Annotated in this window: 49 protein-coding genes (1 of these 49 running past the window's edge); 24 read left to right on the forward strand and 25 right to left on the reverse strand. The window is 60.8% G+C overall.

From position 1 onward, the window contains the following. The 15 genes from cysD to CK498_RS23680 form a co-directional block, all read right to left on the reverse strand. Positions 1-816 (reverse strand): sulfate adenylyltransferase subunit CysD (gene cysD, locus CK498_RS23620; protein ID WP_095623306.1); only part of this gene is annotated, 816 nt, incomplete at its 3' end. A 147-nt stretch (positions 817-963) separates the two neighbouring features. After that, complete coding sequence (locus CK498_RS23625; RefSeq protein WP_217987848.1) at positions 964-1,974, reverse strand: glycosyltransferase; 1,011 nt, start codon at positions 1,972-1,974, stop codon at positions 964-966. 50 nt (positions 1,975-2,024) lie between these two features. Next, positions 2,025-3,494 (reverse strand): lipopolysaccharide biosynthesis protein, encoded by a 1,470-nt coding sequence (locus CK498_RS23630; RefSeq protein WP_176475890.1) that lies wholly within the window; start codon positions 3,492-3,494, stop codon positions 2,025-2,027. Between the two features lie 48 nt (positions 3,495-3,542). Beyond that, complete coding sequence (locus tag CK498_RS25955; protein ID WP_141246998.1) at positions 3,543-4,202, reverse strand: PglD-related sugar-binding protein; 660 nt, start codon at positions 4,200-4,202, stop codon at positions 3,543-3,545. Continuing rightward, on the reverse strand, positions 4,192-5,508 hold the full coding sequence (locus CK498_RS23635; protein WP_141246999.1) for a phenylacetate--CoA ligase family protein: 1,317 nt from the start codon (positions 5,506-5,508) through the stop codon (positions 4,192-4,194). The genes CK498_RS25955 and CK498_RS23635 overlap by 11 nt, the downstream gene beginning before the upstream one ends. Further along, the gene (locus CK498_RS23640; protein WP_095623310.1) at positions 5,505-6,614 is read right to left on the reverse strand and encodes a DegT/DnrJ/EryC1/StrS family aminotransferase; all 1,110 of its coding nucleotides are present in this window, start codon (positions 6,612-6,614) and stop codon (positions 5,505-5,507) included. The genes CK498_RS23635 and CK498_RS23640 overlap by 4 nt, the downstream gene beginning before the upstream one ends. Before the next feature lie 39 nt (positions 6,615-6,653). Further along, positions 6,654-7,523: a glucose-1-phosphate thymidylyltransferase RfbA gene (gene rfbA / locus CK498_RS23645; protein ID WP_095623311.1), complete on the reverse strand. Its 870-nt coding sequence runs from the start codon at positions 7,521-7,523 to the stop codon at positions 6,654-6,656. A gap of 8 nt (positions 7,524-7,531) precedes the next feature. Then, positions 7,532-8,350: a hypothetical protein gene (locus CK498_RS25960; protein WP_141247000.1), complete on the reverse strand. Its 819-nt coding sequence runs from the start codon at positions 8,348-8,350 to the stop codon at positions 7,532-7,534. A 15-nt stretch (positions 8,351-8,365) separates the two neighbouring features. Continuing rightward, positions 8,366-9,439 carry a dTDP-glucose 4,6-dehydratase gene (gene rfbB / locus CK498_RS23650; RefSeq protein ID WP_095623312.1) on the reverse strand — a complete coding sequence of 358 codons (1,074 nt, stop codon included), beginning with the start codon at positions 9,437-9,439 and terminating at the stop codon, positions 8,366-8,368. A gap of 40 nt (positions 9,440-9,479) precedes the next feature. Next, positions 9,480-10,817: a UDP-glucose dehydrogenase family protein gene (locus tag CK498_RS23655; protein WP_095623313.1), complete on the reverse strand. Its 1,338-nt coding sequence runs from the start codon at positions 10,815-10,817 to the stop codon at positions 9,480-9,482. A 71-nt stretch (positions 10,818-10,888) separates the two neighbouring features. Then, positions 10,889-11,911, reverse strand: a complete 1,023-nt coding sequence (locus CK498_RS23660) for an NAD-dependent epimerase (RefSeq protein ID WP_095623314.1) — start codon at positions 11,909-11,911, stop codon at positions 10,889-10,891. Positions 11,912-11,934: 23 nt separating this feature from the next. Next, entirely contained in the window at positions 11,935-14,133 is a 2,199-nt protein-coding gene (locus CK498_RS23665; protein WP_095623315.1) for a polysaccharide biosynthesis tyrosine autokinase, read from the reverse strand. 46 nt (positions 14,134-14,179) lie between these two features. Next, positions 14,180-14,617 carry a low molecular weight protein-tyrosine-phosphatase gene (locus CK498_RS23670; RefSeq protein WP_095623316.1) on the reverse strand — a complete coding sequence of 146 codons (438 nt, stop codon included), beginning with the start codon at positions 14,615-14,617 and terminating at the stop codon, positions 14,180-14,182. 2 nt (positions 14,618-14,619) lie between these two features. Further along, the gene (locus CK498_RS23675; protein ID WP_095623317.1) at positions 14,620-15,738 is read right to left on the reverse strand and encodes a polysaccharide export protein; all 1,119 of its coding nucleotides are present in this window, start codon (positions 15,736-15,738) and stop codon (positions 14,620-14,622) included. 340 nt (positions 15,739-16,078) lie between these two features. Continuing rightward, positions 16,079-18,220 (reverse strand): polysaccharide biosynthesis protein, encoded by a 2,142-nt coding sequence (locus CK498_RS23680; protein ID WP_095623318.1) that lies wholly within the window; start codon positions 18,218-18,220, stop codon positions 16,079-16,081. A 368-nt stretch (positions 18,221-18,588) separates the two neighbouring features. On the opposite strand from CK498_RS23680, the gene leuS reads away from it, so the two are divergent. The 6 genes from leuS (at position 18,589) to CK498_RS23710 (ending at position 25,657) form a co-directional block, all read left to right on the forward strand. Continuing rightward, positions 18,589-21,183, forward strand: a complete 2,595-nt coding sequence (gene leuS / locus CK498_RS23685) for a leucine--tRNA ligase (protein ID WP_095623319.1) — start codon at positions 18,589-18,591, stop codon at positions 21,181-21,183. Positions 21,184-21,217: 34 nt separating this feature from the next. Next, a complete protein-coding gene (locus CK498_RS23690; protein WP_095623320.1) occupies positions 21,218-21,718 on the forward strand; it encodes an LPS-assembly lipoprotein LptE in 501 nt (166 codons plus the stop codon). A gap of 25 nt (positions 21,719-21,743) precedes the next feature. After that, positions 21,744-22,802 (forward strand): DNA polymerase III subunit delta, encoded by a 1,059-nt coding sequence (holA, locus tag CK498_RS23695; RefSeq protein WP_095623321.1) that lies wholly within the window; start codon positions 21,744-21,746, stop codon positions 22,800-22,802. 63 nt (positions 22,803-22,865) lie between these two features. Beyond that, positions 22,866-23,861 (forward strand): TRAP transporter substrate-binding protein, encoded by a 996-nt coding sequence (locus tag CK498_RS23700; protein WP_095623322.1) that lies wholly within the window; start codon positions 22,866-22,868, stop codon positions 23,859-23,861. Next, the gene (locus tag CK498_RS23705) at positions 23,862-24,401 is read left to right on the forward strand and encodes a TRAP transporter small permease (protein WP_407645900.1); all 540 of its coding nucleotides are present in this window, start codon (positions 23,862-23,864) and stop codon (positions 24,399-24,401) included. Further along, positions 24,398-25,657 (forward strand): TRAP transporter large permease, encoded by a 1,260-nt coding sequence (locus tag CK498_RS23710; protein WP_095623323.1) that lies wholly within the window; start codon positions 24,398-24,400, stop codon positions 25,655-25,657. The genes CK498_RS23705 and CK498_RS23710 overlap by 4 nt, the downstream gene beginning before the upstream one ends. A 17-nt stretch (positions 25,658-25,674) precedes the next feature. On the opposite strand, the gene CK498_RS23715 is transcribed toward CK498_RS23710, so the two are convergent. The 7 genes from CK498_RS23715 to CK498_RS23745 all read right to left on the reverse strand — a co-directional run bounded on the left by CK498_RS23715 (position 25,675) and on the right by CK498_RS23745 (position 31,840). Next, a complete protein-coding gene (locus CK498_RS23715) occupies positions 25,675-26,274 on the reverse strand; it encodes a pyridoxamine 5'-phosphate oxidase family protein (RefSeq protein WP_095623324.1) in 600 nt (199 codons plus the stop codon). Between the two features lie 67 nt (positions 26,275-26,341). Beyond that, positions 26,342-26,662 (reverse strand): cytochrome C oxidase subunit IV family protein, encoded by a 321-nt coding sequence (locus CK498_RS23720; RefSeq protein WP_095623325.1) that lies wholly within the window; start codon positions 26,660-26,662, stop codon positions 26,342-26,344. Between the two features lie 9 nt (positions 26,663-26,671). Beyond that, positions 26,672-27,376 (reverse strand): cytochrome c oxidase subunit 3, encoded by a 705-nt coding sequence (locus tag CK498_RS23725; protein WP_217987850.1) that lies wholly within the window; start codon positions 27,374-27,376, stop codon positions 26,672-26,674. A gap of 2 nt (positions 27,377-27,378) precedes the next feature. Beyond that, on the reverse strand, positions 27,379-28,050 hold the full coding sequence (locus CK498_RS23730; RefSeq protein WP_229359201.1) for a cytochrome c oxidase subunit 3: 672 nt from the start codon (positions 28,048-28,050) through the stop codon (positions 27,379-27,381). Continuing rightward, positions 28,047-29,834, reverse strand: coding sequence for a cytochrome c oxidase subunit I (locus CK498_RS23735; protein ID WP_095623327.1), 1,788 nt, complete (start codon positions 29,832-29,834; stop codon positions 28,047-28,049). Before CK498_RS23735 ends, CK498_RS23730 begins: the two co-directional genes overlap by 4 nt. Positions 29,835-29,837: 3 nt before the next feature. Beyond that, positions 29,838-31,241 (reverse strand): c-type cytochrome, encoded by a 1,404-nt coding sequence (locus CK498_RS23740; RefSeq protein ID WP_095623328.1) that lies wholly within the window; start codon positions 31,239-31,241, stop codon positions 29,838-29,840. A 62-nt stretch (positions 31,242-31,303) separates the two neighbouring features. Next, positions 31,304-31,840 (reverse strand): cytidylyltransferase family protein, encoded by a 537-nt coding sequence (locus CK498_RS23745; protein WP_095623329.1) that lies wholly within the window; start codon positions 31,838-31,840, stop codon positions 31,304-31,306. Between the two features lie 304 nt (positions 31,841-32,144). Here CK498_RS23745 and hutC point away from each other — a divergent pair, with 304 nt between their 5' ends. Beyond that, positions 32,145-32,861, forward strand: a complete 717-nt coding sequence (gene hutC, locus CK498_RS23750) for a histidine utilization repressor (protein ID WP_095623330.1) — start codon at positions 32,145-32,147, stop codon at positions 32,859-32,861. Between the two features lie 51 nt (positions 32,862-32,912). Here hutC and CK498_RS23755 read toward each other — a convergent pair whose 3' ends face one another. Beyond that, on the reverse strand, positions 32,913-34,253 hold the full coding sequence (locus CK498_RS23755) for a YjiH family protein (RefSeq protein ID WP_095623331.1): 1,341 nt from the start codon (positions 34,251-34,253) through the stop codon (positions 32,913-32,915). 330 nt (positions 34,254-34,583) lie between these two features. On the opposite strand from CK498_RS23755, the gene hutI reads away from it, so the two are divergent. From hutI to CK498_RS23830, 13 genes are all read left to right on the forward strand, one after another. Beyond that, on the forward strand, positions 34,584-35,804 hold the full coding sequence (hutI, locus tag CK498_RS23760; RefSeq protein WP_095623332.1) for an imidazolonepropionase: 1,221 nt from the start codon (positions 34,584-34,586) through the stop codon (positions 35,802-35,804). After that, positions 35,797-36,741 (forward strand): formimidoylglutamase, encoded by a 945-nt coding sequence (hutG, locus tag CK498_RS23765; RefSeq protein ID WP_095623333.1) that lies wholly within the window; start codon positions 35,797-35,799, stop codon positions 36,739-36,741. The genes hutI and hutG overlap by 8 nt, the downstream gene beginning before the upstream one ends. Before the next feature lie 17 nt (positions 36,742-36,758). Then, on the forward strand, positions 36,759-38,444 hold the full coding sequence (hutU, locus tag CK498_RS23770; protein WP_095623334.1) for a urocanate hydratase: 1,686 nt from the start codon (positions 36,759-36,761) through the stop codon (positions 38,442-38,444). A 115-nt stretch (positions 38,445-38,559) separates the two neighbouring features. Beyond that, positions 38,560-40,149, forward strand: coding sequence for a BCCT family transporter (locus tag CK498_RS23775; RefSeq protein WP_095623335.1), 1,590 nt, complete (start codon positions 38,560-38,562; stop codon positions 40,147-40,149). Next, a complete protein-coding gene (locus tag CK498_RS23780; protein WP_095623336.1) occupies positions 40,142-41,689 on the forward strand; it encodes an HAL/PAL/TAL family ammonia-lyase in 1,548 nt (515 codons plus the stop codon). The genes CK498_RS23775 and CK498_RS23780 overlap by 8 nt, the downstream gene beginning before the upstream one ends. A gap of 2 nt (positions 41,690-41,691) precedes the next feature. Next, on the forward strand, positions 41,692-43,239 hold the full coding sequence (gene hutH, locus CK498_RS23785; RefSeq protein WP_095623337.1) for a histidine ammonia-lyase: 1,548 nt from the start codon (positions 41,692-41,694) through the stop codon (positions 43,237-43,239). Between the two features lie 76 nt (positions 43,240-43,315). Further along, a complete protein-coding gene (locus CK498_RS23790; protein ID WP_095623338.1) occupies positions 43,316-44,662 on the forward strand; it encodes a Na+/H+ antiporter family protein in 1,347 nt (448 codons plus the stop codon). 135 nt (positions 44,663-44,797) lie between these two features. Then, positions 44,798-47,551 carry a cation-translocating P-type ATPase gene (locus tag CK498_RS23795; RefSeq protein ID WP_095623339.1) on the forward strand — a complete coding sequence of 918 codons (2,754 nt, stop codon included), beginning with the start codon at positions 44,798-44,800 and terminating at the stop codon, positions 47,549-47,551. Positions 47,552-47,647: 96 nt separating this feature from the next. Continuing rightward, the gene (locus CK498_RS23800) at positions 47,648-49,534 is read left to right on the forward strand and encodes a putative bifunctional diguanylate cyclase/phosphodiesterase (RefSeq protein WP_095623340.1); all 1,887 of its coding nucleotides are present in this window, start codon (positions 47,648-47,650) and stop codon (positions 49,532-49,534) included. Between the two features lie 273 nt (positions 49,535-49,807). Then, positions 49,808-50,422: a glycine betaine ABC transporter substrate-binding protein gene (locus CK498_RS23810; protein WP_095623341.1), complete on the forward strand. Its 615-nt coding sequence runs from the start codon at positions 49,808-49,810 to the stop codon at positions 50,420-50,422. A gap of 379 nt (positions 50,423-50,801) precedes the next feature. Beyond that, a complete protein-coding gene (locus tag CK498_RS23820; protein ID WP_095623354.1) occupies positions 50,802-51,200 on the forward strand; it encodes a PA2779 family protein in 399 nt (132 codons plus the stop codon). A 96-nt stretch (positions 51,201-51,296) separates the two neighbouring features. Beyond that, positions 51,297-52,193 (forward strand): PA2778 family cysteine peptidase, encoded by an 897-nt coding sequence (locus tag CK498_RS23825; protein WP_229359202.1) that lies wholly within the window; start codon positions 51,297-51,299, stop codon positions 52,191-52,193. Positions 52,194-52,245: 52 nt separating this feature from the next. Beyond that, a complete protein-coding gene (locus CK498_RS23830) occupies positions 52,246-53,196 on the forward strand; it encodes a 2-dehydropantoate 2-reductase (protein ID WP_095623343.1) in 951 nt (316 codons plus the stop codon). A gap of 1 nt (position 53,197) precedes the next feature. Here CK498_RS23830 and CK498_RS23835 read toward each other — a convergent pair whose 3' ends face one another. Beyond that, positions 53,198-53,674, reverse strand: coding sequence for a YbhB/YbcL family Raf kinase inhibitor-like protein (locus CK498_RS23835; protein WP_095623344.1), 477 nt, complete (start codon positions 53,672-53,674; stop codon positions 53,198-53,200). A gap of 194 nt (positions 53,675-53,868) precedes the next feature. Between CK498_RS23835 and CK498_RS23840 the strand changes: the two genes are divergently transcribed. Continuing rightward, positions 53,869-54,852 carry a TAXI family TRAP transporter solute-binding subunit gene (locus CK498_RS23840; protein ID WP_095623345.1) on the forward strand — a complete coding sequence of 328 codons (984 nt, stop codon included), beginning with the start codon at positions 53,869-53,871 and terminating at the stop codon, positions 54,850-54,852. Here the strand turns inward: CK498_RS23840 and CK498_RS23845 are convergent. Then, positions 54,849-55,460, reverse strand: a complete 612-nt coding sequence (locus CK498_RS23845) for a hypothetical protein (RefSeq protein ID WP_095623346.1) — start codon at positions 55,458-55,460, stop codon at positions 54,849-54,851. The genes CK498_RS23840 and CK498_RS23845 overlap by 4 nt on opposite strands. A 70-nt stretch (positions 55,461-55,530) precedes the next feature. Here CK498_RS23845 and CK498_RS23850 point away from each other — a divergent pair, with 70 nt between their 5' ends. From CK498_RS23850 to CK498_RS25965, 3 genes are all read left to right on the forward strand, one after another. Next, the gene (locus CK498_RS23850; RefSeq protein WP_095623347.1) at positions 55,531-55,911 is read left to right on the forward strand and encodes a secondary thiamine-phosphate synthase enzyme YjbQ; all 381 of its coding nucleotides are present in this window, start codon (positions 55,531-55,533) and stop codon (positions 55,909-55,911) included. 128 nt (positions 55,912-56,039) lie between these two features. Continuing rightward, entirely contained in the window at positions 56,040-57,251 is a 1,212-nt protein-coding gene (locus CK498_RS23855) for a tyrosine-type recombinase/integrase (RefSeq protein ID WP_176475891.1), read from the forward strand. 181 nt (positions 57,252-57,432) lie between these two features. Continuing rightward, on the forward strand, positions 57,433-57,671 hold the start of the coding sequence (locus tag CK498_RS25965) for a site-specific integrase (protein ID WP_141247001.1). Its footprint extends 1,321 nt past the window's final position; 239 of the gene's 1,560 nt are visible here — the first part of the coding sequence; it begins with the start codon at positions 57,433-57,435; its stop codon lies beyond the right edge, outside the window.

The raw sequence follows: 57,671 nt of genomic DNA on the forward strand, positions 1-57,671 counted from the left end.
GGGCAGGGTCGCGGCATGCGACTCCACCGCGCCGGTGAGCGGGTAGCAGCCCAGGGTGCGGAAGCGCACCCACTTCTCCTCGGGGACTTCGCCTTCCTCCAGCGGCAGGCGCTCGTCGTCGACCATGACCTGCATGCCGTCGCGCTCGACGATCGGCCGCGGCGCGGCGTAGTAGAGCGGCACGATGGGGATCTGCTCGAGGTAGATGTACTGCCAGATGTCCAGCTCGGTCCAGTTGGAGAGCGGGAAGACGCGGATCGATTCGCCCTTGTTGACCTTGGCGTTGTAGATGCTCCACAGCTCGGGGCGCTGGTTCTTGGGGTCCCAGCGGTGGTACTTGTCGCGGAACGAGTAGACCCGCTCCTTGGCGCGGCTGGCCTCCTCGTCGCGGCGCGCGCCGCCGAAGGCGGCATCGAAGCCGTGCTCGGTGAGCGCCTGCTTGAGCGCCTGGGTCTTCATCACGTCGGTGTACTTGGCACTGCCGTGGTCGAAGGGGTTGATGTTGGCCGCGCGCCCCTCCTCGTTGGTATGCACGATCAGCTCCATGCCCGCCTCCGCCGCCATGCGGTTACGGAAGGCGATCATCTCCTTGAACTTCCAGGTGGTGTCGATATGCATCAAGGGAAACGGCGGCGTGCCCGGGTAGAAGGCCTTGCGCGCCAGGTGCAGCATCACCGAGGAGTCCTTGCCGATGGAGTACATCATCACCGGATTGCGGAACTCGGCGGCCACCTCGCGGATGATGTGGATCGACTCCGCTTCGAGCTGCTTGAGGTGGGTCTGGCGTTCGGGAGTAAGGCCGACTATATCGTTCATTACACTACCAAGTTGGTTAATAATACAGAAAAAATTTTAAGCAGGTCGCACTCTAATTTTGGTTGACCGTCTGAATGCGTATAATCATTCATACATCAGAGATAGTCTTGCAGGACTTTCAAATCATGAAAATATATTCTATATATCTTACTTTTTTAAACGCTTCTTAAAAAAAGAAAACTTCCTTATAAAGAACATTTTTAAGAGCTGTACAAACAAAAAAACAAGCTCGCGAAAGGAAAAAGAAGGCAAGCTAGAGAACAAGTTAGCGGCTGCCTTGCTTGCAAAATATGTCGCTAACCGACTATTTCCTTTCCTGGAGTAGTATTGCATTATCCAATATTGGGTGTTAATAGAGTGAGCTTTTCTCTTTCTATCATCTACTAATGACCAAACACCACCCTCATGACGACGATAGACTGCGGGGATGATTTCAGGAAGGTATTTTGACCCTCCAAATTCGCCGAGTCTGCTCAAGAAAAAGTCATCACCATTTACCACTTGCGAGTGCTCAGGAGGTGCTTCCCCTAACTTATTCACGAACATAGCTGAGAGTGTAAGAACGTAGACACCTCGTTGCAACTCCATTGCCGAAAAATCACGCTTTTGATTATCGCGCAATTTAGTCTCTCGAACAACGATACCATTTTCTATCACACAAGCGTCATGACCACATACAGCAAAACCCGGGTTGCTTTCTAGGAAGTCAGCCTGTATTTGTAGCTTATTTTCATCAAGCCAGTAATCATCCCCTTCGCATAAAGCGATGTATTTACCGCGAACCAAGTGTGCCGTGAAATTTCCTGGCCTTTTCCCTTGCGAGTATTGATTTTCTTTTTGCAACACCCCCCTTATAATAAAGGGATAGCGCTCCATATACTCAGATATTATCTTATCGGTTCCATCGGCCGATGCATCATCATGTATTATTACTTCAAAAGGAAAATTAGTACGCTGCATTAAAAAACTATTTATCGCATCCCGGATATAGCCAGCATGATTATAAGCATTACATTTAATTGACACTAATGGTGATGATAAATCGCCTTTCCAGTTTGATATTATCTGGTCCTGATCTTGAGGCTCAGGGGGCCTAGGAGCATGATCTCCAAGCTGTAAACCAGTGCGTGAAATACTTCCAGCTTCTTTTACGTTCATTATTCCACCACTAATATTTTTTAAAAAGATAAGAATATTTTTCCTCAACATCAAGCATGCTTGCTCTTTAACAGCATCTTACGAATAATGGGAAATCTCCCACCTGCCATTTCAAAAAACAAACTAAACCCAGGCACCCTAAAAACGGCGCAAAGCAAAATATAAGCCACACTTCCTAATACACCATATATCAAAACCTCAAGAGTGGACGAAAAATAAGATATACTGACAGCCCAATAAACAACTCCGCTTACAAATGAGGATATAATAAATGCAGGAAAGAAATCTTTGAATTGCTCAACGACAGAGTAACCAATTAACTTATCAGAGTAGTAGCTATTGGGTATGTAAGCCAAAACCCCAAGAAAAACCTGCCCTATCAATATTCCAATAACCCCGAATCTATAGCTGAAAAACAAAATTGAAAATGTCATCACTTTCTTGAGCACAGAGATCCCAAGATATAAATCCGACCTCCCTTTTACTTTAAGAATATTTAAATTAATTGCATGAAGTGGGTAGAGAAGGCTAGCAATACACATTATTTGCAGATATGGTATCGCAGGTTTCCAGCGATCAGGAAAAGCTATATCAAAAAGTGGAGATGCTAATGCTGCGAGCATAAATACGCACGGATATAAAATAAATGTCGTGACCTGTAGGACTTTTCTATACCCTTCTTTAAGTCTTACGCTTTCATCTTGAAGCTTAGAAAGGGCAGGGTAAGTGACTTTTTGTACTGCCCTGACAAGTTGATCTACTACAAGCTCTTTAATTCGATGTGAAAAATAATATAACCCAGCGACTGCGGCCCCAAAAAGGCTTGCGATCACCAAGACATATATGTTTTTTGTTATTTGGGTGAGAAGATTCGCCAAGAACAACTTATAACCGAAGCTATATAACTCTCTCAAAACCAAAAAATCAAAAGTGAAGCTGGGGCGCCAATTTTGCATCCACCATAAGAACAGGGCCAAAAGTAACGAACTAAGTAGCAATTGAACAATTAGTGCCCATACACCACCGTCAAAATAAGCAACAAAAACCGCAGTAACGCCTGAAATAAAACTTGCAGGTATCGATGCTTTTAGCTGAAGTTTAAAATTGAGATCACGGGTCAGTATAGCGCTTTGTATTATATGTAGCGAGTTGATAATCACAACCAGACCTGCCACTCGGATAAGTTGAATTAACCTTTCTTCATCATAGAAATTAGCAATATATGGAGCGCCAACATAAAGGATTAAATAAGCGACCAAACCTAGAAAAATATTAGCGTAAAAAGCAGTATTTAAGGCATCTTGATCAACTTCTTTCCTTCTTATAACTGCCTGTTTTATTCCAGAATCCATTAGTGAAGAAGCAATAGTGACAAAAACAGAAATCATTGCCAACAAGCCGAAATCTTCTGGGAGCAGCAACCGAGCAAGCAATAAGGTCACAAGCAAGCTGATCCCTCGCTTGCTAAACTGCTCTAAAAAGGTCCAGAAAATTCCGCTTACAGTACGAGCTCTTAACAAGTAATCAACCCTCAGGGAAAGACATAATAATTGATAGCACTAGCAGTACTATGATTTATTAGCATCACTAACTCGTATCACTCTTGCAGGGTTCCCTGCAACAACCTCATATTCTGCAACATCTTTTATGACGACTGAACCAGCTCCGACACTAGAAAAGCACCCCAATGAGCTTGCTTTTCCGGAAGGCACAATGGCACCTTGTCCAATGAACACTCCCCTACCTAAGGCAAGATATGCTCCTACAACACATAAACCAGCGACAAAGCAACCTTCATTGATTATCGAATGATGGCAAATCAGCGAGTTATCGCAGACAATAGAAAAACGCTTGATGGTAGCCTTGGCTTGAACCGCCACATTTCTTTTAAGTATCACCCCCTCCTCAATGGTAGCGCTAGGTGATACCTCAGTTAACGGATGAATAAGTGAAGGAATAATACCTCCATTTTCGAGGATGTCACCTGCAGTCTTCATCCTGACCTGGTTATTACCCATAGACAGGGCAAATTTTTTCCCTTGCCCCCCCCTCTTTGTTGCCAGTAGTGAGTCTATAGAGCTGATGATCTGGAGACCATGAAAATACTCACCATCACGTTCATCATTGTAATGGTAAAGCCCTCTCACCACATAGCCGCAAGTTTGTGCCAACTCAATTATAACAGCCGTATATGGTCCAACTCCAACCACATAAATATCATCCTTCATGCTCAAGCTCACAGATTACCGAACGCCTTTTACCCGATGCCAGCACAGGAATGTCACTGACAACTTCGACTTCCACTTCCGCCTCATTGCCAAATATGTTTTTCACACAATCAATGATGACCTTATCGTCAATAGGCCGATATAGATTCAACTTGACGACATAGCGACTAGAGGTTTTCTGAATAAACTGCCACTGCTTAATTTCAGGATAAACTTTCAATGTACGGGATAAGGTAATAGGGTGTATAGGATCCCCCCCAGCACTAAAGACTAAATCCTGCTTACGGCCATATATGGCAGAAAGATATGAATACTCTTGTTCAGCCTCTTCTCCGCGACTTATGACCCCGGTGTCGCCCGTATCATAGCGAATCATCGGAAAAGCGTAGTTAAAGAGGTCTGTCACTACGATTCGACCCAGCTCACCCGGCTCCGCAGGCAGATCGCAGTCCAGCTTGAGGATTTCAAAATAGTAGCTGGCATGGTTTAGCTTGAAGCCTTCATTGCCGGCTAGCTGCTGAGCCAGCACACCCTGCTCTTCATTAGAATAACGAGAAACAATATATGCACCAAAATGTTGTTCTACTTTATCCCTGGTCTCGTCATGCAGATGCTCAGAAATGGCAATCAGGGTCTTGAGTGTCTTGGTCTTTGCAAGCGAAGACGGGTTGTTTGTGACGAAGTTTACGAGCTGTGATAACCAGCTAGCATAACCGATTACCGCAATCGCTCTCTTCCGTTCAATGAATTCCAACAGCTCAGTCAAGCGCTCATCGCCCATGGAGCTAGCGTCAAACTTATACACATTGTCCTTAAATGATTTAAATCGATCGGCTTTATTATCTGCATTGAAGGCCTGCAGCTGAACCAGAGGTTCGTGGGAAAGATACCCCGCCAGCTCGCCAAAATATTTCAATTCAGCAATTCTTCTCGCACGTTTTCGAGTATCCTGGGGAACTTTAAACACCATACCAGTTGAGCCACTGGTTTTGGCGATATGCATGGAGCCGCGTTGATGCGGTACCATTGCAGGAGGTACGCAAACGTCCCGGTAGTTCTCGATTAAAACCTGCTTGTTAACTACAGGAAAATCTTGAATCCCCCTGCCGGTCAGGCTTTTATAAAATGGCGAATTAGTAGTAGCATAATCCAGTAAATCAGTTATTCGTTGGCTCTGCTTTTCTAGACCCAGGCTTGGCTCAGATAACTCTTTTCGAATTTCTTTGAGGTTGGCACCAATACCTTGACCTTCCATGCGATCACGAGCAAAGAAAACAACCCTTCGCAAATTTCCACCTAAGCTCATAGCACTCCCTCGCCTAAGCTGCTAACCACAATTTCAATAACCGAATTAGCAATTAATTCTTGGTCATTCTCAGACAAGCCATAAAAAATTGGCAAGCATATAATACGACTTGCGACATCTTGCGAAATACCAGCTCCAACCGCTTTTCCATATGAAGCAATGTCTAGTGATGGATAAAAGTAACGCCTTGCTGAAATGTCCTTCGAGCGCAAATGCTCGAGCGTTGCAAACAACTTTTCCTGATCTTTAAGCATCATCGGAAAATATGCATAATTACATGAGGCCGATGGATTTCGATACTGTAGTTGAACCTTACTTTTAAATGCAGCCTCGTAAGTGTGCCAGGCTTTTTCCCGACCCTTCAGATTTTCATCAATCTCATCTAATACACATAGTCCCATGGCTGCCTGGAATTCACTCATCTTGGCATTGATCCCGACATCAGTGATTTCTTCGGGTGCAGCAAGACCAAAGTTAGTCATCCTGCGAGCGCGCTCCAAGTCCTCTTTACGCTTGAAGATAATGGCACCGCCCTCAATGGAGTGAAACAGCTTGGTCGCATGAAAGCTAAGGGTTGTGGCATCACCGTGCTTTAGAAGGCTCTCTCCTTTATACGTCACACCAAATGCATGGGCACCATCATAGATGACTTTTAGCCCATGCTGGCAAGCAATAGCTTCAATAGTCTCAACGTCACAGGCATTACCAAATACATGGACAGGTACAATAACTTTAGTAGTCGATGTAATGGCTGCTTCTATATTGGCCGGGTCGAGGCACCAGGTATCGGGATCTATATCGACAAACACCGGCTCCACGCCTTCCCACTTCAGTGAGCTTGCCGTTGCCACATAGGTAAAGGGAGTGGTAATCGCTTCGCTTGGCCTATCACCACTAACATTCAAAGCACGATAGGCAATCTGTAAAGCGAGCGTACCATTACCAACAAGCAGTAGGTTCTCTACTCCCAAATAAGCTTCCAAGCGCTGCGTCAATTCCTGTACCAATGGCCCATTGTTAGTCAGCCATGCTCGCTCATAGATACCATCGATATATCGGTCCAACTTTTCACGGCTCGGCAAATAGGGCTTGGTAACAGGGATCATAACGATGCGACCTACAGAATTTGGAAGGAAAATCAGTTATCAATCTTCGTCGATTAATGAAAGAAGATACTTTCCATAGCCATTTTTGGAGAGTTTATCGCCAGCGACTTTAAGCTGAACAGTAGACATCCAGCCGTTTCGCCAAGCAATCTCTTCCAAGCAGGCAATTTTATAGCCTTGGCGCTTTTCGATTGTTTCAACGAATTGAGCAGCCTCAAGAAGGCTCTCATGCGTACCAGTATCGAGCCAAGCAAAACCGCGCCCCAGCTGCTGGACGCTTAGGTCGCCTCGCTCAAGATACGCCTGGTTCACGCTGGTAATCTCAAGCTCGCCACGATGTGAAGGCTTCACCTGCTTGGCGATCTCGATGACATCGTTATCATAGAAGTAGAGACCTGTCACCGCATAGTTTGACTTGGGCTTGTCAGGTTTTTCTTCAATTGAGAGGGCGCGCTTCTGTTTATCGAACTGAACTACGCCAAAGCGCTCAGGGTCTTTGACCTGGTAGCCAAATACCGTGGCCCCCGTTTCCTGTGCCGCGGCACTCTTCAGTTTGGGGCTGAAACCTTGGCCATAGAAGATATTATCTCCAAGTACCAAACAGACACTATCTTCACCTATAAATTCTTCGCCTATGATAAATGCCTGCGCCAGTCCATCCGGGCTCGGCTGCTCGGCATAGGCGATGCTGATACCAAACTGTTGGCCATCCCCTAACAGACGGCGGAAGCTCTCATTTTCTTCAGGCGTCGTAATGACCAGCACATCACGAATACCCGCCAACATTAATACTGACAGCGGATAGTAGATCATGGGCTTGTCATAAATCGGCAGAAGTTGCTTGGAGACCCCCATGGTAATAGGGTAAAGGCGTGTTCCGCTACCACCAGCAAGAATAATACCTTTCATAACACTCCCTATTCCTTTTTTCCAGATACGACATAAGAACAAAATTCAAGAACTTTCTTCTTGTTAATATTGATATCCTCAGTAGCATCCAGCACGAGAACATCAACGTCATACCGCTGTAAGACTGAAAGTATTTTTCTTTTGCTTTTCTTCGATCTTTCAATAAATTCGGTTACTTCTTTTTCGCCAGCATAATAAAACCAGTCATTTCCAGCCCCAGGCTTTTGGGAGCTTCTTGCTTTCAAGTTCTTGATAATCTGAGTTGTAGGCGCGTCATACATAAGTACTGAACGGTTTTCAAAAAAACGCTGCAGTTCAGTATGTAGCTTATTCTCACCGTTTTCATTCAACTTTTCATGGTACCAAAGCAGTTCCTTGGAAAAATTATGCGTAACGCCTTCATCAGAGAAAAGGCCGCGAGCTAGCTTCGTGTGTCGGAAATACACATCTGCCGCAATTTCTTTTACGAAAAACTCATGGAGTGACACTTTACGCTGAAGTGTCTCCTTACCTAAAAATACATTTTCGTATTTTTTCTTCAAAAGGCACTCTATAAATAACGCATCTTTTTCTTGAAGCAAGGAAAAACTGCTACCATGATAGTTGCTTATTTTTTTAACATCTTGCCTAAAATACCACCCCCCCTCTAGCTCAGACCGGAGATGATTATAAAAATAGGTCTTGCCTACTCCCGAGGGGCCTATTAGCTCGATAATATGACCTACAGAGGGACGCTGATGTTTATCAGTAGTTAAATCTTTAGGAATCTTGCTTAGCTGAACACCATTCGTTATCAATAGCTTATTCAGTAGCGAAGTAAGTTGCATACACTCCTCCTTATCTTACTTCACATAGAGCTCAGCGGAACCAACACCCAACCTTTCACGCTGGTAGCTGCCATCCTGGACTCGGCGGCACCACTCGAGGTTTTGCAGGTACCACTCCACCGTTTTGCGAATTCCACTCTCGAAGGTCTCCGCAGGCGTCCAGTCAAGCTCGCGCTCTATCTTGCTGGCGTCGATGGCGTAGCGCAGGTCATGCCCGGGGCGGTCCGGCACATACGTGATCAGCGAGTGGTAGGGCGAATGAGCAGAGGGAGCCAGCTCGTCGAGCAGCGCACACAGGGTATGTACCACATCGATATTACGCTTCTCGTTGTGGCCACCGATATTGTAGGTCTCCCCCGGCGCTCCCTGGGTCACTACCCGGTATAGAGCGCGGGCATGGTCTTCAACGTATAGCCAGTCGCGAATCTGCTCGCCTTTGCCATAAACGGGCAGCGGCTTGCCCTCCAGGGCATTGAGGATCACCAGCGGTATCAGCTTTTCAGGAAAGTGATAGGGCCCGTAGTTATTCGAACAGTTGGTGACGATGGCAGGAAGGCCATAGGTACGCGACCAGGCGCGCACCAGGTGGTCCGAGCTCGCCTTGCTCGCCGAATAGGGTGAGCTGGGAGCATAGGGTGTCTGCTCGGTAAATAGTCCTTCCGGCCCGTCCAGATCCCCATACACTTCATCAGTAGAGATATGATGCAGCCGAAACGCTGCTTGACGAACGCTGTTTAGGCCCTGCCAGTACTGACGTGCGACCTCAAGCAAGGTGTAAGTACCGACGATATTGGTCTCGATAAAGGCTGCAGGCCCATCGATGGAACGATCTACGTGGCTTTCAGCCGCCAGGTGCATGACGGCATCGGGCTGGTGGCGCTTGAAAACATCAGCCAGGGCTGGCTGATCGCACACATCGAGTTGCTCGAAGGCGTAGCGGGGGTTATCGGCAACGGACTGCAGCGACTCGAGGTTACCCGCGTAGGTGAGCTTGTCGACATTCACCACCTGGTCATCGGTGTCATTAATCACATGGCGAATGACCGCCGAGCCAATAAAGCCAGCGCCACCGGTAATCAAGAGTTTCATAACGGGCCTTCTGTCATCCTGACATTGCTTACGTTGACGGTTACGCCGATGTGATGTGGCGGCCGACAGAGTAGTAGGTGAAGCCTTTATTGCGCATGCGTGCCGGCTGGAACATGTTGCGCCCGTCAAACAGGGTCGCCTGGCTGAGCTGAGACTTGATGAGGTCAAAATCCGGGGCGCGGAAGCTCTGCCATTCGGTGACGATCACCAGTGCATCGGCACCCTTGAGGGCCGCTTCTTTCGTGCCACACAGCGTCAGGCCGTCACGCGACCCGTAGATACGCTGGGTCTCTTCCATGGCTTCAGGGTCGTATGCCTGCACCTTGGCACCAGCCTGCCACAGCGCTTCCATCAGCACCCGGCTGGGCGCTTCACGCATATCGTCGGTGTTGGGTTTGAAGGCCAGCCCCCACACGGCAAAGGTCTTGCCGTCGAGCTGCCCATCGAAATGACGAAGAATCTTGGCAAACAGCGTGGTCTTCTGCTCCTGATTGCGCGCTTCGACGGCCTTGAGCACCTTGGCATCGAAGTCGATATCGCCGGCCGTGCGGATGAGTGCCTGCACGTCCTTGGGAAAGCATGAGCCGCCGTAGCCCACTCCGGGATAGATGAAGTGGTAGCCAATCCGCGGGTCGGAGCCGATGCCCTGGCGCACCGCTTCGATATCGGCCCCTAGGCGTTCGGCCAGGTTAGCCATCTCGTTCATAAAGCTGATCTTGGTGGCGAGCATGCAGTTGGCGGCATACTTGGTGAGCTCAGCGCTGCGTACATCCATGACGATGATCTTGTCGTGGTTGCGGTTGAACGGCGCGTAGAGCTCACGCATCACCTCGATGGTGGCTGCGTCCTGGGTGCCGATGATGATGCGATCGGGTTTCTGGCAGTCGGCGACGGCGCTGCCCTCTTTTAGAAACTCCGGGTTGGAAACGACGTCGAAGCCCAAATCAGTCCGGCCTCGCTTGGCGAGTACCTCTGCCACCTTGGCTTTCACCTTGTCGGCGGTGCCAACGGGGACCGTCGACTTGTCGATAATGATCTGGTCGCACTGCATATGCTCGGCGATGGTTTGCGCCACCGCCAGCACATACTTGAGGTCTGCAGAGCCATCTTCGTCGGGCGGGGTTCCGACGGCGATGAACTGCACCTGGCCGTGCTTGACCCCCGCCTCGGCATCTGTGGTGAACTCTAGCCGGCCCGCGGCATGGTTCTCGCGCACCAGCGGTTCCAGCCCCGGCTCATAGATCGGGATCTGGCCCTGGATCAGCCGCTCGACCTTCGACGCATCCACATCCACGCACACCACATGGTGGCCTACATCGGCGAGAATCGCGCCCTGCACCAAACCAACATAACCTGTTCCAAAAACCGTGACGTTCATGCCACTCCTTCCATGTTCTTGATGGCGCTGCTCCACTGCGCATGCTCAGGAAGCATCGCTAGTGCCAAACCTCACACTTGGTAGTAGTCGCGGTACCAGGCAACGAAATTCGCCACGCCCTGCTTGACGGGGGTAGCCGGCTTGTAGTCGACGGCCTTCTCGAGCTCGCTGCTGTCGGCGAAGGTATCGGGCACATCGCCCGGCTGCAGTGGCAGCAGATCTTTCTTGGCCGGCTTATCGAGCGCCACCTCGATCGCCTCGATGTAGGCACTCAGCTTGACCGGGTCGTTGTTGCCGATGTTGAACAGCCGATACGGCGCATTGCTGGTCGCGGGATCGGGGGCATCGCTGTCCCAATCGGGGTTCGCCGTGGCCACCTGGTCACTGGCGCGGATCACCCCTTCGACGATGTCGTCCACGTAGGTGAAGTCGCGCGTGTGGTTGCCATGGTTGAACACCGGAATCGGCTCATCGGCCAGGATATTCTTGGTGAACTTGAACAGTGCCATGTCCGGCCGGCCCCAGGGCCCATACACCGTGAAGAAGCGCAGCCCGGTGGTCGGCAGGCCGAATAGATGGCTGTAGCTGTGCGCCATCATCTCGTTGGCCTTCTTGGTCGCGGCGTAGAACTGCAGGGGATGGTTGGCACCTTCATGCTCGGAGAACGGCATCTTGGTGTTGGCCCCATAGACGCTGCTGGTACTGGCGTAGGTGAGGTGCTGCACCTTGGCGTAGCGGCAGGCCTCCAGGATATTGGTGAAGGCCACGACATTGCTCTCGACGTAGCTGTGCGGGTTCTCCAGTGAGTAACGCACGCCGGCCTGAGCCGCCAGATGGATGACGCGCTCGATGCCATGCTCATTGAAGCAGTCGTTCACCGCCTGCTGATTGGCGAGGTTGTCGCGCACGAAGTGGTAGTCACTGCCAGTGCGCTTGGCGGTTTCTTCCAGTATCGCTAGTCGCGCCTCCTTGATGGCCGGGTCGTAGTAGTCATTGACGCTATCGAAGCCGACCACGCTGTCACCGCGCTCGAGCAGCCGCTTGACGGTATGGAAACCGATAAAGCCGGCATTACCTGTTACTAATATTTTCATGAAATCACAACCTGAATAAAGAACTAGCGGTAATTGTAAAAGTAATAGCCATAGTGCCCTGAGGCCGTCGACGCCTTGCGCTCCATGGCATTCAAGATCGCGCCCTGCACCACAAGACCGTTGCCTTCCAAGCGCCGCTTGGCTGCCATGATCTCACGCACCGGGTTGGTCTCGAAACGCGCCACCAGCAGGGTGGTATCGCACTGCTTGCCGACCACGCTGGCATCGGTCACCGCAAGCACCGGCGGCGTATCGACGATGATCAAGTCGAACTGCTGGCTAAGGGTTTCCATCGCCTCGGCGAAGCGTGGCTGCATGAGCAGCTCCGAGGGGTTGGGCGGCGCCGTGCCACGCGTGACCACCCAGTAGTTATCCATGCCGGTGGGCTGAATGATCTCGTCAAGCGATATCTGCCCAGCTAGGAAGTCTGCCAGGCCGTTCTCGCTCTTCTTGCCGAAGGCGTGGTGGATATGACCTTTGCGCAGGTCGGCGTCGATGAGTAGTACCCGCTTGCCTGCCTGGGCGCTGACGGCCCCCAGGTTGATGCTAACGAAGCTCTTGCCAACACCGGGGCTTGGGCCGGTAATCATCAAGCGATTATTGCGCCCTTCGAGCATGGCAAAGTGCAGGCTGGTACGCAGCCCACGCAGCGCTTCGAGTGCCAGATCCGCTGGCTCGCGTTCCGCTAGCACCCCGACCACGATGTCCTGAGCGGGCTTGCGGCGCTTGCGCTTGACCCTTCGGGCCAGCTTGTTCTGCGCCGTGGAGAGCGGGATAGTGGCATATACCGGCAGGCCAGCGGACTCGATCTGCTCGGGTGAGTCCACGCCGCGGCGCAGCAATTCACGCAGCAGGACACCGCCAACCGCGAGGATAAAGCCCAGTAGCGTGGCGAGAACGGTGGTTTTTGCCTTGTTCGGTGCCACCTGCCCTGAGATGACGGCACGATCGATGATGCGGATATTGCCGATGGTACCTGCCCTGGCAACCTGCAGTTCCTGCATCTTGTTGAGTACGTTGACGTAAATTGCCTGGGTAACCTCAACGTCGCGGGTGCGTCGCACGACTTCCTGCTGGGCAGCCGGCAGCTCATTGACCCGGGCATTAAGCTCGGTGCGGTCCTGCTCGATCTGGCGCTTCTGCCGTAGTAGTGCCTGGTAGCTGGGGTGGCTAGGGGTATAACGCTGCGCCAGCTCCGCCTCCTGGAACTCCAGTTCGTTGAGACGAGTATCGAGCTCGATATAACGCTGGATGGCGGCCTGAGCCTCACTGCTCAGGTCCACGCTGTCCAGGTTGGCCCGGTACTCGTTGAGGCTCTGCTCGGCGCCAACCAACTGCTCGCGCAGCTCCGGGGCCTGCTGTTCGAGGAACTCCAGGCTCTGCTGTGCCTGGGCCGATTGGCGCTCGACGTTCTGGGTCAGGAAGGTTTCGGCCACCGCATCTAGAGTGCGAGTAATTTCCTGAGTATCCGGTCCCATCATGGTCATACGCAGCATGCCGGTCGGCGAGCCTCGTCCTCCTGCCTCGACGACCTGCAGGCGGCTGCCGATGGAGCGAATGGCCGAGTTGCGGTGCTGCCTCAGCAGTTGAAAGCGCCCACCAACGGCGGCATCGAAGCGTTCAATGGTCAATTCCAGGTCGCCATCGAGGAAGACCGCAGGTTCGCCAATGTTGCCATTGCCTACCGCCTCACCGTTGACCAATACGCGATAGCGGTCGTCGATGATACGTTCCACCAGTATCTGCTGGCCGCGGCGCCTCTCGGCCAATTCGAAACGCGGCACATCAATGCTCTCATCGCCCCATATATGCGGCTGCCCCTCCATAAAGGATGGGCGAGGAATATTACGTCGCAATACGAAATTGCCGATGACAGGGACTTCCACCGGCCGGATGATAATGTCCTGGCTCAATCGGTCGACGACTTGCCCAAGCACCATGCGGGATTGCAGTATCTGCAGCTCCGCTGGCGTATTCAGTTCTTCTGCCCCGATGACGTTGCCAATATCGCCCAGGGGGCTCACGGTCGAGCGCCGCTCAACCTGTACCAGGGCATCGGATTGATAGATCGGTGTGGCCAACATCCCGTGAATGATGCCGACCGCTGCGAATAAGCCGGTGACAAAAATAATCAACCACTTATGATCGAACAGCACGCCGATCATACGGCCCAGGTCGATCGTTTCCTCGGGTGGGGCTTGCGTCACAGATTTATCAGACATTGGGCTCTACTTCGAAAAGTGGAAAGGAAAATATTGGGCAACTGTTTCATAATCGCGACGCCCATCCCTCTGTAGCATCAACCAAAAGTTGGTGAACATGCGTGAAGACTTCCCGGCTCTTGCGGTAAGGGTCGGGAATGTCACGCCCCTTGCCTGCATCGAGCCACTGGCCAAGACGCATGGTCTTGCCCAGTGTTTCAGGCCAGCGGTTGGCAATTTCACGCCGCTGGCCATCGCTCATCACCAATACCAGGTCGGCGCTGGCCAGCATTGCACTATCCAGCTGGCGTGCTTGATGGCTTTCGAGGTCAAGTCCTTCGGCCAGCGCCAGCTGCAGCGCGTTGGGTTCCACCCCCTGCCCGACCATGGCCCCGAGCCCGGCGGAATCGACGCGAAGCTCGGGGCGCCGCCTGCGCAACATGGCCGCAGCCACTGGGCTGCGGCAGATGTTGCCGGTGCATACCACCAGTACATGATCGAACATGCTTAGAGTAAATCCTCGAGGTTCTGGCTAGAGCCACGGATGTTACCCGGCAGCCCGATCGACGGCAGCAACAAGCTGATCACACGGTTCCAGCGTGCCAGCGGCGCCGTAGTCACGTATACGATATCCCGCGGCTCGAGCGGAAAACCACCGGCAAGGGCAAATGCCGTGGCATCGTTGACGTCCAACTGATATACCGTCGCCAGTTTGTCGCTGGTTTCAGGCTGGCGGCGCAGCACGAAGATACCCGATGGGTCGGCGGTCACTTCATTGATCCCACCAGCCCGCGAGATGGCATCCGAGAGTGACAGGCGCTCCCGGTTCATCGACAGGTTACCCGGTGAGCGTACCTGGCCCATCATGGCGATGCCCTGGTTCTCGGCGGTAGGCACGTGAATGATATCGCCATCACGTAGCAGGCGATTCTGACGCTGGTCGCCCTCGCTGAGTAGCGCGTAGAGCGACAAGCGCTCCTCCTGGCCGTCGCGAATAAAGGTCAGGTCGTGCCAGAACGCTGCAGATGTGGGACCGCCCACCTCGCTGATGGCATCGATGATGGTCATGGGGACGTTGGTGACCGGCACGATGCCTGGGTCGTCAACCGCCCCGGTGACATAGACTTTCTGTGAGTTGAAGGCCGCCACGAACACATCGACCTGGGGGTCGGTGAGGTATTCGGAGAGTCCATGCGTCAGCTGCAGGCGGATCTCATCGGAGGTCTTGCCCGCCACATTGATGCGCCCCAGGAAGGGGTAGAAGATGGTGCCATCGCCGCGCACCTGATTGCCGGCCTCTGCCGCGCTGCGCTCGGCCCCCGCCGGAATCGTCAACTCCGGGTGGTCGTACACCACGATGCTGAGCACATCCCCCGGGCCCACGTTGTACTCATAGTCGGATAGTTGCCCGCGTAGCTCATCCGGCATGGGGCTTACGCGTCGCTCTGCGCGCTCGAGGGAACCTATGAGCTCCGGCGTGATAGGTTCGATATCGACCAGATGCGAGAGCTCAGGGGCATCTTCAGTGTCATAGCTCATATGCCCCCCAGGGGCGATCACGCAGCCCCCCAGCGCGAGTACTGCGAATAGCGTCATGATATGGCGTGAAGCGGTTAAAGTACGCATTGGCCGTTCCCCCGATCCTTTCAATTGTCGTTTTGCGCCCTATCCCTGGCGAACTCTTCCAGGCACGCTACCGCCCCGGAGTGTAGTAAGGCGCATCTCCGAGGCCTGAAGCGTTAGTACGCTTGCATATACTGATTGTCTCAATGGCCAATAGCCGACTCACAGGGAGCCGCGTCGACGCATTGCTGCTTTTTCTCTTCAAGACGTATCCGTAATCTTCCGCTGCTCGCGGCCTGAAAGCCCGCGGTTGGCGGTCATTACCACAGCCGCCACGATACGTCCTTGTCGCTCACTCTCTTTTCACACCCGGCGCCCTTGTGCGCCCGGCCGATCCGCCATCCTAGCGGTGCTTTGGTGAATAATAGGCAACGCTGGCTGCCACGGGCTCCTCGCGTGGGCCGGCCTCACTGGGCGTTTCACTCAATGTCTGCCAGCTAGGGGGGATATCGGCTGGTGATTCAGCGCCTTGATGGCTTGGCACAGCGTCGGCAGCGGGTGCAGAACCTGCTTTCGGCTCGTCACTGGCTGCTTTGGTGCCGTGGTCGACGATATCGCTCTGGGGGTGGTACTCGGTAGGCGCTTCCATCAAGACCTGACGCACCATATCGCCCTCCTGGTTAACACAGGCAGCGTGAAGGGAGAGCAGGATGGGCTCCAGCTCCTCCCAGCTCAGCGCCGCCTCATTGGCCGTCATGATGCGCGGGTGTCCGGTCTTGCCGACGGCTTCGGTAACCAGAAGCTCTTCGTAGAGTTTTTCGCCGGGACGCAAACCGGTAAAGATGATGGAGATATCGCCCTGGCGCCCCCCCTCTGCCAACTCGTTCAATTGGCTGCGCCGTTTTCTCGATAACTGAGGGTGCAGAGTCCCGCTCGACTGGGGGAAATACGGCTCGAGGCCGGTCAGTCGCACCATGCGCGTTGCCAGCTCGGCAATGCGTACCGGCTTGCCCATGTCGAGCACGAAGACGTCTCCGCCCTTGGCCATCCCACCGGCTTGTATTACCAGCTGCGCGGCTTCGGGAATGGTCATGAAGTAGCGGGTGATTTCCGGATGCGTGACGGTGATCGGGCCACCATTCTCGATCTGCTTACGAAACAGCGGCACGACGGAGCCAGAAGAGCCAAGTACATTGCCGAATCGCACCATCGTAAAGCGAGTCTTCTGCTGTGAGGCGGCAAGCGCCTGGCAGACCAGCTCTGCCAGGCGCTTGCTGGCTCCCATCACATTGGTCGGTCGGACTGCCTTGTCAGTGGAAACCAGCACCATGTCGTCGACCCCCGTGGCAACCGCTGCCTTGGCCACGGCCAGCGTGCCGAAGACGTTGTTCAGCACTCCTTCACAGGGGTTGTACTCCACCATGGGCACATGCTTGTAAGCCGCCGCATGGTAGATGGTGCGAACATCGAACGTTTCCAGGAGCTGCTCGATCCGCTGGCCGTCACGCACCGACGCGAGAATCGGCACCACGGCCCCCTTCAGCGTTTCCGCTTCAGCGATACGCTTTAGATCCAGCTCGATGCGATAAAGTGAATATTCCGACACATCCACCAGCAGCAGCTTGCTAGGCTGCTGCCTCAGAATCTGGCGACACAGCTCGCTGCCAATCGAGCCGCCGGCGCCGGTTACCATGACGACCTTGCCGGTAATGTTGGCGCCCATCAGAGATTGCACGGGCGGTACAGGGTCGCGCCCCAGCAGGTCTTCTACTGCCACGTCACGCAGCTCGTTGAACTTGGCCTTGCCGGACACCACGTCCGCCATGTCGGGGATGGTCTGCACGGGAATCGAGAGCGGTTCGAGCGACTCGATGATCTCCTGTCGCCGCGCGCGCGTGGCCTCCGGCACGGCAAGCAGGAGTTTCTCTACGCCATAGTTGTTGATGATGCGGGTGGTATCATCGGGGGAGTGCACCCTGAGCCCCTGCACATGGGTGCCTTGCAGCCGGGGAGCAAAATCGACGAAGCCTACCGGTTCGTAGTCACGACCATGGCGCAACGACATCACCAGCTGCCGGCCGGCGGCACCGGCACCGTAGATCAGCACGCGCGTCTTGAGCCGCTGCTGGCCACGCTGATATAGCAAGCGCAGCGCAAGCCTGACGCCACCGATGGTCATCAAGGCCAGCATGATGTAGATAAAGGGAACGGAGCGAGGCACCGGCAAGTTGAATACGCTGCTGACAACGGCCAGCGTAAGTGCCGAGCTCAACACGCCAGCCATGATGGCTTGAAACGCCTTGAGCCCCATGTAACGGATGATGGAGCGATAAAAGCCCAGCTTGACGAAGATGATCAGGCTTACTGGCACCACCACCGGCAGGGCCATCCACACCTCAGGGTCGAGCAGGAAGCGCGGCGAGTCGAGACGCAACAGCATGGCGGTAAAGAAACTGATAACGACCAGGAGGGAATCGGCCAGAAGCTGAATGACCTGCTTGCGGCGACGCGGCAGGTTGAACAGCTTTTTGAGCAGTTGAGTCATACTGTGTCCCTTTGCTGAGCAAGACCCGCTGCGCCAGGGTCATCCTGAACCCCTGTAAGGCGCTAGCGCCCATCAATGTAACATCTCACATCGACCAGTGTAACATTAAGTATCCGACATCGCGAGCAAGAAAAGCGCTAGCAACCTGGTACTGACACTAATGAAGCATGTGGTCAATCTAGGTGGCCTGACGCATGCTCGGGCAGGAGCGTGGCCGCAAGCATGCTAGTGGGGTATGCTTATGCACCAATTGCCATGACGCGCCGCGCCCCGACCCGAGCATGTAGACCAAGGTCAAACATAGACTAAGTCGGCCGGCGACGCTCCCACATGTTGCTACATTTAACGCAAGGTGCCTGTTGAGACCGATGGACGCACAGTACACGCCCTTTGAGATCGAACGCGACGCCCAGCAGTACTGGGACAAAAACCAGTGCTTCAAGGCGGTAGAAGACGCCAATCGCGACAAATTCTATTGCCTGTCGATGTTCCCCTACCCCAGCGGCAAGCTGCACATGGGGCATGTGCGCAACTACACCATCGGCGACGTGGTGTCGCGCTTCCAGCGCATGCAGGGCAAGAACGTCATGCAGCCGATGGGCTGGGACGCCTTCGGCATGCCGGCGGAGAATGCCGCGATCAACAATCGCGTGCCGCCCGCCAAGTGGACCTACGACAACATCGACTACATGCGCAACCAGCTCAAGGCGCTGGGTTTCGCCTACGACTGGAACCGCGAGTTCGCCACCTGCGACAGCGACTACTACCGCTGGGAGCAGTGGTTCTTCACCAAGCTGCTCGAGAAGGGGCTGGTCTACAAGAAGATGTCGACGGTCAACTGGGATCCGATCGACCAGACCGTGCTGGCCAACGAGCAGGTGATCGACGGCTGCGGCTGGCGCTCCGGCGCGCCGGTCGAGCGCAAGGAGATCCCGCTGTGGTTCCTCAAGATCACCGACTACGCCGATGAGCTGCTCGCCGACCTCGACAAGGTCGAGTGGCCCGAGCAGGTCAAGACCATGCAGCGCAACTGGATCGGCAAGTCGCGCGGCGTCGAGATGTCCTTCGACATCAAGCAGGCCGATGGCAGCCCGGACGAGCCGGTCAGCGTCTACACCACCCGCCCCGACACCCTGATGGGCGTGACCTACCTGGCGGTAGCCGCCGGCCACCCGCTGGCCAAGACCGCTTCAGCGGGTAATGCCGAGCTGGCGGCGTTCTGCGAGGAGTGCGCCCAGGGCGGCACCTCGGAGGCAGCGCTGGCCACCAAGGAGAAGAAAGGCATGCCCACCGGGCATGTTGCCGTGCACCCGCTGAGCGGCCGCGAGGTCCCCGTCTATGTGGCCAACTTCGTGCTCATGGAGTTCGGCACCGGGGCGGTGATGGCGGTGCCCGGCCACGACCAGCGCGACTGGGAGTTCGCCACCAAGTACCAGCTGCCCATCGAGGCGGTGATCGCCGACCAGCATGGCCAGGCGCCGGATCTCTCCGAGGGTGCCTATGTGGAATATGGCCGCCTGATCAACTCCGGCGAGTTCGACGGCCTCGACTTCGAGGCGGCCTTCGATGCCATCGCCACCAGGCTCGAGGGGCTGGGCGTCGGCGAGGTCAAGACCAACTTCCGCCTACGCGACTGGGGCGTGGCCCGCCAGCGCTACTGGGGCGCACCGATCCCGGTCAAGTATGGCCCCGAAGGCCAAACCGTGCCGCTCACCGACGACGAGCTGCCGGTGGCACTGCCGATGGAAGTTACCGTCGACGCCTCGGGCTCGCCGCTCAAGAAGATGCCGGCGTTCTCCGATCTTGGCGACGGCTGGGTGCGCGAGACCGACACCTTCGATACCTTCATGGAGTCGTCGTGGTACTACGCGCGCTTCTGCTGCGCCGACAACCATGAAGCAATGCTCGACGAGCGCGCCAACTACTGGCTGCCCGTCGACCTCTATATCGGTGGCATCGAGCACGCCATCCTGCACCTGCTTTATGCGCGTTTCTTCCACAAGCTGATGCGCGACTTCGGCCTGGTCGACAGCGACGAGCCCTTTCAGCAGCTGCTGACCCAGGGCATGGTGATCGCCGAGACCTACTACCGCCTCGAGGCCAACGGCGCCAAGACCTGGTTCAACCCCGCCGACGTCGAGGTCAAGCGCGACGACAAGGGCCGCCCGATCAGCGCGCTGCTGATCGAGGACGGCCAGCCGGTGGAGATGGGCGGCATCGAGAAGATGTCCAAGTCGAAGAACAACGGCGTCGACCCGCAGTCGATGATCGACCGCTTCGGTGCCGACACCGTGCGCCTGTTCATGATGTTCGCCGCCCCGCCGGAGCAGTCGCTGGAGTGGTCAGACTCCGGCGTCGAGGGTGCCAACCGCTTCCTCAAGCGGCTGTGGCGCCTGGTCAATGAACACCTCGCCGCCGGCACGCCAGGCGCGCTGAACACCAGTGCCCTGAGCGACGCCCAGCGCGACCTGCGCCGCAAGACCCACGAGACGATCAAGAAGGCCAGCGACGACATCGGCCGTCGCACTACCTTCAATACCGCCATTGCCGCGGTGATGGAGCTGACCAATGCGCTGGGCCGCTTCCACGGCGAGGGAGAGGAGCCAAGCCCCCAGGACCTGGCCGTGGCGCGTGAAGCGGTGGAGACCAGCGTGCTGCTGCTGGCGCCGATCACGCCGCACATCTGCCATGCGCTGTGGGCAGCGCTGGGCCATGCCGAGCCGGCCATCGACGCCGCCTGGCCGCGCCTCGATGAGTCTGCCCTGGCCCGCGATAGCATCGAGCTGGTGGTACAAGTCAACGGCAAGCTGCGCGCGCGCCTCGAGGTGCCGGCAGACGCCGACAAGGCCGCCATCGAGGCCCAGGCGCTGGCTGCCGAGAACGTGCAGCGCCACACCGAAGGCAAGGCGGTACGCAAGGTGATCGTGGTGCCGGGCAAGCTGGTCAATATCGTGGTCGGCTGAGCGCCACGATCGTCAACCTCACAAGGAGCGTTCCATGCAGCGTCGCCGCTTTCTTCACCTGACCCTGGCCGCCGGCGCCGGCATGGCGTTGGCCGGCTGCGGCTTTCGCCTGCGCGGGCTGGAGACCCCGGTGCTGTCACTCGACAGCATCGCCCTTGTCGCCGCCGACAGCGACCTGACCCCGGCGGTGCAGGCGGCGCTGGAGCGTGCCGACACCGTGATTCGCGACGACGCTCCGCTGCGCCTCAACCTCGGCAGTGAGTCGTTCAGCGAGAGCCGCCGTACCTTCGGCAGCGCCGCCAGCCGCGAGATCGAGCTGACCCTGCGTGCGCCCTTCTCGGTGCAGCGCCAGCGCGACAACGCCTACCTGCTCGACCAGCAGCAGCTCGAGGTGAGCACCAACTTCAGCATCAGCGACAACAACCTGCTGGCCCAGGATGACATTCGTCAGGAAGCGCGCCAGGAGCTGCGCGAGGAAGCGGCGCGGCGCCTGCTCGATCGCCTGCGCGCCCTCGACGACCAGCCAGCGTCGTGATGCAACGCGTTCATAGGCTTTCTACGTGAAGATATTCCCCGACAAGCTACCCGATGCCATTGCCAGCAAGCTGCCGCCGGTGGTGATGGTCACCGGCGATGAGCCGCTGATTCATATCGAGGCTTGCGATGCAGTACGCGCCGCAGCCCGCCAGCAGGGCATCGAGGAGCGCGAGGTACTGCACGTCGAGAGCGGCTTTCAGTGGGGGCGGCTCACCGAGTCCGCCGCCAGCATGTCGCTGTTCGCCACCCGCAAGTTGATCGAGCTGCGCCTCGGCAGCCAGGCCGCCGGCCAGGAGGGCGGCCGGGCGCTGGAGGCCTACGCCGAGCAGGCCAAGGGCAGCGACAACGTGCTGCTGCTCAGCGCCGGCAGGCTCGACCGCAAGCAGCAGCAGAGCAAGTGGTTCAAGGCGCTGGACAAGATCGGGCTGTTCGTCCCGGTGTGGCCGGTGGACCACCAGCGGCTGGGCTTCTGGATGCGCGACCGCGCCAGCCGCCACGGCCTGCAGCTCGATATGGAGGCGGCCAAGCTGCTCGGCGAGCGCACCGAGGGCAACCTGCTGGCCGCCGACCAGGAGCTGCAGAAACTGGCGCTGCTGATGCCGCCCGGCGCGCGCCTCAACGCCGAGGCGATCGCCAGCGGCGTCGACGACAGTGCGCGCTACGATGTCTTCACCCTGGCCGAGGCATGCCTGCGCGGCGAGCGTGAACGGGTCTCGCGGATCGTGCGCGGCCTGCGCCAGGAGGGCGTCGAGGCGCCGATCATGCTGTGGGCACTGACCCGCGAGCTGCGCATCCTGCTATCGCTCTACCAGCACCTCGACCAGGGCCAGAGCTTCGAGCACGCCTGCAAGGCGCAGAAGCCGCCGATCTTCGACAAGCGCCGCCCCGCCTACCAACAGGCGCTCAACCGCCTGCCCCTCAAGCGCCTGCACAAGCTGCTGCTGTTCGCCCAGCGCCTCGACCTGGCGATCAAGGGCGCCGCCCCGCTGCCGCTGTGGGACGGCATCCACGACCTGGCCCTGACCCTGGCCGGCGGCCGTGGCCTGCTGGCGGAGTCGCCACTATCGTACAAGGTGGGCTGAATTGACCCTTCCAGCAGCCCTCGGGCATGCTTCAAGAGTTTGACCACAAAAAGGAAAATCATAATGAATCGCTTCGCACGCTGCACACTGGCCGCCGGTGTTTCGCTAGCCATGCTCACCACCGCCCAGGCCTCCGAGTTCGCTGACATGGATCCTGTGACGCTACGCCTGGCCCACGTGGTCAACGAGCAGGACGGCTTCCATATCGCCGCCGTGAAGTTCCAGGAACTAGTCGAAGAGCGCACCCAGGGCGCCGTCAACATCGACATCTACCCCAACGCCACACTGGGTGACGAACGCACCCTGCTCGAAGGCATGCAGATCGGCAGCATCGACATGGGCGTGATCACCAACGGCCCAGTGGCCAACTTCGTCGAAGAGATGGCGGTCTTCGAGCTGCCGTTCCTGTTCCCCTCACCGGAGGCCGCCTATCAGGTTCTCGACGGCCCCATCGGCCAGGAGCTGCTCGACAAGCTCGCCGACGTCAACCTCAAGGGGCTGGCCTACGCCGAGCGCGGTTTCCGCAACCTGACCAACAGCCAGCGTCCGGTCAGCGCCCCCGACGACCTCGACGGCCTGCGCATTCGCGTGATGGAGAATCCGGTCTACACCGATACCTTCCGCGAACTCGGTGCCAATGCCATCCCCATGGCCTGGACCGAAGCCCTGACCGCCATGCAGCAGGGCACCATCGACGGCCAGGAAAATCCGGTCAACGTCATTCACTCATTCAATCTCGACGAAACCCAGTCCTACATGACGCTGTCGCGGCATACCTATGCCCCAGCGATCTTCGTCATGGGCATGCCAGTGTGGAATCAGCTGCCCGAGGCCGCTCACGACGTCCTTCGCGATGCCGCCCAGGAGGCCGCCGAACATGAGCGGCGCATGAACGCCGACATGGAGGCCGAGCAGCTCGCCGAACTGCGCGATGCCGGCATGGAGATCAACGATACCCCCGATATCGAGGCCTTCCAGGCCGCCGTGGCGCCTGTCTACGACAAGTATGGCGAGCAGTTCGGCGACTACCTGGCACGCATTCGGGAGGCGCTCGAGTAAGTGCGATTGCTGCTCGCCCTGCTCCCGCGGCTGCAGCGTTTGGAGCGAGCCGTTGACGCCGTCATCCAGCCCCTGGTGTTCGCTGGCATGGCGGCGTTGATCGCCACCATTACGCTGCAGATCGTCTCTCGCGTACTGTTCAGCGCCGTCGGCTGGACGGAGGAAGTGTCGCGCTTTCTGCTGATCTGGATCACCTTCCTGGGTGCCACCCTGGCCTTCCAGCGCGGCCGGCACATCGCCGTGACGTTCGTCGTCGAGGCTCTGCCAAGGCGCCTGCAGCGGCTGGCACGTATCGCCGCCCTGCTGGTCGCGCTTAGTTTCATGATTGCGCTGGTGGTGATCGGCTATCAGTACATGCACGTCCAGAGCTTTCAGCGCTCGGCCTCACTGCGCCTGTCGATGACCTATATCTACGCCGTGATACCGCTAGCCGCAGCGTTGATGAGCTGGTATGCCCTGGTCGACCTGATCGAGGCACTGGTGGCACCGCCCGACGACATCGACTCAGGTAGCGTCAACGCCGAGGAACCGCCCGCATGACCGGCCTGCTGTTCGCGCTGTTCTTCCTATTCATGCTGCTCGGGGTGCCCATCGCCCTGGCCATCGGCGCCAGCACCCTGGTCGCCATCCATGCCCAGGGCGTTCCCCTGATGGTGGTCACCCAGCAGATGTTCCAGGGCATCAACTCCTTTGCCCTGGTGGCGATCCCCATGTTCATCCTCGCCGGCGACCTGATGGCACAGGGCAAGGTCAGTGAAAAGCTGGTGGACTTCGCCGACGCCCTGTTCGGCTTTCTCAAGGGCGGGCTTTCGCTGGTCTCGGTGGGCGCGGGCATGTTCTTCGCAGCCATCTCCGGCTCCGGCGCTGCCACCACCGCAGCGGTAGGGTCGAGTCTGGTGCCGGAACTCAAGCGCAAGGGCTATGACCCGGCCTCCGCCGCCAGCCTGATCGCCGCCAGCGGCACCATTGGCGTGGTGATTCCCCCGTCGGTCCCCATGATCATCTATGCCGTGATCGCCCAGCAGTCGGTTTCCAAGCTGTTTCTCAACGGCTTCATACCCGGCCTGATCATGGGGTTGGGACTCGCCGCGATTGCCATCACCCAGGCCTATCGACGCAACTACCCTCGCGGCACGCCGCTGTCGATGGCGACCATCTGGCGTACCCTGAAGAGCGCCAGCTGGGGCCTGATGACGCCGGTGATCATCCTTGGCGGCATCTTTTCGGGGATCTTCACCCCCAGCGAGGCAGCCGTCGTGGCGGTCAACTATGCCCTGCTGGTGTCGCTGTTCGTTTATCGCGATCTACGCCTGGCCGACGTCTACCGTATCCTGATCCGCTCGGCGATCACCACATCGGTGATCATGCTGGTGATCGCCACCTCCGCGGTGCTGAGCTGGACCCTGTCCAGCTGGCAGGTGCCCGGCGCCATCGCCCAGGCGGTGCTGTCGCTATCCACCGATCCCTACGTGATCATGCTGCTGATCGTGGCGATCATCCTGCTCACCGGGGTATTCATCGAGACCGCCAGCGCGCTGATCATTCTCACCCCGGTGCTGCTGCCGCTGGTCACCCAGCTCGGCATCGATCCGATCCACTTCGGCATCATCATCGTCATGGGGCTGGCGATCGGCATGATCACTCCGCCGGTGGCGATCAACCTCTATGTGGCCTCCTCGGTCACCCAGCTGCCGTTGGAACGCATCACCCGCGCCATCCTGCCCTACCTGCTGGGATTGATCTGCGTACTGCTGCTGGTGGTCTACGTTCCGATCATGCTGGGCTGGTCGGGATGAATGTCCGCCGGACTACCTCATAGCTCGTCCCGATAGCGCGCCAGCATCGCCGCCTGACTCTCCGGTTCACCGCTGCCGCCGGCCTGATCCTGGATCATCTTGCCCATGCTCGGCAGCACCGAACGTTCGTGGCGACTGTCGTCTGCCCACAGGCGCGAGCGCATCAATGCCTTGGCGCAGTGCAGGTAGGCCTCTTCTACCGTTACCCGAATCACCACCCGCGGCGTACGACGCTCGTCTTTCACTTGCGCCAGTAGCGCCTCGTCCACCGACACCTCGGCCGCGCCGTTGATGCGCAGGCTCTCATCGATGCCGGGGATCAAAAACAGCAGCCCGAGGCGCCCGCTGGCGATGATATTGCTCAGCGAGTCGAGGCGGTTATTGCCCGGCGAATCGGGAATCAGCAACGTGGTGTCATCGACTACCTTGACGAAGCCCGGCGACCCGCCGCGTGGCGAGGCATCGTGCTGGGCGCCATCGCCGCTGGCCAGGACCACGAACGGCGACAGCGCGATGAAGCGTCGGCAGTGCTGATCCAGGTGGCTGAGCTGCTTTTGCAGGGCACGCGGCTTGGTAGGTGGGTAGAGCGCACGCAGTTCCTCAAGGGAGCGGATCATCGCTATCTCTCTGAATACTTGACCGATGTCCAGTATCGCACGCTTCGATGACGTCGTCGCGTCGCTGTCAACCGGCCAGATTGGCGAGCCGAGAAATCAGCGTATAGTTGGCCTCCATCGCCATCAGCGCGACCAGGAACAGCAGCACCCCCGGCGGCACCAGCACAGTGTAGATGAGCGACAGGCGCTCCCAGGCCATGTGCATGAAGAAGGCCACGATCAGGCCGGCCTTGAGCAGCATGAACAGGGTGATCAGCCCCCATTTGGGATATCCCTCGAGCCCCGAGATATCCACCAGGTAAGACAAAACGCTGAGCACGAACAGCCATATCCATACGCGCAAATAGACGCGCAGCTCAGGCTGGTGATGACTGTTGTGTTGGTCCATGCCGACCTCCTACCACAGATAGAAGAACGCGAAGATGAATACCCACACCAGGTCGACGAAATGCCAGTATAGCCCCAGGCTCTCGACCATCCCGTAGTTGCCCTTGCGGCCGGTGAGGAAGCCGGGTCGCTGGCCATCCAGCGAGCCGCGCATCACCTTGACCGCCATGATCACGATGAAGATCACGCCGATGGTGACATGGGTGCCGTGAAAGCCGGTGATCAGGAAGAACACCGCACCGAACTGGGCTGCACCCCAGGGGTTCTCCCAGGGTCGTACGCCCTCTCCGATCAGGATCGCCCACTCGAAGGCCTGCATGCCGACGAAGCTGGCCCCGAGCAGCGCCGTGACCAACAGCAGCGCGGCGGTCTTGCGACGGTCGTTGGCATAGCCGTACTTCACCGCCAGGGCCATGGTGCCGCTGCTCGAGATCAGGATGAAGGTCATGATGGCGATCAACAGCAGCGGGATCGACTGCCCGGCGATGGTCAGCGCGAACACCTCACTGGCATCCGGCCAAGGCTCCACAGTGGACATGCGCAGCACCATGTAGCCAACCAGGAAGCAGGCGAAGATGAACACGTCGCTGAGGATGAACAACCACATCATCGCCTTGCCCCAAGGCACGTCGAACACCCGCCGCTCCGCCGACCAGTCGCGGACTAACCCGGCGGCACCGTGGGGAGACGAGGCGTTGGAATCGGGATTCGCCATGTTCATGTCCTCAGCAGCAGAACGAACAGAATGCCCCACACCACCAGCAGGAAGTGCCAGTACAGCGCGCACAGCTCGACGCTCTGGCGTATGGCGCCAGGCGTGGCGCCCTGCTGTAGTCGGAACAGGCAGCGCGACCAGACGAACAGCCCGCCGAGCAGATGCACGGCATGCAGCGCCGTGAGCAGAAAGAAGAACGCATTGGCCGGATTGGCCGCCAGGTAGTGACCCGCGGCCTGCAGCTGCCACCAAGCCAGCGCCTGGCCGAGAATGAAGGCGATGGTCAAACCGCCCCCAGCCAGCAGCCCACGCAGCAGCCGTGCCGGCTGCTCGTGCCGGGCGGCGCGCCAGGCCAGCTGCAGCGCCACGCTACCCAGCACCAGACAGGCGCTGTTCCACCACAGCAAGCCGGGCACCGCTAGTGGCCGCCAGTCGTGGGCCATCTCCTGACGCATCAGGTAGGCGCTGATGGTCAGCGCGAACAGCGAGGTGACCACCGCCAGAAACACCGCCAAGCCCACCCGCGGGGCGGTCGCCGCACGTGGCATCTGGCGGCTCTCCACGCCAGCTGCCTGGGCCTCCCAGGGGCGCACATTGATCGAGTGACTGAACAGCCAGCCACCGAACGCGGCCATCAGCACCGCCAGGAACACCAGCGAGACGGTCATGCTCATGACGACCTCCTTGGCGCTGCGTCATCGGCTTCGACCGCCTCGGGTGGCATGTTCTGAGGCAGGAAGTCCTGCTTGGCGCCGGGCACGCTGTAGTCGTAGGCCCAGCGGTAGACCACCGGCAGTTGGGCACCGAAGTTGCCGTGGCGCGGCGGGGTGTGCTCGGTCTGCCACTCCAGGGTGGTGGCCTGCCAAGGATTGGGCCCCGCTTCACGGCCGTGGAAGTAACTGCGCACCAGGTTGTAGAAGAACACCAGCTGCACCAACGCGACGATGATCGCCGCCACGCTCATGAAGGCATTGAGGGTCTGCATCGAGTCGGCGATATAGCCGGTCTCGCCGTAGCCGTAGTAGCGGCGCGGCACGCCAGCGAAACCCATGAAGTGCATCGGGTAGAAGATCGCATAGGTGCCCAGGAAAGTGACCCAGAAGTGTACCTTGCCCAGGGTGTCGTCCATCATCCGACCGGTGATCTTGGGGTACCAGTGGTAGATCGCGCCGAACACCACCAGCACCGGTGCCACCGCCATCACCATGTGGAAATGGCCGACCACGAAGTAGGTATCCGCCAGTGGCACGTCGACGGTGACATTGCCCAGGAACAGCCCGCTGAGCCCACCGTTGACGAATGTGAAAATGAAGCCGATGGCAAACAGCATCGGCACCGTCAGGCGGATATTGCCGCGCCACAGCGTGAGCACCCAGTTGTAGACCTTGATCGCGGTGGGCACGGCGATGATCAGGGTGGTGGTGGCGAACAGGAAACCGAAGTAGGGATTCATGCCGCTGACGAACATATGGTGGGCCCAGACCACGAAGCTGAGCACGCCGATGATGATGATCGCCCACACCATCATGCGGTAGCCGAAGATGTTCTTGCGCGCATGGGTGGCGAGGATGTCGGAGACGATGCCGAACGCCGGCAGCGCGACGATATACACCTCGGGATGGCCGAAGAACCAGAACAGATGCTGGTAGAGCAAGGGGCTGCCGCCCTCATGGCCGGACTGCTCGCCCAGATTGAGCATCTCCGGCATGAAGAAGCTGGTGCCCAGCAGCATGTCGCAGAGCATCATCAGGATTGCCACCAGCAGCGCCGGGAAAGCCAGCAGCGCCATCACCGTGGCCATGAAGATCCCCCAGATGGTCAGCGGCAGGCGCATCAGCGTCATGCCGCGGGTACGCGCCTGGAGCACCGTGACCACGTAGTTGAGCCCGCCCATGGTGAAACCGGCGATGAACACCGACAGCGACGCGAACATCAGCAGGATGCCGCCGTCGATGCCCGGCGTGCCGGGGCTGATCGCCTGGGGGGGATAGAGTGTCCAGCCGGCGCCGGTGGCGCCCCCCGGCACGAAGAAGCTGGCCATCAGGATCAGCACGGCGGCCAGATAGAACCAGTAGCTGAGCATGTTGAGGTAGGGAAAGGCCATGTCCCGGGCGCCGCACATCAGCGGGATCAGGTAGTTGCCGAAAGCGCCCAGGAACAGTGCGGTGAGCAGGTAGACCACCATGATCATGCCGTGCATGGTGACGTACTGCAGATAGCTGGATGGGTCGATCAACGAGAAGGTATTGGGGAACCCCAGCTGCAAGCGCATCAGGATCGACAGCACCAGTGCCACCAGCCCGATGGCGATGGCCGTCACACCATACTGGATGGCGATCACCTTGGCATCCTGGCTCCAGATGTACTTGCCGATAAAGGTCTTGGGGTGCACCAGCTCCATGTCGTCGAATTCCCCCGCCGGGGCGTGGGGCACGCTGTGCTGTCCATGGTCTGCCATCGCCTACTCCTCCCTAGCCGCTGACGTCACCGCCGCCACCTCGCCGCTGGGCTGCGGCAGGGTCATGATGTAGGCCACCACGTCGCTGACCGCCTGCTCGTCGACCAGCACCTGGGCCATCTCGATCATCTGGTTGCCGTAGGGATCCTCGCGGTGACGCCCGCGAATCCCTTGCCGGAAGTTCTGCAACTGGCGCTCCAGGTACCAATCCGGCATACCCGCCAGGCGCGGACCGTTGGTGGCGCGGATGCCCTGCCCCTGCTGGCCATGGCAGTTGGCGCAGGTGCGATAGCGGCGTGCACCGCGCTCGGGGTCGCCGGCATCCAGGCTGGCCTGAAGCGGTTGGTCGGGCAGGGTTTCGATATAGGCCGCCACGTCGGCTATCGCCTGGCGGTCCGGCAGCATGCTGGCGAACGGACGCATCTGCTGCCCGTAGCTGTCGTCCTCATGGGTGCCACGAGCCCCGCTGCGGAACAGCTCGAGCTGACGCTCCAGGTACCAGGCGTCGAGCCCCGCTAGCTTGGGTGCATTTAGGACCTGATTGCCCTGCCCTTCGGCGCCATGGCATGCAGCGCAGCTGGCGTAGCGCGCCTCGCCTGCCTCGGGGTCACCCGGCGCACGGTCGGCGAGTTCGGCATGGGTGGGCCGCTCGGCGAGCCAGGCGTCGAAGGTCTCCTGCTCGACCACTTCGATGCGCCCGCGCATGGCGAAGTGCGCGATGCCGCATAGCTGGGCACAGACGATCTCGTACTCGCCGAGTTCGGTGGGCGTGAACCAGAAATAGGAGGTCTGCCCCGGCACCATGTCCATCTTGGCGCGGAAGTTGGCCACCTTGACGTTGTGCAGCACGTCCTTGGAGCGCAGTACCATCTTGACCGGCCGATCCACCGGTAGCAGCAGGTGTGGCGCGGTAATCAGGATATCGTCCTGGCCCGCCGGGTCGTCGATCAGGCCAAAGGGGTTGTGCTCATCGATAAAGCGATTATGGGCCGAGCCGAAACGGCCATCCTCGCCCGGGAAGCGAAAACTCCAGTGCCACTGCTGGCCCACCACCTCGACCTCATGGGCATCCTCAGGGGGGGTTACGAAAGACGCCCAGACCACCAGGCCAGGTGCCAGCAGGCCGGCAATGCCCAGCGTGGTGATACCGGTCAGCCACACCTCCAACGACTTGTTCTCAGGGTCGTACTGGGAGCGCCGACGCTGGTTGAAGCGGTAGCGCACGATCACATAGGCCAGGAACAGGTTCACCGCCAGGAACACCGTGCCGGTGACCCACAGGGTGATCTGGATGGTGTCGTCGATCGCCCCCCAGTTGGAGGCCAGCGGGGTGAGATACCAGGGGCTGAAAAAGAAGAACAGTACCGAGCCCACCGCCAATACGATGACCGCAATCGCTATTGCCATCGGCTGCCCCCTTGTTCACGCCTATATTATTGTCAGCCCACCATCAGGCTTCTTTATGTAACTTAAACCCCAGTACCACAGTGATGGCGTCGCTCTTCCGCTGTCACCTTGTCGATAATCACCTCGGGGTGGTGGCGGTGAATCGCCGAGTAGACTTTCGACTCGCGCTCGTTGGAGACGTCCACCATCATCAGAAAGGCGCCGCGTTCGATCTCGTCCTCGTACTTGTCGACCTTCACGTCGTGAACCGAAACCCCGATCATGGTGCTGGTCCAGACCCCAAACAGGCCACCGAACACGCCCATGCCGGCGATCACCACGCTGATCCCGATGTCACCGAGGCCCTCGCCCAGCACGTAGTAGACCAACACCCCGAGCGCACAGCCCAGCGGGATGCCGAACAGCAGGCCACGCAAGGCGGCATGCCCCACATCGGAGGTCTGGCGCAAGGTGGCATTGTTGACGCCACGCTCCTTGAGATGCACCCAGTCGCGCCCGGTAACGTGCACTTCATTCTGGGACAACCCCAGATCCTCCAACTCATGGGCGATATTGACCGTAGTATCCAGGTCGGGGGTGAGAAAGTAGAGGCGCTGCATAACATGCCCTCCTCGATCGGGTGCGGGCGACGCAACGCGACATGGCGCACCGTGAACTAGTGCAGTCGCTTACTTGATAATTCATCCCTAAACTATCACGGCGTCATATACGACCCGCTTAGTTGGATTTGTCTTTATCAAGGTTGTCTATATATTACATTCAAGCAAGTTTCTTTTATGTCGATTATGACTAACGGGATGCGCGCCGCTGATACACTAGGATGAAAACGCCGCCACTGACGGGTAAACTGCCGATCACCGATAGCCGATCAACCACCACTCGACACAGGACCCGGCGCCGACCATGGGCAGCTCCCCCCCGCTCTATCTGCAGATTCAGCAGCACCTGCTGGAGAACATCCATGGCGGTATCTGGCCCGCACATCATCAGATTCCCCCCGAGGAACAGCTGGCCCGCGACTTCGGCGTCAGCCGCATGACCGCCAACAAGGCGATTCGCGACCTGGTGCAGCAGGGCTACCTGACCCGCCAACCCGGGCTCGGCACCTTCGTCACCGACCGCAAGGCGGAGTCATCGCTGGTCGAAGTGCATAACATCGCCGAGGAGGTACGCAGCCGCGGCCACGCCTACACCAACCAGGTGCTCGCCAGCGACGCCATCGCCGCCGACGACGAGGTCGCCCTGCGCCTCGGCGTGCGTCTCGGTACCCAGGTCTTCCACACCCTGATCGTGCACTGCGAGAACGCGATACCGATCCAGCTCGAGGACCGCTACGTCAACCCGCGCTGGGTGCCCGACTACCTGGCCAACGACTTCTCGCGTCACACCCCCAACGAGGTGCTGGTGGCGGCCTGCCCGATCACCGATATCGAACACGTGGTCGAAGCGGTGCTGGTGGATGCCGCCACCGCCGGCCATCTCGACACCGAGACCACTCGCCCCTGCCTGAGCATGATCCGCCGCACCTGGTCCGGCGAGCATCTGATCAGCTACGCCCGGCTGATTCATCCCGGCGAGCGCTACAAGCTGCGCTCCTCGGTGCACCGCAACGGCTCCTGAGCAGAACATCGAAGGCCGGGCATCGGCCCGGCCGTGTTGAACCGCGACGCATTACCCCCCGGATAGCGCCAGGGCCAGATACCCCGCTGGCACCGCCAGCAGCAGGCTCAATGCCACGCGCATGAACCACACCACCACGATGCGAGCCACCGATAGCGGAATACTGGTGGAGAGGATGCACGGGATCGACGCTGAGAAGAACAGCACCCCGGATACCGACACCACCCCGGCGGCAAAGCGCGCCACGAACTCGGCTTCCGCCATCAGCAGCGCCGGCAGGAACATCTCGGCGAGCCCCGCCGCCGAGGCCTGGGCCAGGGCCGCACCGTCATCGAGCCCCCAGATCGCCACGAACGGGTAGAACAGCCAGCCCAGCCATTCGAACAACGGCGTGTACTTGGCCAACAGCAGGCCCAGCAGCCCCACCGACATGATCGACGGCAGGATGCTGATCGCCATCACCAGCCCCTCGCGCACATTGAGCGCCACGCTGCGGTGCAGGCCCGGCGCCTGTTCGGCGACTCCGAGCCCGGTGTGCCAGGCGGTGGAGAGCCGCTTGCCGGGCAGCGCCTCGGGCTCGCCGTCCGACTTGCTATCGTCCATCCGTGACAATGGCGGCAGGCGCACTGTCACCGCTGTAACGATAAAGGTGATGGCCAGAGTCAGCCAGAAATAGAGATTCCATACGCTCATCAGGTCGAGGGTGCGAGCGACGATGATCATGAAGGTCGCCGACACCGTGGAGAAGCCGGTGGCAATGATCGCCGCCTCGCGCGCCGAATACTGACCCGCTTGATAGACCCGGTTGGTGATCAGTAGCCCGATCGAGTAGCTGCCGACGAAGGACGCCACTGCATCGATGGCGCTGCGCCCCGGGGTGCGCCACACCGGCCGCATGATCGGCTGCAGCAGCACGCCGATCAGCTCCAGCAGCCCGTAGCTGATCAGCAGCGCCAGAAACACCGCACCAATCGGCACGATCAGCCCAACCGGGATCACCAGCCGCTCGAACAGGAACGGCAGCATGTCGGGTTCGTGCAGGAAGCCTGGCCCCCAGCCGGTCATCGCCATCAGCGCCGCGGCTACCCCGGCAATCTTCAACACACTGAAAATGCGCTCGGTAAGACTGCGGTTCCAGTAGCCCTTGACCAGCGGATAGGCGGCACCGGCCACGATCAACGCCAGGGCGTAGAAGCCGCTCAGGTCACCGAGCAGAGTTCGCGCGCCGGTGACCATATGGTCGAGCAGGATGGTGGTACTGCCGGCAATGGTCACCGGCACGAAAAAGATCAGGATGCCCAGCGCGCTGGGCAGAAACAGCTTGAGCACGCTAGCGGGCCGGGCGGTTGCCCTGGGACGGCCCCCATCGCTTGCGGTGTGGTGGTCTGACATGGGGAGTGACTCCCTCTGGTTGTCTGGTTGGCAGTAGCGGAAATCGCACGGACGGCAAGGACACCGACAATATGTATATACAATGCATCAACCATTCCTGCCAATCCCGACGCCACCCGAGCGACTATACTTTAGTCTTATCAAGTCCGTTGAGGCGCACTTGATAGCCGCCAGGAAAAGAAATAAAAAATATTTAATATCAATGAAATAAGAATAATTCGTCAATCTTGTGAGCAAGCCGTGACAACGACATGCCGACACCGCACTTGACGTCGCCAGCGTGCCCGGCTAAATGTATATACAAATAGACCATTGCAAGCAGGAGGCCCTATGTCAGGCACTCAGCCAACCGCCACGCTATGGCGCGACGTCACGCTCTTCGACGGCCATCGCACCCACCCCGAGCCGATGGCGGTGATCGTCGAGGCCAACCGTATCGCCCAGGTGGTGCCCATGGCCCGGGCGGACGATGCACGGCTCGCCGAGTGCCGCGAAATGGCCCGCGGCGGCGTGCTGACCCCCGGCCTGGTGGACTGTCATACTCACCTGGTGTTTGGCGGCTCGCGGGCCGATGAATTCGAGCAGCGCCTCGAAGGCGTCAGCTACGAGGAGATCGCCCGCCGCGGCGGCGGCATCCTCAGCACCGTCAACGCCACCCGCGCGGCCAGCGAGGACGAACTCTTCGCTGCCGCCCGGCCGCGCCTCGAAGCACTGATGGCCGAGGGCGTGACCACGGTGGAGATCAAGTCCGGCTACGGCCTGACGGTCAGCGACGAGCTCAAGATGCTGCGCGTGGCACGCCGCCTGGGCGAGGCGCTGCCGGTGCGAGTGGTCACCACCCTGCTCGGCGCCCACGCCCTGCCGCCGGAGTTCGCAAACGACAGCGATGGCTATATCCGCCTGGTCTGCGAAGAGATGATCCCCGCCGCGGACGCCGACGGCCTGGCCGACGCAGTGGACGTGTTCTGCGAGAAGATCGCCTTCTCGGTAGCCCAGTGCGAGCGGGTTTTCGCCGCCGCCAAGGACCACGGCCTGCCCATCAAGGCCCACGCCGAGCAGCTCTCCAGCCTCGGCGGCAGCGCCGCCGCGGCGCGTTTCGGTGCCCTCTCCGCCGACCATATCGAATACCTGGACGAGGCCGGCGTGGCCGCCCTACGCGACGCCGGCAGCGTCGCCGTGCTGCTGCCCGGCGCCTACCACACCCTGCGCGAGACCCAGCTGCCGCCCATCGACGCCCTGCGCCGCGCCGGCGTGCCGATGGCCGTAGCCACCGACGCCAATCCCGGCAGCTCGCCGATCTTCGACCCGACGCTGATGCTCAACTTCGCCTGCACCCTGTTCCGCCTTACGCCTCAGGAAGCGCTGGCCGGCATGACCGCCCACGGCGCCCAGGCACTCGGACTCGCCGAACAAGGCCTCGGCCGTATCCAGGCCGGCGCCCCGGCGGACCTGTGCCTGTGGGACGTCGACACCCCGGCGGCCCTCGCCTATGCCGTGCAGCCCGGCCGGCTACGCCAGCGGATCTTTAACGGAGCGCTTCGTCATGACTAAGTCCATCGATATGTCGGCCTGGGCAGGCCGCGAGGACCCCGAGGCCGACAGCCTGCGCTGGCATCAAGCGATCCAGCCGCTGATGCCGGACAGCCCACCTGGCGTTGCCCTGCTGGGTTTCGCCTGCGATGCCGGCGTGGCGCGTAACAAGGGGCGTATCGGCGCCGCCAAGGGGCCTCGCGCGCTGCGCCAGGCGTTGGCGCCGCTGGCCTGGCACCGCCAGGCGCCGGTCTATGACGCCGGCGACGTGACCTGCCACGGCGACGCCGACATGGAAGCCGCCCAGGCGCGCCTCGCCGAGCGGCTGGCCACCCTGCTCGCGGCGGGCCAGCGTCCCATCGCCCTCGGTGGCGGCCATGAGATCGCCTTCGCCAGCTGGTCCGGGCTGGCCCGCCACCTCGACGCCAGCGGCGAACAGAGGCCTCGGGTCGGCATCATCAATCTCGATGCCCACTTCGACCTGCGCGACCCGGCGCATGTGCGCTCCTCCGGTACGCCCTTCGCGCAGATCGCCGAGGCCTGCGAGGCCCGCGGCTGGCCGTTCCGCTATGCCTGCCTGGGGGTGAGCCGTGCCGCCAATACCCAGGCGCTGTTCCATCGCGCCCGGGAGCTGGGCGTACTGGTGCACGAGGATCGCGACTTCCAGCCGCCCCGGCTCGAGGCCATCCAGCGCGACCTGGAGCGCTTCATGGCGCGCTGCGATCACCTCTACCTGACCATCGACCTCGACGTGCTGCCCGCCGCCGAAGCCCCCGGGGTCAGTGCGCCAGCAGCCCGCGGCATCCCGCTGGCCCTGCTCGAACCGCTTATCGAGGCGGTACGCGACAGCGGCAAGCTGCGCCTCGCCGACCTCGCCGAGCTCAACCCCGACCACGACATCGACCAGCGCACCGCCCGTGCGGCGGCACGCCTGATCCACCTACTGACCCTGGATTGACCCCACAGGAGACCGCCATGAACGACCACCAGAGCATCGACCCGCGACACGATGCGTCGCGCCAGATCGCCGCCCCCACCGGCAGCCAGCTCAGCTGCAAGAGCTGGCTCACCGAAGCCCCCATGCGCATGCTGATGAACAACCTTCACCCGGACGTCGCCGAGCGCCCCGAGGACCTGGTGGTCTACGGCGGCATCGGCCGCGCCGCCCGCGACTGGCAGTGCTTCGACACCATCATCGAGACCCTCAAGCGCCTCGAGGACAACCAGTCGCTGCTGATCCAGTCGGGCAAACCGGTGGGCGTCTTCGAGACCCACAGGGACGCCCCGCGGGTGCTAATCGCCAACTCCAACTTGGTGCCGGCCTGGGCCAACTGGGAGCACTTCAACGAGCTGGATAAGAAAGGCCTGATGATGTACGGCCAGATGACCGCCGGCTCGTGGATCTACATCGGTTCCCAGGGCATCGTCCAGGGCACCTACGAGACCTTCGTCGAGGCCGGGCGCCAGCACTACGACGGCAAGCTCAGCGGGCGCTGGATCCTCACCGCCGGCCTCGGCGGCATGGGCGGCGCTCAACCGCTGGCGGCGACCCTGGCCGGGGCCTGCTCGCTGAACATCGAGTGCCAGCAGACCAGCATCGACTTCCGCCTGCGCACCCGCTACCTGGACGAACAGGCCGACGACCTCGACGATGCCCTGGCACGCATCGAGCGCTACACCGCCGAAGGCAAGGCGGTTTCCATCGGCCTGTGCGCCAACGCCGCCGAGGTGCTGCCCGAGCTGGTCAAGCGTGGCGTGCGCCCGGACATGGTCACCGATCAGACCAGCGCCCACGACCCGCTGCACGGTTACCTGCCGTCGGGCTGGACCTGGGACGCGTACGTGGCCCGCGGCAAGTCCGAGCCCGCCGCGGTGGTCAAGGCTGCCAAGCAGTCGATGGCAGTGCATGTGCAGGCCATGCTCGACTTCCAGCAGATGGGCGTGCCGACCTTCGACTATGGCAACAATATCCGCCAGATGGCCCAGGAAGAGGGTGTGGAGAACGCCTTCGACTTCCCCGGCTTCGTGCCGGCCTATATCCGCCCGCTGTTCTGCCAGGGCATCGGTCCGTTCCGCTGGGTGGCGCTGTCCGGCGATCCGGAGGACATCTACAAGACCGACCAGAAGGTCAAGGAGCTGATCCCCGACGACCCGCACCTACACAACTGGCTCGACATGGCCCGCGAGCGGATCAGCTTCCAGGGGCTGCCGGCACGGATCTGCTGGGTCGGCCTCAAGGATCGCGCCCGCCTCGGCCAGGCCTTCAACGAGATGGTCGCCAATGGCGAACTCAAAGCGCCCATCGTGATCGGCCGCGACCACCTCGACTCCGGCTCGGTGGCCAGCCCCAACCGCGAGACCGAGGCGATGATGGACGGTAGCGACGCCGTTTCCGACTGGCCGCTGCTCAACGCCCTGCTCAACACCGCTGGCGGCGCCACCTGGGTCTCGCTGCACCACGGCGGCGGCGTCGGCATGGGCTATTCACAGCACGCTGGGGTGGTGATCGTCGCCGACGGCAGCGATGACGCCCACGCCCGCCTCGGCCGGGTGCTGCGCAACGACCCGGGCACCGGGGTGATGCGCCACGCCGACGCCGGCTACGATATCGCCAAGCAGTCCGCCCGCGACAACGGCCTCGACCTGCCGATGCTCAAGTAACCCTCACGGGGATACCGACACCTCTATACATGACACCTGACGGTGCCGACGTACCGCAAGCATGTCGGCACCGCTCTATGACGTCAGAACAACAACACCCAACGGGGGATCTCCTATGTCAACACAAGGTAAGAAAAGTCTGAACCGCAAGGTCTTCATACCGGCCTTCGCCATCATCTTGCTGGCCGTCACCATTGGACTTGCCAACAACGAGTTGCTGGTCAGTGTCGCCAGACAGCTATTCTACCTCTCGCTGTCCGACTTCGGCTGGCTCTATCAGTTACTGGCCGTAACAACGCTAGGCATCACCGCTTACATCTTCTTCTCCAAGGCCGGCAACATTCGCCTGGGTGGCGAACATGCCAAGCCCACCTTTTCCATGGCAACGACCTTCGCCATGGCGCTGACCGGCGGTATCGCCACGGGGGTCGTCACCTACTCGGTCAACGAGCCGATCATCTATCTGGGCAACGTCTACGGCGAGATCGGCAATCAGGCCTTCGAGCCCGGCAGTGCCGAAGCTGCAATCTTCGCGCTGGCCAGGAGCTTTCATAATTGGAGCTTCATTCCCTATGCCATGTACTCCATCGTTGGATTGATGATCGGCTATATGCATTTCAACCGCCAACAGCGCTTCTCGATCTCGTCGACCCTGACACCGATTCTCGGCAATACCGAACGCAAGCCCTTGGTTCGCGCGGTGGTCGATATCATCTCTGTACTGGCGATCGCCCTGGGGCTCGCTTCGTCGCTGGGCGCTGGCCTGGCCCTGATCAGTTCCGGCCTCGAGGTCGAATATGGCATCGCCTCTAACCCCACCACCTGGTTGATCCTGACGCTGGTCATCTCGGCCATCTTCATCACCTCGGCGCTTTCCGGACTCAAGCGAGGCATCCGCGTACTATCATCGATCAATGCCTATATCTTCTACGCCTTCGTCGCCATCCTGCTGATCATCGGTCCGCTGAACTATATCCTCAGCCTGTCGGTGACCAGCCTGGGTTACTGGCTCGATAACTTCTTCCTGTGGTCGTTCGACACCAAGGAGTCAGGAGGTGAGGCCCTGGTGACCTGGTGGACCATGTACGACTGGTCGATCTGGATAGCTTATGCACCGCTGATGGGGCTGTTCCTGGCGCGAATCTCCTACGGCAGGACGCTACGTGAGTTCCTCGTCATCAACTGGATCCTGCCCTCGGCATTCGGCATTGTCTGGTTCGCCATCTGGGGCGGGTCAGCCATCAAGTGGCAGATGGATGGCACCCTGGATCTGGTCGAGGTAGTGACCGAGAGCGGCGCGGTATCGGGTCTCTGGGGCTTCCTGCAGCATCTGCCGCTATCCGCCCTACTGATTCCGCTGGCTATCCTGACCCTGATCATCTCCTTCTCCACCGCCGCGGACTCGATGTCCTCGACCATCGCCACCATCTGCACCAAGAACATGACGGCAAACGAAGAGCCCCCCCGTAAGCAGAAGATTCTCTGGGGACTCTCGATCGGCGTCATCGCCTACATCATGGTGGCCTTCGGTGGTGGTGCCCAGGGCGTGGATGGCATCAAGTTCCTGGCTGCGGCTGGCGGCTTCACCGTGCTGTTCCTGTTCGCGCTGATCGTGGCCTCGGCGGCAAAGGTCTTTATCATGCGAGGATCTCCTGAACAGCAATCAGTTGCCCTGGACCAGCAGGCGGATGAGGCCTATGAGTAACTCTTTGCGACATATCGAGCTCGGCGCAATGCCTACAGACTGGCAGCAGGTGGTCGAGGTCGCGCGCCACGGGGCCTCCCTGTCGCTGTCTTCGGTCGCCTGGGAACGAATCGCCGCGGCACGCCAGGCTGTCGAGGAGATCGCCTCTTCGGATACGCCCCATTACGGCATCAATACCGGCCTGGGGGCCCTGTGCGACGTGGTACTCGAGCGACACGAGCTGCAACGCCTCTCGCACCACACGCTGATGAGCCATGCTTGTGGCGTCGGTGCGCCGCTGCGCACGGAGCAGGTCCGGGCGATCCTGTGCTGTGCCGTCATCAACTACAGTCATGGCTACTCCGGCATCAGCCCCACGCTGGTAGAGGGACTACTACAGTTGTTGAACGAGGGCATCACCCCCGTCGTACCCTCGCGGGGCTCGGTCGGCTACCTCACCCACATGGCGCACATCGGCCTGACCCTGATCGGCCACGGTGAGGTCGAGTTCCGCAGCCAGCGGATGCCAGCCAAGCAAGCGTTGGATGCCATCGGCATGGCCCCTCTCTGCCTCGGCCCCAAGGATGGCCTCAGCCTTGTCAACGGCACCCCGGCCATGACCGGCCTGGCTTGCCTGACGCTTGACGATACCGCTCGCCTGGCCGCCTGGGCCGATGTCATCGGCGCCATGAGCTTCGAGGCCCTGGGCGGCCAGCAGGATGCCCTGTTACCCGAGGTGACACGCCTCAAACGGCATGAGGGCGTCCAGCATGCCGGGGACAACCTGCGCCGACTGCTGCAGGGCAGCCGCCGCCTCGCACGCTGCCGGGGCCAGCACCTCCAGGACGCGCTCAGTCTGCGCGCGATGCCCCAGGTGCATGGTGCCTGCCGCGACCAGTTCGATCATGCCGTCAGGCAGATCAACCATGAGCTGGATTCGGCAACCGACAACCCCCTGGTGATCACTGCAGCAGATGGTTACCGCGTCGTATCACAGGCCAATCCGCACGGCGCCTCGGTGGCCATGGCATGCGATCTCCTGGCAATCGCCGTGTGCGAGTGGAGCTCGATCTCCGAACGCCGCGCCTATCGTCTCGTAACGCCCCAGGCCAGTCGGCTGCCGCCGTTCCTGACGGCCGAGAGCGGGGTCAAGTCGGGCATGATGATCGCCCAGTATTCGGCCGCCTCGCTGGTCGCCGACAACAAGCGCCTGGCCCAGCCCGCGGTTACCGACAATTTCCTGACCTCCGGCCTGCAAGAGGACCACCTGAGCCTGGGCGAAAGCGCCGCCCTGAAGCTGGACCAGGCCCTCGACAACGCCTTCCAGGTGCTCGCTATCGAGTACTTGCTGGCCGCTCAGGCCTTCGACCTGATCGATGACCGGGACGTTGCATCGGGCACCGAACTGGCCTGGAGGACGCTGCGGGCGGCGATTCCGTTCTACGCGGAGGAGCATGCCCTGCACTTGGACCTGCAGGCCGCTTGCGACCTGCTTCGCGATGCGTCACGGCAGGCCCCCTTCATCGAGCTTGCCCCCCACCTATATCCTGGTAAGAGGTAGACATGCCACATCTCGAGATTCACCCCGGCAAGATGACCCTGGCCCAGGCGCGCCAGGTCTTCGAGGCGCCCATCCAGGTGAGCCTGCCCGACAGCGCCAATGCCGCCATCCAGCAAGGCGTCGACTGCGTCAACCAGGTCGTCGCCGAGGACCGCACCGTCTACGGCATCAACACCGGCTTCGGCCTGCTGGCCCAGACCCGCATCGAGCACGAGCACCTCGAGGACCTGCAGCGCTCGTTGGTGCTGTCGCATGCCACCGGCGTCGGCCCGGCCATCGATGACGCCCTGGTGCGGCTGATCATGGTGCTCAAGGTCAACAGCCTGGCGCGCGGCGTCTCCGGCATTCGCCGCGTGGTGCTCGACGCACTGATCGCACTGGTCAACGCCGAGGTCTACCCGCATATCCCGCTCAAGGGCTCGGTGGGCGCCTCCGGCGACCTGGCACCGCTCGCCCATATGAGCGTGGTACTGCTCGGCGAAGGCAAGGCCCGCTACCAGGGCGAATGGATCCCCGCCCGCCAGGCACTGGACATCGCCGGCCTCCAGCCCATCGCCCTGGCGCCCAAGGAGGGCCTGGCGCTGCTCAACGGCACCCAGGTCTCCAGCGCCTATGCGCTGAAGGGGCTATTCGACGCCGAAGACCTCTACGCCGCCGCCACGGTCTGCGGCGCGCTGACCGTCGAGGCCACGCTGAGCTCACGCTCGCCCTTCGACCCGCGCATCCACGAGGTGCGCGGCCAGCAGGGCCAGATCGACGCCGCCGCGGCCTACCGCCACCTGCTCGGCGAGCGCAGCGCGCTCAGCGACTCCCACGTCGACTGCGGCAAGGTCCAGGACCCCTACTCGCTGCGCTGCCAGCCCCAAGTGATGGGCGCCTGCCTGACCCAGCTGCGCCAGGCCGCCGAGGTGCTGGCGGTAGAGGTCAACGCGGTTTCCGACAACCCGCTGGTGTTCGCCGAGCAGGGCGACATCATCTCCGGCGGCAACTTCCACGCCGAGCCGGTGGCCATGGCCGCCGACAACCTGGCGCTGGCCATCGCCGAGATCGGCTCGCTGACCGAGCGCCGCATCTCGCTGATGATGGACAAGCATATGTCGCAGCTACCGCCGTTCCTGGTCGAGAACGGCGGGGTCAACTCCGGCTTTATGATCGCCCAAGTGACGGCGGCGGCTCTGGCCAGCGAGAACAAGGCGCTGGCGCACCCGCACAGCGTCGACAGCCTGCCCACCTCGGCCAACCAGGAGGATCATGTCTCCATGGCACCGGCGGCCGGCAAACGGCTATGGGAGATGGCCGACAACGTGCGCGGGATACTGGCCATCGAGTGGCTGGCGGCCTGCCAGGGCCTCGACTTCCGGGTCCAATCCGGCGAGCGGCTGACCAGCACAGCGGCGCTGGAGCAGGCTCGTAGCGCCCTGCGTGAACGCGTCGCCTACTACGCCAAGGACCGCTTCTTCGGCCCCGATATCGAAGCCGCCAGCGAGCTGCTGGCAGCGCGCATCTTGAGCCCGTTGATGCCCACCGGTATGCTGCCCAGCGCTCGCTGAGCCACCGTGATCTACCCCCGCGGCGCCTGGCCGCGGGGCTCGTCATCCCTGCTCAATCCAACCATAAGAGTGCTTCATGAATGCCATCGTTCTGGCCATCCTGGTGATGGTCTCCCTGAGTCTTGCCCGGGTTTCCGTGGTCTTCGCGCTGATCGTCGCCACCCTGGTCGGCGGCCTGGTCGCCGGCATGCCGCTGGGCGAGATCCTCGACGCCTTCAACGACGGGCTCGGCAACGGCGCCACCATCGCGCTCTCCTACGCCGTGCTGGGCGCCTTCGCCGTGGCGCTGTCGCGCTCGGGCATCACCGAGCTGCTGGCCAACCGCGCCATCGCCGGCCTCAACCTCGACAGCGACGGCGGCAATCGCCGTCTGGTGGCCTACACCCTGCTGGCGGCACTGCTGGCCGCCGCGGTCAGCTCCCAGAACCTGATCCCGGTGCATATCGCCTTCATCCCGGTGCTGGTGCCGCCGCTGCTCAAGCTGATGAATCACCTCAACCTCGACCGCCGGGTGGCGGCCTGCGTGATCACCTTCGGCATCACCGCGCCCTATATGCTGCTGCCGGTGGGCTTCGGGGCGATCTTCCTCAACGATATCCTGCTCGCCAACCTCAACGAAAGCGGTGCCGCGCTGGGCCTCGAGGTGACCCGCAGCATGGTACCCATGGCGATGCTGATCCCCATCGGCGGCATGGCGCTGGGCCTGGCCGTGGCGGTACTGTTCAGCTATCGCAAGGGGCGCCGCTACGAGGACCGTGACCTGGCCCACGGCGACGAGACACCCGCCGAGGCGGCACGCCATCTGGCGCCCTGGCAGAAAGCCGTGCTGGCCGCCTCGCTGGTGGGCACGGTGGCGGTGCAACTGGTGACTGGCTCGATGGTGCTGGGCGGCATCTTCGGCTTCGCACTGCTGTCGGTGAGCGGCGTGTTCCGCTGGCACGAGCAGGATGGCATCTTCACCGAAGGCATGCGCATGATGGCGCTGGTGGGATTCATCATGATCACCGCGGCGGGGTTTGCCAGCGTGATGCAGGCCAGCGGCGAGGTCGAAGGTCTGGTGGCCGGCTCCGCCGAGCTGATCGGCGACAACAGGGGCCTGGCCGCGCTGGTCATGCTGCTAGTGGGGCTGTTCATCACCATGGGCATCGGCTCGTCATTCTCGACCATCCCCATCATCGCCTCGCTCTACGTGCCGCTGGCGCTGGGCTTCGGCTTCTCGCCGATGGCAACGATAGCGCTAGTGGGCACCGCCGCGGCGCTGGGCGACGCCGGCTCGCCGGCCTCGGACTCGACCCTGGGCCCTACCGCCGGCCTCAACGCCGACGGCCAGCACGACCATATCTGGGACACCGTGGTGCCGACCTTCCTGCACTACAATATCCCGCTAATCGCCTTCGGCTGGGTCGCCGCCATGACCCTGTAAGGCGCATCACGCGAGTCTCAGATGCTGCCGCACTCGGCGTCTGAGCCATCGACGGCTGGCTTGATATGGATCACTGCAGTGCAGCATTGTCTATGCTACACCTGCTTACCATCGATTCCCGACAAGGAGGCCAGGATGCCTGACCAGCCGTCGACTCGCTCTGCCCATGGTGCCAGCACTGCCTGGCATGCCCTTTCCGCGGAAGATGCCCTGGCCGAGCTCGACAGCCAGGCCGAGGGCCTCAGCGACGCTGAGGCCAAGCAACGCCTCGAGCGTTATGGCCCCAACCAGCTCCAGCAGGCCGAGGGCCGCCCCTGGTGGCGACGCCTGCTCGAACAGTTCAACAATATCCTGATGATGATCCTGCTGGTCGCTGCGCTGGCGAGCCTGGGCCTTGGTCATACCCTCGACGCCGCGGCGATCGTCGGCGTAGTGGTGATCATCGCGCTGATCGGCTTCGTCCAGGAAGGCAAGGCCGAGCAGGCGCTGGACAGCATACGCAACATGCTCTCGCCCCAGGCCAAGGTGCTACGCGGCGGCCAGCGCCAGACCATCGACGCCGAGGCGCTGGTGCCGGGTGACATCGTGATGGTCGAGAGCGGCGACCGGGTGCCCGCCGACCTGCGTCTGATCGAGGCCAAGCGACTGCGCACCGAAGAGGCCGCGCTGACCGGCGAGTCGACACCGGTCGACAAGCAGCTCGAGCCGGTCGACGCCGTCAGCGAGCTTGGCGACCGCACGGCCATGGCCTATGCCAGTACCATCGTCGTCCAGGGCACCGCCCGCGGGCTGGTGGTGGAGACCGGCACGCGCTCGGAGATCGGCCGCATCTCCGAGATGCTGCGCGGCGTCGAACAGCTCAAGACCCCACTGCTGCGCCAGATCGACCGCGCCGGCCGAGTGCTGGCGCTGTTCATCCTCGCCGCCGCGCTGTTCACCGGGCTGTTCGGCATGCTGGTCCACGGTCAGCCCCTCGGCGAGATGTTCATGGCCGCGGTGGGCCTGGCCGTCGCGGCGATTCCCGAAGGCCTGCCGGCCATCGTCACCATCGGCCTGGCGCTCGGCGTACAGGCCATGGCCAAGCGCAACGCCATCATCCGCCGGCTGCCGGCGGTGGAGACACTGGGCTCGATCTCGACGATCTTCTCCGACAAGACCGGCACCCTGACCCGCAACGAGATGACCGCCCAGGCGATCTGGCTGGCCACTGGCGAGATCCGCCTCGACGGGGTCGGCTTCGCCCCTGAGGGCGCCTTTCACCGCGTGGACGACCACCGGGCCAGCGAGAGCGCCCTCGACCTCGATGAGCAGCCGGCACTGCGGCACTTTCTCAAGGTCGGGGTACTGTGCAACGACGCCGAGCTCGCCGAGGAGGATGGCCGCTGGCTGATCCACGGCGACCCCACCGAAGGCGCCTTGGTAGTGGCTGCCGCCAAGGCCGGCATCGAGGCCCGCGAACTGCGCGGTGACCACCAGCGCCAGGATGCCATCCCCTTCGAGTCGGAACGCAAGTACATGGCTACCCTCCACGAGTTCGACGGCGAGCCGCGGCTGCTGGTCAAGGGCGCACCGGACCGCCTGCTGGAGATGTGCCACCGCCAGCGCAGTGCTGACGGTGACAGTGTCGAACTCGACGTGCAGGCGTGGGAAGCACGCATCCACGACCTCTCCGCCCGCGGCCTGCGGGTACTGGCGCTGGCCGAGAAGACGCTCCACGACGTCGATGAACTGGCCGATGAGCACGCCGAAGAGGAGCTGGTGCTGCTGGGGCTGGTGGGGCTGCTCGACCCGCCCCGCGAGGAGGCGATTCGCGCCGTCAAGCAGTGCCTGGAGGCCGGCATCCGCCCGGTGATGGTCACCGGCGACCACGCCGTGACCGCCCGCGCCATCGCCCAGCAGCTGGGCTTCGCCCACACCGAGCGAGCGCTGACCGGCCGTGAGGTCGAGGCGATGTCGGATGCCGAGTTGGAGGACTGCATCCTCGAGGTCGACGTCTTCGCCCGTGCCGCCCCCGAGCACAAGCTGCGCCTGGTCAAGGCGATGCAGGCCCGCGGCGGGATCTGCGCCATGACCGGCGACGGGGTCAACGACGGCCCGGCGCTGAAACGCGCCGACGTCGGCGTGGCGATGGGTATCCAGGGCACCGAGGCGGCCAAGGAGGCCGCCGAGATGGTGCTCGCCGACGACAACTTCGCCACCATTGCCGGCGCCATCGAGGAGGGCCGCAAGGTCTACGACAATATCCGTAAAACCATCACCTTCCTGCTGCCGACCAACGGCGGCCAGGGTCTGGCGATCATGCTCGCGGTGCTGGCCGGCACCCTACTGCCGGTGACCCCGCTGCAGGCACTGTGGGTCAATATGGTGGTGGCGGTAACCCTCGGTCTGGCGCTGGCCTTCGAGGACGCTGAGCCCGACATCATGGCCCGCCAACCACGCGATGCGGACGCCGCGCTGCTCGATATGTTCCTGCTGTGGCGGGTGGTGTTCGTCTCGGTGTTGCTGCTTGCCGGGGTATTCGGCATGTTCAGCTGGATCCTGGCCCAGGGCGGCAGTGAGGAGCTGGCACGCAGCGGCGCGGTCAACATGCTGGTTACCGGTAGCGCCGCCTACTTGATCAATAGCCGCTACCTGATCAACAGCTCGCTGTCCTGGCAAGGCGTCTTCGGCAGCCGGCCGGTATGGATCGCCATCGCACTGGTGATGCTGCTGCAGCTGGCCTGGACCTACCTGCCGTTCATGCAAGTCATCTTCGCCAGCGCCGCGCTGGGCGTGAACCACTGGCTGATGATTGTGGCCGCCAGCGTGGCGCTGTTCCTGGTCGTCGAGGGAGAGAAGTGGGTGCTGCGCCGCCGTGGCCGCCACGCCCAACCGGCGACGGCCGGTTGACCCCCAGCCGGTGACAAAACTGCTACTGTTGAAATAACGAAACGCTCATAAACTTGGGCAATCGCAATAACAACAGAGCAGGGAGAGCCGGCGTCAATGAGCGCGCACGCAACGGATCAGGAAGTCACACGACGTGGCAGGATCATTCAGGCGATGCATTTTGCCGCCACCCGGCTGCTGCGCGCCGGCGACGATAGCGAAGCTCAGCAAGCGGTGTTGGCTCGCCTCGGCGAGACCATGGACGTCAGCCGGGTGTACATCTTCCAGCTACACCGTGATGCCCATCGCGGTTTACTGGCCAGCCAGCGGCTGGAATGGGTGCGGGCCGACGTCAACGCGCAGCTCGACACCCCGACGCTTCAGCACATGCCCCTTGACGCAATTGGCAACGGCCGCTGGACGCAGCAGCTCGAGCAAGGCATGGCGATTACCGGGCGGGTTCGCGATATGCCGGCGTCAGAGCAAGCCCACTTCATCGCCCAAGGCATCCTGTCGCTGGCGGTAATGCCGATCCAGGTGGATGACACCCTGTGGGGCTTCATTGGCTTCGACGATACCGATGAAGAGCGCGAGTGGTCGGGCATCGAGCTCGATGCCCTGCAGATGGTCGGCGACGTGCTCGGCGCCAGCATGGCCACCCACCGCGTGCGACGGCAGCTCAACGAGCTCGCCTACTACGATGCCCTCAGCGGGCTGCCCAATCGCACCCTGTTCGTCGAACGTGCGCGCCACGCCCAGCGCCGTGCCAAGCGCTTCGGTCGCAACTTCGCGGTGCTGCTGCTCGACCTCGATCGCTTCAAGGTCATCAACGAGACCCTCGGTCACCGGCTTGGCGATGAACTACTGCGACAAGTCAGCCAGCGCCTGCTGCATGGCCTTCGTGCCGTCGATACTGTGGCCCGCTTGGGCGGCGACGAGTTCGTGATCCTGCTCGAGGACCTGATGATTCCCCAGGACGCCATGATCATTGCTGGCAAGCTGCTCGAGCACTTCAAGCAGCCCTTCATGCTTGGCGACCAGACACTCTTCGTTACCACCAGCCTGGGTATCAGCGTCTACCCCGGCGATGCAGACGATATCATCGAGCTGCTCGAATATGCCGAGGCCGCGATGTATCGCGCCAAGGCCCGCGGTCGTAACTGCTACGACTTCTATACCACCGAATTGACCGCGGCCGCCCAGGCCCAGCTGTTACTCGAGACCGAGCTGCGCTATGCCTTGGAGCGCGGCGAGTTCGTGGTTCACTACCAGCCGATCGTGGCCACCGCCAGTGGACGAATCATCGGTGCCGAGGCGCTGGTGCGCTGGCAGCACCCTGTTCGCGATCTTGTCGCGCCGGGGCTGTTCCTGGATGCCGCTGAGAGTGGTGGCCTGATTGGCGAAATTAGCCAGTGGGTGCTGGAACAGGCCTGCACCCAGGTCGCCGAGTGGATCGGCCAAGGCCTGTCCCTGGAGCGGCTGGCGGTCAACCTGGCCGGTCCCCAGATCGATGGCGGCGAGCTGGTGGCCTCGATCAATCATGCGCTGAAGGTCAGCGGACTCAGCCCAGATAAGCTCGAGCTCGAGGTCACCGAGACCTTCATCATGCAACACGCCAAGCGTGCCATCGAGGCACTCGGCCAGCTCAAGGAGCAGGGTATCAGCCTGGCTATCGACGACTTCGGCACCGGCTATTCGTCGCTCAGTCACCTCAAGCAGCTGCCGATTCACAAGCTCAAGATCGACCGCTGCTTCGTCCGCGACATCCCCGGCGGCGCCAACGATGCCGCCATCGCCCGCGCGATCATCGCCCTCGGCCACAGTCTGGGACTGACGGTGACCGCCGAGGGCGTCGAGACCCCCGAGCAACTCGGTTTCATGAGCGTCGAGGGCTGCGATGCGATTCAGGGCTACCTGATCAGCCGACCGCTACCCGCCGACGCCTTTGCTCGCCTGCTGGCCGGCCCGGCGCCGCTGTCACCCACACCACCCCCGGAGGTCTAACAGCATTATTCATGATTGCAATTTGAAATCGTTATTCATTTTCAAAACAAATAGATACCCGCCTTTGCTAGACTGAGGTCGTTCCAACGCGACCCGCCCCACCTCGAGTTCAACGACTCGTCCACGCACCGCTGCACGCCTTACGTGTGCTGTCGTCCGGGTCGCGCTCTGCAGTGTTCGGCATCATGATCCCGATCCTGTCGCTGATCGGCCACGGCATCGGCTACGTGCCGGCAGTGATCGCCGTACTGCTCTACTCGCAGCTGCCACGACATCAGCGAGCGACTCGATCCTGAAGAAACCTACGCCCGGGTCAAGGAACTCGATGCCGAGATCGGCCTGGTATGGCTCGAACCGTCTAATGCCAACAACACCTATGGCCTGGCGATGCGCGAGGAGGATGCCGAGGAGCGCGGCATCGCGACCATCTCCGATTTGGCCGCAGCGATCAACGATGGTGAGGAGCTGACGCTGGCCTCCAACGTGGAGTTCTACGCCCGCGACGACGGCCTGCGCCCGCTGCAGGAGATGTATGAGTTCGAGTTCGGCCACTCCAATGTCAGCCGCATGGATACCGGCCTCACCTACCCGGCGCTGCGCGATGGCGAGGTCGATGTCTCGGTGGTATTCGCCACCGACGGGCGCATTCCGGCCTTCGACCTGCGCGTCCTGCAAGACGACCTCAATTACTTCCCGGCCTATGCGCTGACCCCGGTGATCCGTGCAGAGACCCTCGAGGAGTTCCCCGAACTCGAGGAGCAGCTCAACGCCCTGTCGGCGCTGCTCGACGATGCCACCATGGCCGGGCTCAACGCCCGCGTCGACGTCGAGCGCGAGACCATCGAGCACGTCGCCGAGGCGTTCCTCGAGGAACATGACCTGCTGTAACCCTCAGAACCTTCAGCTCAGCGTGCATGGCTGGCACACTGCCACCAGCATCGCAAGCTCAACCTTCCCAGCTACGGCGGTCTCGAGGAGGGCAAGTGGTTCACCCCTGGCCGCGACTTGCCCCAGGTTGCGCTGGACCAGGGCTGGTCGGTCAGCCCACAGATGCCGAGGCGCGCTTCGAGCTACCCACCCACCGTGACGCCGACACCGCGCTGATTCGCCGTCTGCTTGACAAAGAGTTAGCAAAAAAGGCATGAAAATCATCGGCATCTGACTCTATACTGATATGGCATCGCCGCAAGCACGGATGCCAAGACGCAAGACTCAAGGATCATCAAGAAGCCGGAAGCCACTCCCAAAAGAAAGGAACCATCCCATGATGAAGAAGCTCTCTCGAGTCCTCAGCCCGCTGTTGATCGCCTTCCTGGTCCTCGGCAGCCTGCCGGTTGCGGCTGCGCCGCAGGCCGCGCCAGCCAACTCACTGGTCACCACTCAGGATGCCCTGAGCGCCGACCAGGTCAGCGCCGACCGCGAACGCATCAACGAAATGCTCTCTCGCCAGGACGTTCAGGATCAGCTGGTCGCCCAGGGCGTCGACCCGGCCGATGTCGAGGCCCGCGTGGCGGCACTGTCCGACGCCGAAGTGCGCCAGATGGCCGAGCAGCTCGACGACCTGCCGGCCGGTGCCAGCGTGGTTGGGGCGCTGGTCTTCATCTTCGTACTGCTGCTGGTCACCGATCTGCTCGGCCTGACCAACGTCTTCCCGTTCACTCGCTGAGGCAGCCGCATGTCTCATCTGCTTGAACGGCAAGCGCCGCGACAGCAGTCACAACGGCAAGCATGGAACGCCCGCACTGCGGGCGTTCTGCTGTTGATGACTGCCCTCCTACTGCTCGGCGGCTGCGCCACCGGCCCACGCCTGGCCAGCCCCGTCGACATGGGGGTCGCCGAGCGCACCTATATCGACGGCGTGCCCTTCCACGCCCAACGCGACTATCAGTGCGGCCCCGCCTCGCTGGCCATGGTGCTCAATTATTCCGGCGTCGATGTCAGCGTCGACAGCCTGATTCCCCAGGTCTTCCTGCCCAACCGCGACGGCAGCGTGCAGCCCGAGATGCAGTCGACGGTGCGCCGCTACGACCGCATCAGCTTCGTGCTCGACGGCAATTTCACGTCACTGCTCGAGGAGCTCGATGCTGGCCATCCAGTGGTGGTGATGCAGAACCTGTCGCTGCCGCTGTGGCCGATGTGGCACTACGCGGTGGCAATCGGCTACGACCTCGACGAACAGCTGCTGACGCTGCACAGCGGCGAGGAAGCCAACCGCCTGGAGTCGTTCCGCCGCTTCGATGCTACCTGGGCGCGCAGCGAGCGCTGGGCGATGGTCGCCCTGCCCCCCGGTGAACTGCCGGTGAGCGTAGGGCCACGTCGCGCCATGGACGCCATCGCCTCGTTCGAACAGGCCAACGACGCCGAGGCTGCGCTGCCTGCCTGGCGCGCAGTAACCGAGCGCTGGCCGCAGGACGCCATGGCCTGGTTCGCGCTGGGCAATGCCGAGTATGGCGCCGGCCGCCCCGAAGACGCTGCCAATGCTTTCCGGCATGCCACCGAGCGCCAGCCAGACCTGGCCGTGGCCTGGCTCAACCTGGGGCTGACCCTGGAAGGACTCGGCCAGCGCAGCGAGGCGCACCGGGCGCTGCAGCAGGCCGCCATCCTGCCCAGCCGCTGGCAGGACGACGCCGAGCAGGCGCTGACCCGTTTCAACGACTGACCCCTATTACCCGCGGCCGCCCACGAGCGGCCGTACCACTCAGGAGACCCCCATGCGCATCGCGATCTACGGCACCGGCGGCGTTGGCGGCTACTTCGGCGGCCGCTTGGCCGCCACAGGCGAAGACGTTACCTTCATCGCCCGCGGTGAGCATCTCGCCGCCATCCAGCGTGATGGCCTCAAGGTGCACAGCATCCACGGCGACTTCCATGTCGCCCCAGCCCAGGCCAGCGAAGATCCGGCAAGCGTCGGTCCGGTCGACCTGGTGATCGTCGCCGTCAAGGCGTGGCAGGTGGCCGACGCCGCGGCCGCCATGACGCCACTGCTCGGCCCCGACACCTGCGTACTGCCACTGGAGAACGGCGTCGAAGCCGCCGACCATCTGGCCCGTGAGGTTGGCGCCGAGAGAGTCATCGGCGGGCTGTGCGGCATCCTCGCCTGGCGCGAGGCCCCCGGGGTGATCCGCCATGCCGGCATCGAGCCCTTCATTCGTCTCGGCGAACTCGACAACCGCAAGAGCGAGCGGGTGGCCGCCATCCGCGAGTGCCTGGCAGGTGCGCAAGGCATCACCGCCGAGGTCGCCGAGGACATCCAGGTGGCGATCTGGAGCAAGTTTCTGTTCATCTGTGCCATGAGCGGCATCGGCAGCATCAGTCGGGCACCGATCGGCGTGACCCGCCGCCTGCCCGACAGCCGTGCGCTGATCGAGTCGATCCTCGAGGAAATCTATCGGGTAGGAGTGGCCAAGGGCGTCGCGCTGCCCGACGACGCCGTGGCGCGGGCAATGAAATTCATCGATGCCCTGCCGGAGAAGAGCACCGCCTCCATGCAGCGCGACATCGTCGACGGGCGGCCATCCGAGCTGGAGTCGCAGAACGGGGCGGTGGTGCGCCTGGGGATCGAGCTCGACGTGGCCACCCCGGTCAACCGGGTGATCCACGCCGCGCTGCTGCCCCAGGAGCTGGCGGCCCGGGAGGCCGCCGCCGAGCGGGGAGCTAAATGACTCAGCCGCGCTGGTAAGTGCCGACCAGGCGGTTCATGCCCAGCAAGTGCGGCTCGACCTTCTCGAGCAGCTGGCTGAGCGTCAGCCCGGCGGGCAGTTCGAGCTCGGCGTCCAGCGCCAGCACCCAGAAATAGTAGAGATGCAAGCCGTGCCCTTCCGGGGGCATCGGCCCCATGTAGCCGTCGCCCCCACCGTCGTTGAGCCCAACAGTACCGCTGTCGGTGGCTTCCTCCAGCGAGGTCACCGAGGCCGGCAGGTTATACAACACCCAGTGCACGAAGCCGTACTGCCCCTCCTTCACCAGCGGCGCATCCGGGTCGTGGCAGATCAGCGCATAGCCCCGGGTGCCCTCCGGCGCGCCTGACCAACTCAGCGCTGGCGAGACGTTGTCGCTCTCGCCCGTGTACTTGCTGGGAATCTGGCCATGATTGGCAAAGGCCGAACTCTCTAGCTGCATGGTCGAGGGTGCAAATGCCATAGAGACGATCCTCCTTGGCTGTCGGATTGAGAGCGCCAGCATCGAAGATGGCCGTGTGCCTGTCAACGCGCAAGCGCCGCGAAGCGACTAGACTTCAGCATAGCGCGCCTGCATTGGGCAGCCTGCCTGCCCCACGGACTCCGCCACGCCAGCGCCTTAGGTCCGGCGACATGATAACGGGGAGGATAGAGCACATGGCTCTTCGCAACGCCACTCACCGACGTACCTGCCTCGCCGCGCTGCTGCTCGGCCTGACGCCACTTGCCCAGGCCGAGTCGCCACTGGTCATCGGCACCGCCAGTCCTACCGGGGTCTACCACATTACCGGCCAGTCGCTGTGCCGACTGCTCGATGCTCCTTGTGAAGCCCGCACCTCGGGTGGTTCGGTAGACAATCTCGCGGCACTGCGCAGCGGCGAGCTGGAGATCGCGCTGGCTCAGTCGGATCTGCACTATCACGCCACGCTGGGCATCGAAGGCTTCGCCGAGGCCGGCCCAGACAACGGGCTGCGCGCGCTGTTCTCGGTACATAGCGAGCCCTTCACCCTGGTGGTGAGGCGCGATGCCGGCATCTCACAGTTCACCGATCTCGCCCAGCGCTCGGTGAATATCGGCAATCCCGGCTCCGGGCAACGCGGCACCATGCTGCAGTTGATGGATGCCCAGGGCTGGACGCTCGACGCTTTCACAGTGGTCAACGAGCTACCCGCGGATCAACAGTCACTCGAACTCTGCCACGGCAGGGTCGAGGCCATGGTCTATACCGTCGGTCATCCCGATGCTTCCATCGCTCAGGCCATCCGGCTATGCGATGCCGCCATCGTCGACGTCGAGGGTGACGCCGTAGAAGCGCTGATCGCGACTGCCCCCTACTACACACACGCCGAGATTCCCGCCGGTCTGTATCACGACGACCAGCCAGCAGTACAGACCTTCGGTGTGCGCGCAACGCTGGTGGCCAGCGAGTCAGCCGACCCCGAGCGGATCTACGCCCTGGTCGCCGCGCTTTTCGACAACTTCGAGCGTTTCACCTCCTTCCACCCCGCCTACTCGCTACTCGAGCCCGAGAGCATGATCCGTGATGGGCTTTCGGCACCACTTCACGAGGGCGCCCAGCGTTACTACCGCGAGCGTGGTTGGCTGGTGGACGATACCCCTGACGACGACGAGGCTACCTAACCGCCTAGTCGCCTCATCAGTCCTTCGGCATGGCGCAGCCGCTTGCTGAGGTAGCGGCGTGTCTCCTGCTCGCCCGGCGTCTCATCGTGGGCCCAGACCCGCAGCGTGGCAACCAGCAGCGCCGTCAGGCCGATCTCCTCAACCTGGGCGCGACGCGTGCCATAAGGCGCCTCGAGCATCGCCGCCTCGCGCAGCCACTGTACGGTTCGCGAGAGATCGAAGACCATCGGCACCCAGGTATGCAGGTGTGGCGGGTGTGCCTTGCTGCGCAGCATCTCGACGCTGACGCGACGATGCGCAGCCAGTGCATCGAACCACGCCAGCAGGCAGTGCTCGATACGCTCGCGGGCCGCCCAGTCGGCGAACCCTTCGGGCTTCTCGGCGAGCATGGCGCGCCAGCCGCGCAGGAACCAGGCGTCGGCCACGGCGTCACGGTCGCGATAGTGGTCGAGCACCGCGGCGGCCGGTATCTCCAGCGCTGCCGCCACGCGAGTCAACTCGACACCCTCCCAGCCCGTCTGCTCGGCCATCGCCAGCGCCTGGGAGAGAACCCGCTCGGCGAGGAAGTCATCAGTGGGAGCTTCACGCTGAATCGGCGTCATTGCCATCGGTGTCCTCCTGACGCGATGTTGCCTGTGCTATTACCATAGGCCCCATACAACCCAGGAGGAAACCAGTATGTGGCAACAAACGGAGATTCGCCTGGCCCCACGCGCTCGCGGCTTTCATCTGATCAGCGACGAGGTGGTCGCCGCTATCCCGGCCCTGGGCGATTGCGAGGTTGGGCTGCTGCACCTGCAGCTGCTGCACACCTCGGCATCCTTGACGCTCAACGAGAACGCCGACCCCGACGTGCGTCACGACATGGACGCCTTCCTGCGCCGCCTGGTGCCCGGCGACCTGCCCTACTTTCGGCATACGCTCGAAGGCCCCGACGATATGCCCGCCCACGTTGCCGCCAGCCTGTTCGGTACCCAGCTGACCCTGGCGGTGCGCGGCGGGCGCCTGGCCACCGGCACCTGGCAGGGCATCTGGCTTACACCCGAAAAGACTAATTGACACCACACACCTGACATAGGATCCTTTTGACATAAAAGGTGCCTTTCAGGTGTTCAAGCTTGGCTATACGAGAGAAATTCAACTACAAACTCATGAGATTGGACACGAGTAGTTCAGATGAGTTTGGGATGCCATGGGTAGTTGATGACACGCAGAATGCTATCTACGATTGTCCTCAGATCTTTCATGAAAACGGAGAGCCTTGGGTTGAAGCCAATATCTACGCTATCCAACGGCTAGCAGCCGGGAAAAATATTGAGACCGTCAACGCATTGATGAATCACCTGCGTGACTATGCAGAGTTCCTAGAAGGCGTAGGCGTGGATTGGCGGCATTTCCCTAATAAGAAGAAGCAGCGATGTCTCGTTCGGTACCGCGGCCATCTGATTGAAAGGCGTGACGAGGGAGGTTTGTCGCCAAGTACTACCTCGGCCCGAATGAGCGCAGTGGTGGCTTTCTACCGATGGGCCCATAGAGAGGGACTCATCGAGAGAGAGAACCTCTGGGAAGACAAACAGCAGGTCATCAGTAGATATACCCTGGTCGGCTTGAAACGGACAATCGCCATAACATCCAGCGATCTCGCCATACCCAACAGAAAACGGCCAGGAGCCTCCGTGGAGGATGGCCTGCTGCCGCTGAGCAACACCTCTCGAAAGACTTTACTCGCTTTCCTGAAGCGTCAGGGGATGACCGAGCTCTACTTGATGTTCGCGATCGGATTCTACACTGGGGCTCGCATCGAGACAATCCGCACTCTTCGCCTTTCGACTCTTGAATCGGCTCGTAGCGATCCATCCATAGATAATCTTCAGCGTGTACCGGTTGGACCACCTACTCAAGTAAAGACTAAGTTCGGCGTAAGCGGCGACCTCTTGTTTCCTTCATCCATAATTGTTCTTCTCCAAGAATATGCCATGAGTGCTAGGCGACTGGTTCGCCAAGCCCGAGCCACCGGAGAGGAAAAGTCCCTTTTGTTTCTTACCACAAGGGGAAGAAAGTACGAGGAGGGGTCTTTCACACGCCTCATGTCCGAGCTTAGAAAGAAGCTAATGAAAAACGGGCATGTGGAATTTGGTCGGCTTAAGTTTCACCAGAGTCGTGCCACTTTTGGCACCCAACTGATGCGGTTATGCTTGGAGACCATGGAAAGGACGGATGATGCCATCATTTTTGTCAGGGATGCAATGCTTCACAAGGATGAATCCACAACCTGGAAGTACATCAGGTTCGTGCAAAGCGACCCGATTAAAGAGAAACTGTCCGACCAGTTTTTTGATTTTTTCTCGGGACGGGAAAATGATTCCGATGCACTGATCGAAGATGTAATTAATGAATAGTCTACCTGATCTAATAGTTCGACATAAGAAAGTCGAGAATAAAGCGCGTTTCGATCTCCGGCGATTTCTTTATGTTCGCACATATACTAGCAACGGGAAGGCCTTAGATCCAAGGTGGTTTTTCCGCCAGATCGAGCAAGGCGATATCCGACCGAAAAAAATTCAACGACTGGATTTGGTTTTGGAAATCAAAGATTTCCTAGAAATGAAACTGGTTTCTGGCTCCTCACTTACCACTGTAGAGGGATACCTTTCCGACCTACAGCTATTTCTTGACTTTTTCGACCAAAACGGAAAAGACGTAAATATCAATAATCTCGCAGATGCATACCTAGAATACTGTGAAAACCTTTTCCAAAAGTGCAACAAAAAGCCGCCTGATATAAAGAAAACTACTGCGATTGGATATGCATCTAGTCT

This window comes from Halomonas salipaludis (genome assembly GCF_002286975.1).
Classification (GTDB): domain Bacteria; phylum Pseudomonadota; class Gammaproteobacteria; order Pseudomonadales; family Halomonadaceae; genus Franzmannia; species Franzmannia salipaludis.

Bases quoted from the DNA above. Each gene is read 5' to 3' on its own strand.
- CK498_RS23625 (WP_217987848.1), bottom strand. From the start codon at position 1,974: ATGAACGTAAAAGAAGCTGGAAGTATTTCACGCACTGGTTTACAGCTT.
- CK498_RS25955 (WP_141246998.1), bottom strand. From the start codon at position 4,202: ATGAAGGATGATATTTATGTGGTTGGAGTTGGACCATATACGGCTGTT.
- CK498_RS23635 (WP_141246999.1), bottom strand. From the start codon at position 5,508: ATGAGCTTAGGTGGAAATTTGCGAAGGGTTGTTTTCTTTGCTCGTGAT.
- CK498_RS23640 (WP_095623310.1), bottom strand. From the start codon at position 6,614: ATGATCCCTGTTACCAAGCCCTATTTGCCGAGCCGTGAAAAGTTGGAC.
- rfbA (WP_095623311.1), bottom strand. From the start codon at position 7,523: ATGAAAGGTATTATTCTTGCTGGTGGTAGCGGAACACGCCTTTACCCT.
- CK498_RS25960 (WP_141247000.1), bottom strand. From the start codon at position 8,350: ATGCAACTTACTTCGCTACTGAATAAGCTATTGATAACGAATGGTGTT.
- rfbB (WP_095623312.1), bottom strand. From the start codon at position 9,439: ATGAAACTCTTGATTACCGGTGGCGCTGGCTTTATTGGCTCGGCGGTC.
- CK498_RS23655 (WP_095623313.1), bottom strand. From the start codon at position 10,817: ATGAACGTCACGGTTTTTGGAACAGGTTATGTTGGTTTGGTGCAGGGC.
- CK498_RS23660 (WP_095623314.1), bottom strand. From the start codon at position 11,911: ATGAAAATATTAGTAACAGGTAATGCCGGCTTTATCGGTTTCCATACC.
- CK498_RS23665 (WP_095623315.1), bottom strand. From the start codon at position 14,133: ATGTCTGATAAATCTGTGACGCAAGCCCCACCCGAGGAAACGATCGAC.
- CK498_RS23670 (WP_095623316.1), bottom strand. From the start codon at position 14,617: ATGTTCGATCATGTACTGGTGGTATGCACCGGCAACATCTGCCGCAGC.
- CK498_RS23675 (WP_095623317.1), bottom strand. From the start codon at position 15,738: ATGCGTACTTTAACCGCTTCACGCCATATCATGACGCTATTCGCAGTA.
- CK498_RS23680 (WP_095623318.1), bottom strand. From the start codon at position 18,220: ATGACTCAACTGCTCAAAAAGCTGTTCAACCTGCCGCGTCGCCGCAAG.
- leuS (WP_095623319.1), top strand. From the start codon at position 18,589: ATGGACGCACAGTACACGCCCTTTGAGATCGAACGCGACGCCCAGCAG.
- CK498_RS23690 (WP_095623320.1), top strand. From the start codon at position 21,218: ATGCAGCGTCGCCGCTTTCTTCACCTGACCCTGGCCGCCGGCGCCGGC.
- CK498_RS23700 (WP_095623322.1), top strand. From the start codon at position 22,866: ATGAATCGCTTCGCACGCTGCACACTGGCCGCCGGTGTTTCGCTAGCC.
- CK498_RS23710 (WP_095623323.1), top strand. From the start codon at position 24,398: ATGACCGGCCTGCTGTTCGCGCTGTTCTTCCTATTCATGCTGCTCGGG.
- CK498_RS23715 (WP_095623324.1), bottom strand. From the start codon at position 26,274: ATGATCCGCTCCCTTGAGGAACTGCGTGCGCTCTACCCACCTACCAAG.
- CK498_RS23720 (WP_095623325.1), bottom strand. From the start codon at position 26,662: ATGGACCAACACAACAGTCATCACCAGCCTGAGCTGCGCGTCTATTTG.
- CK498_RS23725 (WP_217987850.1), bottom strand. From the start codon at position 27,376: ATGGCGAATCCCGATTCCAACGCCTCGTCTCCCCACGGTGCCGCCGGG.
- CK498_RS23730 (WP_229359201.1), bottom strand. From the start codon at position 28,050: ATGAGCATGACCGTCTCGCTGGTGTTCCTGGCGGTGCTGATGGCCGCG.
- CK498_RS23735 (WP_095623327.1), bottom strand. From the start codon at position 29,834: ATGGCAGACCATGGACAGCACAGCGTGCCCCACGCCCCGGCGGGGGAA.
- CK498_RS23740 (WP_095623328.1), bottom strand. From the start codon at position 31,241: ATGGCAATAGCGATTGCGGTCATCGTATTGGCGGTGGGCTCGGTACTG.
- CK498_RS23745 (WP_095623329.1), bottom strand. From the start codon at position 31,840: ATGCAGCGCCTCTACTTTCTCACCCCCGACCTGGATACTACGGTCAAT.
- hutC (WP_095623330.1), top strand. From the start codon at position 32,145: ATGGGCAGCTCCCCCCCGCTCTATCTGCAGATTCAGCAGCACCTGCTG.
- CK498_RS23755 (WP_095623331.1), bottom strand. From the start codon at position 34,253: ATGTCAGACCACCACACCGCAAGCGATGGGGGCCGTCCCAGGGCAACC.
- hutI (WP_095623332.1), top strand. From the start codon at position 34,584: ATGTCAGGCACTCAGCCAACCGCCACGCTATGGCGCGACGTCACGCTC.
- hutG (WP_095623333.1), top strand. From the start codon at position 35,797: ATGACTAAGTCCATCGATATGTCGGCCTGGGCAGGCCGCGAGGACCCC.
- hutU (WP_095623334.1), top strand. From the start codon at position 36,759: ATGAACGACCACCAGAGCATCGACCCGCGACACGATGCGTCGCGCCAG.
- CK498_RS23775 (WP_095623335.1), top strand. From the start codon at position 38,560: ATGTCAACACAAGGTAAGAAAAGTCTGAACCGCAAGGTCTTCATACCG.
- CK498_RS23780 (WP_095623336.1), top strand. From the start codon at position 40,142: ATGAGTAACTCTTTGCGACATATCGAGCTCGGCGCAATGCCTACAGAC.
- hutH (WP_095623337.1), top strand. From the start codon at position 41,692: ATGCCACATCTCGAGATTCACCCCGGCAAGATGACCCTGGCCCAGGCG.
- CK498_RS23790 (WP_095623338.1), top strand. From the start codon at position 43,316: ATGAATGCCATCGTTCTGGCCATCCTGGTGATGGTCTCCCTGAGTCTT.
- CK498_RS23795 (WP_095623339.1), top strand. From the start codon at position 44,798: ATGCCTGACCAGCCGTCGACTCGCTCTGCCCATGGTGCCAGCACTGCC.
- CK498_RS23800 (WP_095623340.1), top strand. From the start codon at position 47,648: ATGAGCGCGCACGCAACGGATCAGGAAGTCACACGACGTGGCAGGATC.
- CK498_RS23820 (WP_095623354.1), top strand. From the start codon at position 50,802: ATGAAGAAGCTCTCTCGAGTCCTCAGCCCGCTGTTGATCGCCTTCCTG.
- CK498_RS23825 (WP_229359202.1), top strand. From the start codon at position 51,297: ATGACTGCCCTCCTACTGCTCGGCGGCTGCGCCACCGGCCCACGCCTG.
- CK498_RS23830 (WP_095623343.1), top strand. From the start codon at position 52,246: ATGCGCATCGCGATCTACGGCACCGGCGGCGTTGGCGGCTACTTCGGC.
- CK498_RS23835 (WP_095623344.1), bottom strand. From the start codon at position 53,674: ATGGCATTTGCACCCTCGACCATGCAGCTAGAGAGTTCGGCCTTTGCC.
- CK498_RS23840 (WP_095623345.1), top strand. From the start codon at position 53,869: ATGGCTCTTCGCAACGCCACTCACCGACGTACCTGCCTCGCCGCGCTG.
- CK498_RS23845 (WP_095623346.1), bottom strand. From the start codon at position 55,460: ATGGCAATGACGCCGATTCAGCGTGAAGCTCCCACTGATGACTTCCTC.
- CK498_RS23850 (WP_095623347.1), top strand. From the start codon at position 55,531: ATGTGGCAACAAACGGAGATTCGCCTGGCCCCACGCGCTCGCGGCTTT.
- CK498_RS23855 (WP_176475891.1), top strand. From the start codon at position 56,040: ATGCCATGGGTAGTTGATGACACGCAGAATGCTATCTACGATTGTCCT.